This is a genomic window from Spinactinospora alkalitolerans (genome assembly GCF_013408795.1).
Taxonomy (GTDB): domain Bacteria; phylum Actinomycetota; class Actinomycetes; order Streptosporangiales; family Streptosporangiaceae; genus Spinactinospora; species Spinactinospora alkalitolerans.
Genome location: NZ_JACCCC010000001.1, coordinates 2,914,495 through 2,969,604, shown reverse-complemented (window position 1 = coordinate 2,969,604; position 55,110 = coordinate 2,914,495). Strand labels below are relative to the sequence as shown.

Sequence of the window (55,110 nt, the reverse complement as noted above, 5' to 3'; positions counted from 1 at the left end):
GTCCAACTGGCCGACGCCATGGAGCACGACGCGGAGCAGGCCAAGCTCACGCCGGTCCGCATCGCCGTGCCCGACATCTGCTCCACCCGCGATCTTGCGCACCTCGACGCCGAAGCGCGCCGGCAGGGCGTCCACCTCGACTTCCATCCCGCCCCGCCGGCCGAGCGGGCAGAGCTCCTGCGCTTCCAGCAGGTCCGCGCCGCCATCGTCGAGGTGCCGCCCGGCGAAGGCCAATGGTCGGTGCCGCTCGGGCTGGCGAGCGCGGCCGCACCCCGCGCCGGCACCGTCTACGTCGAAACCCTCCGGGTCAACCGCGGCGACCGGTCGCCGCGCAGGCGCCGCATCTGGATCCAGCCCGAGGACGACGTCCCGCACATCCGCGACCGCATGATGCGGATCCGCGACGCCGTCGGCCTCCAGCCCGCGCAGGTCGCCGTCGCGACCGCTCTCACCTCCGCCGCGGCGGAGGTCCTCGGCTCGGCCGACTTCCTGCTGGCCCCGCCCAAGCAGGCCGAGGAGCTGGGACTCCACTGGCGCCCGATCGGCGAGATCCGCCTCGTCCGCAGCTTCGACGTCTTCGCCGGCGCCGGGGACGAGGCGGAGCGCATCCGCACGCGCCTGCACAACGCGATCGCCCGATGCCTCGGCGCGCCCACCGGGGACGAGGACGCGGGGGGTGGCGCATGAGCGTCGAAGCCCTCGTCAGGGAACTGCGCCGCGAGCTCGACGACGCGGGCCTGCACGGATCGTTCCTCGTGCGGGACCTGCACTCCGGGGACGAGATCGGAATCGAGCCCGATCTGGAGTTCCCGACGGCGTCCCTCGTCAAGGTCCCGCTCGCCGTGGCCACGCTCGAACGCATCCGGACCGGCGAACTCGACGGCGCCGCGCAGCTCCTGGTGCGTCCGGGAGGGGTCACCGCACCGGGCCCCATGGGGCTCGCCAAGTTCCGGCACCCGGCCCGGATCTCGATCGACGACCTGCTCTACCTCAGCACCTCCATGAGCGACAGCACGGCGGCCGACGCGCTGTTCGACCTCACCCCGCCCGCCGAGGTCGCGCGGTCGCTGCAGGCGGTCGGGATCCGCGGCATCACCGTCCGGCACACGATGCACGACCTCAACCAGACCCCGGCGGATCGCCTGGACCCCGCCGACGTGCACCTCGCCCACTCCCTGGCCATCGGAGCGGGGACGGCCGGGCGCGGGCACCGGGTCCCCCAGCTCGACGTCACCCGCGCGAACTCCGGATCGGCGCGCGCGTTCATGAAACTGCTGCAGGCGCTGTGGCGGCCCTCCTCGATCGCCCCCGAGGTCGCCGAGCGGGTGCGGGCGCTCATGGGCGAGAACGTCCTGCGGCACCGGTTGGCGCCCGACTTCAGCTCCGACGCGTCGAAATGGTCCTCCAAGACCGGGACCCTGCTCAACCTCCGCCACGAGGTCGGGGTGGTCGAGCACGCCGACGGCCAGGCGTTCGGCGTCGCCGTGCTCACGGAGTCACGCGTGCCGGCCTTCAGCCAGCCGGGAGCCGAGGCGCTCATGGCCCGGGTGGCGCGGACGCTGCACGACCACCTGCGGGGGATGTAGCGGGGGACCGGCCGTCGCGTCTTGGGGCCCGGGCGCGGGACGAGCTCGGAGTCAACGCCCGGATACGAGCCTCTCGCGGGTGGCCGTGGCAGGGGGCGCAGGGCGATTGAGCCCAACGCCGTGGCCACCGCGCGAGCCGCAGCCCAGGCACTCGCCGCGCAAGCCCTCAACCGCCTGTAAGAGGCACCGGCGTCCACCGGACTCTGCTCCGGCGAGCACGCGGTCCTTGAGGAGGACCGAACGGACATCCGCGAGATCCGCGACCACCTCGCCCTGGACGCGCTGGACGAGCCCGCCTCACTGACCGCGCCGCGCGCCTCCTATTCGGCCCCCGTCCTGAGGGACTGGTCGCCGATCACCGACAGCAGCCGCAGCTTCTCGTGGCTCTCGCTGCCCGGGACGGCGGTGTAGACGAGCAGCGCCTGAGACTGCTCGAGGTCGTGGAGCACCTGGCAGTGCAGCTCCAGCATGCCGACCTCGTCGTGCAGGACGCGTTTGGGGTTCATGTGCCGCACGCCGGTCGTGCGATCGGGGCGTCTCTCGCCCGCCGCACCTCGACACTGGGGGAGCGGCGGTGCCGGATGAAGGCCGCGGTTATCCATGGAGCGGGGGTCCGACCCTGCGCCCCGACAAGGACGCTGCTGTCGCGGCTCTGTTCTCGCAGGTCTGGTCCGTGTCCGACACCGAAGCACTGCGTACACGGCTCGCACGGAACCGACCGGCCAGGTGGATCGCCGTCATCCCCGGTCTCTCCGCGAAGTCCCCGGACGGCGCGGGCGCGTTCGCCTACCCGATCATCTTCCTGCCGTTCATCAGCTCGGCATTCGTGCCCACCCACACCATGCCCGGCCCGGTGCGCGCCTTCGCCGAGCACCAGCCGGTGACGTCCATCGTCAACACGATCCGCGACCGGGTCATCGAACTGCTGCGCGCCGCCGTCGTCGACGGCCGGCTCGACCCGGTCGGGTTCGACGAGCGGCTGGACGCGGCGCTGACCGCCCGCACCATCGACGCGCTGGCCCCGCTCACCACCGATCTGATCGCGGTGCCAGGCAGCGACGGCGCACTTCGGTGCGGCACAGCAGCCTGGCGATCAGCAGGGACGCGGGCGAGAACACGCCGGAGACGCTGCACGTCCGCTTGGTAGGCCGAATGCGGCACGGCCGGCTCGACACCCGGTGGCAGGCGCCGCGCCGGTGACGCGTCAGGGCCCGGATACCGCGGTATCCGGGCCCTGACATCCAGCGTTGACGAGTACAAGGGCGCCGGTCAGACCTGGGGCTACGACCGTTGAGCGACGCTGCTTCCCTTAGGGTGCAGCCGGGGCGGGATGATGGTGCTCAGCGCCATCGACACACCTCGACCGCCAGCCGGCCCGTAGCGGACCGATTCCCGATCCTTGCCCCGCAGCCGGGCAGGGCTTGTCGGTGGATGCATGGATGCCTGGGACGGGTTCCCACTGTCGCGGGACGAACCCGCCCGCGGCAGGTGAATGCGGGCGGTTCCTTGATCCGCGCGGGCATAGGATCGGCGGCATGGCGATGCGACTTGTTCAGATTGCGATGAATGCTCGGGACGACTCCGCGCTCGGCCGGTTCTGGGCGGAGGTGCTCGGCTGGAGTGTTTCCAGCGAGGAACCCGGCGTGACCAATCTGGAACCTGAGGGCTTCGTCTATCCCGACCCCGTCGCCGTCTGCCTCGACGTCCTTCGCGTCCCGGAACCCAAGACGGTGAAGAACCGCGTGCACATCGACCTCGCCACCACTTCTGCGGCTCATCAGGCGGAGCTGGTCGCGCGCCTTAAGGATCTCGGTGCGACGCCCGCCGACGTGGGCCAGGGCGACGTGCCGTGGACGGTCCTGGCCGACCCGGAGGGCAACGAGTTCTGCGTGCTGGAGCCTCGATCGATCTACCGGGACACCGGGCCGATGGCCGCGGTGGTGGTCGACTGCGCTGATCCGCGGGCGATGGCCCGGTTCTGGGGCGAGGCGATGGACTGGACCCTGCACGAGGTGACCGACGACCATGCGGTGCTGCGCTCCGCCAAGGGTGTCGGCCCGTATCTGGAGTTCCTCCGCAGATCCGACGCGAAGACCGTGAAGAACCGCGTCCATCTCGACCTCCGGCCCTACCCCGGTGACGATCAAGCGGCGGAGGTGGCCCGGCTGCGGGCTCTCGGCGCCACCGACATCGACGTGGGCCAGGGCGACGTGCCGTGGACGGTCCTGGCCGACCCGGAGGGCAACGAGTTCTGCGTCCTCACCCCGTGCTGACGCGGAGCCTTGCCGACCCTCACCGTGACCACCGGCGATGGCTGCCGGCCGGGCCTCGACGGCATCATCGCCTTCGCCACGAGGAGTGCCGGTAGCACTGACGAAGTTTCGGTCGGATATAGCCACGACCTGCGGTGAAATCGACCTGGTTGGTTGAGGGGCTCGCGGCGCCAGCCGACGGACGCTGCTGGCGAAAGGTGATGTGTGACGGGTCCCGACCGCGCCGGCTGTGGTCGGGACCCGTCGCGCGATCGCGGGCAGCCAGGTCGCGTCGGTCTTCCACGCGCCGACCGAGATCAGCGCCATCGGGAGCCTGTCGACGGCGGCCGGTGCGAGGAAGGAGAAGAGGCCTTCCCCCACCATGACAACACCTGAGTCAGTGACAGGGCCACCGCCGCCGGAAAATCGTTTGAGCCTTCCTTCCGCGTTCCCGTAGGTTGCCTGCGGCCCCCGTCGCAGTGAGGACAGAGGACAAACCGCGTGACCCCGCCTGCTCTTTAGACCTGACACCTTCTTCCGCTCACCTTCAAGCCGACCCTCAGGTCGGCTCTGCCGGGCTGCCCGTGTGTGCCCGGTCATGCAGCGTTTGAGGCCGCGCGCAATCGGCCTCGTGTCAGGTCTAGAGAGATCATGTCTTCACAACCTCATACTGTGCTGCCCTGGGTCGTTCGTCGGACCAGGCTGCCTCTGCTGTCGTTGCGGTGCGTGGACTGCCGGTCGGAGTCGGCCACCACCGGCGAGGGCAGGTTCCGCGTCAACGCCAACGGCAAGCTGCTGGACGTGTGGCTGCTGGTCCGCTGCGTGTCCTGCGATCGGACGCGCAAGCTCACCGTGCACGAGCGAGCGCCGGTCAGATCCTTCGATCCGGCCGAGCTCGACGGCTACCACACCAGCGATCCGGAGCTGGTGGCGTCCACGCTGCTGGATCCGCTACTCGCCCGGCGCAACCGCTTCACCCTGGACTGGGAGGGGGCCTGGCGGCTGGACATCCCGCCGGCATGGCTCGACGAGGCGTGGCCGGTCCAGATGGAGGTCGTCTTCGAGGATCCGGTGCCGGTGCGCCCGGAGCGGCTCATCGCGCAGGGGCTCGGCCTCAGCAGGAACGAGGTGCTGCGCCGGATCAAGTGCGACATTCCGCTGCGCCGTCCGACGAGCGCCGGGTTCACCTTTACCGTGATGGCCGGGGACTAGCGGGGATGTAGCCGCGCGCGATCCCCTCAAGCATCCGTGCGAAATACGCCTCGTCCAGCGGCGGCTCCGGCGGCATGGAGTCGCCGCTGGACGGCCACGGTGGGCGCGGAGCGGGTCGGCGGAGGCAGATAGCGGGGCTCGGGGACGATCATGTAGGCCATGCCTCGAGAACAGCCGTGCACCACTGAGGTCGAAAGGCGGCGACCCGAATGGGTGTACTGGGACGCCGGCACCGCCCGCCTCCTACCCCGGCTGAAATGGGGAGCGTCAACGCGTGTACTTCATGACAGCTTCGTTACCGACAGGCCGAGATCAGAGGTTTCGTATTACGTAGCGTTAATAACGTTAATCTCAAACGTAAAGCGCCACAGGCAAACAGAAAAGGAGTCGGAAGGGCCCTTTTTCTCACTTCCGATAAGTGAACCTTACCGGAGGCTTGATACAAGTATTAATACAAAAAGGTGAGAGGGGGTCTGGTTTCGTTTGCGGGCGGATGCCGCACTCACGGACGCAGCAGTTGCCGCACCCGTGCGGCCTCTCGAGTGAGGTGGTCACGCTCCGGCACGCTGGTGGCGGCGCGGGAAGCCTCGGCATACAGCTCGGCGGCGTGCTCGAGGTCACCGGCGCGTTCGTGCAGATATGCCGTCACCGCGGCGTAACGGGGCAGGTCGGGGTTCACGTCAGCCAGCGCCGCCAGGCCGGCCTGCGGTCCATCGGCCTCGCCGACCGCCACTGCGCGGTTGAGCCGCACCACCGGGCTGCCGGTGAGGAGCAGCAGTTCGTCGTACCACTCCACGATCTGCACCCAGTCCGTCTCGGAGGTGCTCCGGGCGTCCGCGTGCAGGGCGGCGATCGCGGCCTGCGCCTGGTATTCGCCCAGCCGGTCGCGGGCCAGCGCGGCCTGCAGAATCGTCACCCCCTCGGTGATCAGGCCGGTGTCCCAGCGCGATCGGTCCTGCTCACCAAGCGGCACCAGACGACCTCCCGGGCCAGTGCGAGACGCGCGGCGCGCATGGTGCAGCAGCATGAGCGCGAGCAGCCCCGCGACCTCGGGATCGTCGGCCAAGGCGACGAGGTGGCGGGCGAGGCGGATCGCCTCGCCCGCCAGGTCGACGTTTCCGCCGTACCCCTCGTTGAAGACGAGGTAGAGCACCCGTAGCACCGTCCCGAGATCGCCGGGCTGGTCGAGCGGCAGCCCCGCGATCCGCCGCTTGGCCCGGCTGATCCGCTGCGCCATGGTGGCCTCGGGGACGAGGTATGCCGCTGCGATCTGTCGCGTGGTCAGGCCACCGACCGCGCGCAGCGTCAGGGCGACGGCCGAGCCCCGCGGCAGGGTGGGGTGCGCACACAGGAAGTAGAGCCGCAGCGTGTCGTCCGTGGCGGGCGCCGGACCGGCCGGAGGCTCGACCTCCATGGCGAGTTCCCGCCCCCGCCGCGACGCCTCGGCACGGGCGGCGTCGAGGAACCTACGCCACGCGACCGCGACGAGCCATGCCTTCGGATCGCGCGGTGGATCGTCCGGCCAGGTTTCGAGCGCCCGGATCAGGGCCTCCTGCACGGCATCCTCGGCCGACGCGAAGTCGGCTCCGCGCCGGACGAGGACACCGATCACCGCGGGCACGAGCTCCCGCAGCAGCGACTCGTTCACTCGGTGACCGTGGGCGACTCGGTGAGAAACGGTCGAACCTCGAGCCACTCGTGGATCGGCTCGCCGCCGGCCCCGGGAGCGGCGGACAGCTCCCCAGCCAGTTGCACCGCGCGATCCCAAGACTCCACGTCGATGATCATCCAGCCGGCGATGAGGTCCTTGGTCTCGGCGAACGGACCATCGGTCACCGGTGGGCGCCCCTCGCCGTCATACCGCACGAACGCGCCCTCGGACGCCAGTGCCTGGGCGTCGACGAACTCACCCGTCTCCTCCAGACGGGCTGCGAAGTCGCGCATGAACTGCATGTGCGCGTCGACCTCCTCCGGCGTCCATTGGTCCATCGGCATCCAGTCGACAGCAGGGGCCGGGCCACCTCGGTAGTGCTTGAGCAGCAGATACTTCATGGCGGTTCTCCTTCTTCATCGCGCGGCCCGTCGTGGCCACTCGTATCCCTGGGACGGAGCCAACGCCACATTCTCGACACCCGGAAGCGCGCCGAATCCTAGGACCTGCTTCTGAGTGTCACCGCCCTGCCCAGGTCAAGAGCCTACTCAGCCATATCCGCCCGATTTTTCTCCGTTACTGCGGGGCCCCCTCCACGCGAGCAGAACCGGCTGGAGCGCGCGATGCCGCCATCATCGCCGTGCTGCTCTGCACCGGCGCCACCCGGCTCCGCCAGGACGGCGCCGACTCGGCCAGGATCCAGGCCCTCCTCGGCCGTCTCCGTCGAGACCACCGCCCGCTACTTCCGGGCCGGGGCCGATCAGGGCCACGAATCCGCTGCCGCTGCGCACCACGGTGAACCCTGCCGGTTCGGCATGGACTTTCACCCAGTCCTGGCCGCACCCGCAGCGGGCGTGGTAGCGCCGCCACTTCGTCTCCAGGGCCTCGCAGACAAGCCGGTCGCCGTAGTGCTTGGTTGTGAATCCGGACACGGACCTCAGTGCGGCAGCGGTCACGCTGCCGCGGAGGTGGATCGCTGTTTTTGGCCAGATGGCGCCGGCAGCCCGGGGGAGAGGCCTTCATAGGACAGTGGACACGCTGACCGGCGGGCATGACCGCGCCTTAAGAATGGATGGGTGATCCAGGGGGGCCGGATGAGGCTGATGACAAAGTGCCGCTCATGGCTCGCGGGGCATGGCCGCCCGATCCCCTGGACACTCCAACCTCTGATTGAGAGCTGCGACCCATCGCTTCGCTAAGGCTTCGATGGTGGGGTGCTCCACGGACCACAAACACGCAGGTCACGTGTGAAGCAGGTGGATAGTTGAGCACTCATCAGCGAATCTGGGTCGGCATCGACGCCGGCAAGGCCCACCACTGGGCGGTGGCCGTCGATAGCGACGGGAGCAAGGTGCTCTCGCGCAAGGTGGGCAACGACGAGGCCGAGATCCTCGACCTGATCGGTGATGTGTGTCCCTTGGCCGATGAGGTGCGGTGGGCGGTGGACATCTCCAGCCGCCCCTCCGCGTTACTCCTGGCGCTGCTGCTCGGGCACGGCCAGGAGGTGGTCTACATCCCCGGCCGCACGGTCAACCGGATGTCCGGGGCCTTCCCCCGCGACCACAAGACCGACGCCAAGGACGCCCAGACCATCGCCGACACCGCCCGAGTGCGGTCGGACTTCCGAGCGTTGCAGCTGGCTCCGGACCTGGTGGGAGAGCTGTCGTTGCTGACCTCCTACCGGGCCAACATGACGGCCGACCGGGTGAAGATGATCAACCGGCTGCGTGAACTCCTGGTCGGGATCTGCCCGGCCCTGGAGCGCGCATTCGAGTTCCGCAAACGGCCCGGCCCGGTGCTGGTGACCGGGTTCTGCACGCCCTCCTCCCTGCGCCGGATCGGCGTCAAGCGGCTCACCACGTGGTTGGCCAAACGCGGCATCCGTAACGCCGCCGACTTCGCCGAGCGGGCGGTCGAGGCCGCCAAGGCGCAGCACACCGCGCTGCCGGGGGAGAAGCGGGCCGCCGCGCTCGCCTCGGATCTGGCCCAGCAGATCCTGGACCTGGACGAGCGAATCAAGAAGATCGACCACGACATCGCCGAAGTCCTCGGCCAGGACGAGCGCGCGGAGATCATCCAGTCCATGCCGGGCATGGGTCCGCTGCTGACCGCGGAGTTCGTCGCTCTGGCCGGGGATCTGTCCGGATACCGGGACGCCGGGCACCTGGCCTCGCACGCGGGGATCGCCCCGATCTCACGGGACTCGGGCAAGCGGACGAACAACATGCGCAGGCCCCGGCACTACAACCGCCGACTGTGCCGCCTGTTCTATCTCTCGGCACAGTCGGCGCTGCTCAGGCCCGGGGCCTCGCAGAACTACCACCGGCGCAAACGGGCCGAGGGGATGCTCCATCCGCAGGCGGTGCTGTGCCTGGCCAGGCAGCGGATCAACGTGCTGTGGGCGATGCTACGGGACGGGCGTCCCTACTCACCTGTCCAGCCGGTCCCTGGGGTGGCTTGACACGGTCATTGAGATGCCCCACCGAGTCCGTGCCCGGCAGGGCGGTGCCACCGACAGTGGTCCTCGGCAGGCGGTTACCGGTACTGGACAGCGGCGGTGATCGGGGCGAACGTGCACGATGCCTTGCTGGTGCTCGTGCTCCCGTTGACCCAGGGTCCGTAGACCTTGCCGGTGATGCAGCCCGCGACGGCCCGGACCTGCGTGAAGTCGTTACCGCTGAAGCCCTTACAGACCGTGCCCACAGTCGTGCCGGAGAGCGTGGGGTTGCACAGCAGGCCCGCGTGGGCGGAGGGAGCCGCAGCTCCCAAGGCGCCGAAGGCGCCGGCGGACAGGACAACCGCCGCGGCGCTAGAGCCCAGGAATTTACGAAGGCGCATACGTATCCTCTCGTGTGGGGGGTGAGGTGCGTAACCACTCTAGGAACCAGCGCCGAGAGAAACCATGCCCTGGCCGGGACCGGCCCCATCCTCAACGGCCCCCCGCACTTGGCGGCTCGCCGTAGCTTCAGGAGTCGCGGGCCTTCACGTCCCACCAGTGATCAAGACCGCGGCGCTACCGCCAAAACTCGGTCCGATCCTCCAAGGGCCGGTACGCGGCGGCGCCGGGACCGACCAGGTGGCCGGGATGGACATAGCCGTCCTCGCCGGCGGCGAGGTGGGCGGTGGTCTTGTCGTGGAAAGCCCAGTGCCCGGATGCGGCCGTGAGGGTCGATCACGTGCGCGCAGACCGACCAGCGCGGATAGGTGGGCTGTCCCGCGGATTCTCGCTGGAGCAGTCATGACGAGAGACATCGCGGACCTCGCTCCTCACATGCCGGTTCTGATCATCAAGGTGTGCCGGATGGGCAGGCCTATGCGGTGATGACTGCCACCCTGAAACGGTGCGTGCACAGGGCCGCCACCCCCGCCGCAGCCGCGCCGGCGCCCCAGAGGACCAGGGCAGCGGCTGCCGTGTGGTTCTGGGCGAGGAAACCGATCAGTGGGTTGGCCAGGAGCAGCGGTGACCACTGGGCGAAGGTCACCACTGCCTGGGCGCGACCGATCGCCTCACGAGGGGATCCGGCGACGAAGAGGGGGCCCACGTGGGTGGAGAAGACACCGGTTCCGAGGCCGGCGACCAGGGCCGAGAACCAGAACACCGACGGCTCCGGGATGGCCGCTGCGGCAGCGATCGCCATCCCTGCGGTGAGCATCCCGACCGAGGCGCTGAGCCCGGCCCGCTCGGCGGCTCCCCGCCATAGCACGCACACGGTCACACAGGCCATGCCGACGCCGTAGGCGCCCGCGCCCATCCCTGTGGTCAGCGGGTCCCAGCCTCGCTCGGTGGAGACGAGAGGCACCAGGAGTGGGGAGAAGGGGACCATGAACATGGCGAACGCCCCGGTCAGAAGCACGATCGCACGCAACAGGGGCGTGGTGAACACCATCACCAGGCCCTGGCCGGCCTGCCTGCTCAGGGCGGCCCGCAGAGCACGGCGCCCTGGGTGAGCATCTGTCGAGCCGCAATAGCACGGCCGAGGGCGTGCGCATCGACCAGCAGTTTGGGCACCGAGGCGGAGGCCGGGATGTTGAAGGCATCGACCGCGCCCAGGGCCACCGCGATCACGACCAGGGTGTTCGCCCCTGGAACGGTCACCATCATGGCGAAAGCCCCCGTGGCCGCCAAGGCGCACAGTGTCGTGTTGGCGGCGATCATGACGCGAAAGGCCCCGATACGGTCGCTCAGCGCGCCTCCGTGCAAGGTCAACAGCACGCGGGGGACCACTTGCGCCGACAGCACCGTGGCCGCGAGGGTGGGGCTCACCAGGGCTGCATGCCACACGAGCCCGAAGACCAGCATCTGGGTTCCCAGCGACGTGCACCCGAAGCCGGTCAGCCAGAGCCGGTAAAGACGCGGAGGAGGCGCTCCACTCGACCCCATCCGTGCCCCTTTGATCGCGCCTGCTCTCGGTGGGCGGCGCGTCCCTCTCCCTCCGGGAGGCCTGGACCGCACCGCCGGAGCACGCTAGCGCACGCATCCGACGAAACAGCGACTACCTGACTGGTAGGAGTCGTTGATCCAGTGATCTGTATTCTTCGGGGCTTCCACCACTTTGATCACTGTGTGTGGTCGCTGGGAGCGGCACGGTCCGGTCCGCAGCTGGGAAATCCGGATGACGCCCGCCGCATGCCGTGCCACGCTGGGTTCTCCCCGGCAAACGGAGGCCCCCACGCTGGGTGGCGGGTCAGGACCGCCAGGTTCGCACCACGTGCAGCACGATCGCGACCACGGCGAGGATCCCCCACATCATTCCCTCGGGGGTGGACTCGGCCGCCCAGGCGGCGGCGGCGATACCAAGCGTGCCCCACCCGGCGACCTTGAGCGTCCGTGCGCTGCGCGTGGCGGAGCCGGGCCGCTCATACTCCCCCTCGCGCTTCGGTGCGGTCTCCGATTCCATGCGCGTGGCCAGCGAGTCGGCGATCTCGGTGTCGAACTCCGGGCCGAGTTCGCGTCCGATGGAGAGTGCGGTGGCGATCTCGTCGCGCAGGTCGGTGGTGCGGGCGGGGGGTGTGGTGGCCATGGTGCCTCTCCTTCAACGGTGTTGCAGGCCGTGGCCGCCCGAGGGCGGAGCTCTCAGAATAAGGGAGACGGCGTTTCCTGGCAGGGCTACGGCACGGTCTCGGGAGTCGAGACTGGTAGGAGCCGTCGATCGAATGATCTGTGTTCTCCATGGTTCTCCCAGCTCCGGTCACTGTGTGTGGTCGCTGGGGGCGTAGCGGTTCCAGGTCCCGCCCGCCTGGGAAACGACCCGGGTGGTGGTCTTGGAATGGAACCCCAGCGCCTGGGCGATGACCGGTGCGGGGGCCTGGAGCACGAGTTGACGCAGCGCGGAGGTGCGCACCGCCGTTCCGGGAACGCCGATGTCGCGGATCAGATCGGCCAGGCCGTGCGGATGCAGGGGGCGTCCGGCCCTGCGGCCGGGGAACAGCCAGGTCGCATCCCGGTTGTTCGTGTTCATGTTGGTCCGCTGGTCCCGGGCCTGGAGCAAAAGGTCAGTGAAGGGTTCGGGGACCGGGGCCGGTGGGTCGCCGAGCCGGATCAGTACCTGCCCGTTGGCGTCCTGGGTGAGGTCTTCGGTGGTCAGTAGGACGATGCGGCTCGCGGGTTGGGCGAAGAGCAGCATCAGGCAGGCCGCTGCCCGGGAGCGCAGCGGTCCCGCGTTCTCGTCCAGGATCCGGCGCAGGAGTTCGAGACGCCGGTGCTGGGTGAGCCGCTGCCCTTCGGTGATGGCCAGGCGAGGGAACCTCGGCCGCGAGGAGAGTCGGTCGCTGTTACGTGCCCAGGTCAAAAACGCCCGCAGGGCGAGCTGTTCGTGGGGCCGGTGGGTGGCGTGCCAGCGGTCGATCTCGGCTTGGCCCAGCTGATCCAGGGCCAACCCTGAGCGGTGAGCCAGGTGAGGAACTCGTCGGCCCGGTTGAACTGCTGGGAGGCGTGGCTTCTCGCACTGGGGGTCAAGGGCCGACGCTCGGCCCGTGCGCGGAGCTTGGGCATCTGGTGCCAGGTCGCGAACTGCTCCAAGAGCGGAAGGTGCGACTGGCCGTGGAGTTCATTGAAGCGGCGATGCAGCCAGCTCTCATGGTGCAGCAGGTACTTGTCGGCCTGGGGCAGGAAGCCCGCAGGCCATGAGTAGATCGCGCAGGTGCGCGGCGGCCCGCCACTCGGGGTGTTCGTGGAAAGCCCGGTGGGTGAGCGGCAGGCTGTCCTCCGCCAATTCGCGCAGGAGCAGGCGGGCTTTGGGGCCGCGGATCCAGGCTGAGGCGCTCCGGTGCCGGGGCATGGCCAGGATCGCTTCCCTCAGCGGCTCCAACTGCGGATTCGGCCGCCCGGTGCCGTCATCCAAGAGCGCGTCCACCCTTTCGGGCAGGGTGCAGGGTCTACCCACCGTTCGGATCGATTCGGGCGCGCTTGGGACGCAGTGGAACGACTCCGTCGGCCGACCCCGACGTTTCGCCGGTGGCGGTGCGCCGCGGTGCGGCGTTCTCGGCCCGGGTGGCGATGAGGTCGGTCGGGGTGCACTCGAAGATGTCGCAGAGCGCGGCAAGGACCGGTAGGGAGAGCCGCTCGGGGCTCTGAGTGACCAGGCGCCAGACCTGGACCGAGGACAACGCGATGCCCCGGTCGGCCAGGGGGCGGGCGAGGTCGGTGGCGGTAAACATGCCGTGTTCGGCCATGACCTCCCGCAACCGCCACTGGTAGCTGACCTGCCGTTTCATCGCTTCGTCCTTCCGGTGTCCAGGGCCGCCTTCATCGTGGCATCCATCGCCTTGAGCAGGGGCCGGGTGCGAAAGTCCGAGGAGACGCAGGTGTAGAGGGAGGTGGTGGAGGCGTGTTCATGGCCGACTTGTTCCTGGACGAACCGGGGGTCCCAGCCGTCCTCGATCAGGTGCGTGACGTAGGAGCGTCGCAAAGAGTGCAGGTCCAGGCCCGGGTCGAGGCCGATCGCGTCGCGGTAGGCGGCGAAGCGGGTGCTCATCTGCGAGAACCCGATGCGAGGGCCGCGTTCGGAGGGCCAGAGCGCCGGGGAGCCAGCGTGGGTGCAGGCCGGGCGGACTTCCTCCACCCACTGATCCAGCACGTCCACGATCCAGTCCATGCCACCGATCCCCTCGCGCGGGCCGATCGTCAGGACGCTGCGGCGTTTGGGCGGTGAACCCTTCATGGCCTTGCCCCAGCGCACGTAGCAGACGCCGTAGCCGCCGAACTCGCGGGCGTGGGGGTTGGGTCCGAAGTCGGCCAGGTCGAGCATGCGCACTTCGCGGCGGCGGAGCCCGTAGGCGTAGGCGGTCTTGAACAGGACGGCGTCGCGGAAAGCAGGCAGCCAGCCCTTGTGGCCGGCCCCGCGCAGCCGGTGGACCTGGTCGTCGGCGTGGTCGAAGAACGCCAGGAGTTCAGCGCGGGTGAAGGCCCTCTTTGAGGGGTCGGCTTCGGATTCTTGCAGGTGGTGGGCGGTGTTCCATTCGTGGCAGACCTGGATGGGGTGGGTGCCGAACCTCTTCTCGCACTCGGCGGCCCAGTCGTAGGCGGGGTCGGTGAGGAAGGCGCAGAAGGAGCGGACGGCCTCGGCGTAGTTGCGCAGGGTGGACTGTTTCAGGTGGCGGATGGCCCGCAGGTCCCCGAGCCACTCATCGACCATCTGAGCGGACCACTGCCAGGGGAAAGCGTCAGCGTGGCGGGTGAACGCCTTCACCGCGTTGTGGCGGCCCTCGATCGTGGACAGGGCCAGGTTGCGGGCCATCTGCTGATTGCGCCAGCCCTCCAGCATCGCCTCGGCGACCTGTTCCTCGGGGCGCAGCAGCGTGGTCCCACCGATCAGGTGCAGCCCCGCCGCCCCCGGCACCGTGCCGTCTCGGGTCACGCTCCGCCACCTTCCACCGATTACATCAAACGAAAGAATCTTTCTTCAGAAGTAATCGACTGGCAAACGTGCAGGTGAGAACGGGGTTCCTGGAGTCTCAGGAGGGCGCTAGCCTGGCGGTCCTTCTCCTGGAGCAGTGCAAGAATCCCTCCAGATCAGCGCGTTCCCTCTGATGTGTCGTGTGGTCGCTGACTTCATCCGATGAAATAGCGCTTCCTTGGAGGATCGCTACAGGATTTAGCGGTAGAGCCGTGACCGGGGCGACGGCTCGGTGACGGTGGCGGTCCTCATGATCGTCAGGCGGCGACCACGTCGTCCCGACCGACGTCAGGAGCTCGTGAGGATGACGAGTTGCCGGGTCGCCCGGGTCATCGCGACATAGCGGTCGACCGCTCCTTCGATCCCCTTGCCGAACGCCTCCGGGTCGATGAGGACGACCAGGTCGAACTCGAGCCCCTTCGCCAGGTCCGGGGGCAGCGACCGGACGCGGGGCGTCGCCCGGAACGTGGGATCGCCGATGACGCAGGCGGTCCCGTCGGCATGCGCGGCGAGCCAGGTGTCGAGGACCGAGCCCGGATCCGAAACGGATCCGTGTACGACGGGGACGCCGCTGCTGCGGATGGAGGTCGGCACGTTGGCGTCCGGGAGCACGGCCCGGATGACCGGCTCGGCTTCCGCCATGACCTCTTCCGGCGTTCGGTAGTTGGTGCTCAGGGAGGCCAGGTCGATCCGGTCGAACCCGACCCGTTCGAGCCGTTCCCGCCACGACTCTGCGAACCCGTGCCTGGCCTGGGCGCGGTCCCCGACAATGGTGAAGCTCCGGGACGGGCAGCGGAGCAGCAGCATCTGCCACTCTGCGTCGGTCAGTTCCTGAGCCTCGTCCACGACGATGTGCGCGAACGGGCCGGCGAGCAGGTCCGGGGCGGTGCCGGGCAGTGCGGTCTCGTCGATCAGGCTGTCCTGCAGGTCCTGTCCGTGCAGCATCGTCACCACACCTTCACCGTCGTCATCGGCCTCGAGCAGGTCGTGGATGACATGGGACATGCGCTCGCGTTCGGCGGCGGCAGAGGCGTTGTACCGACGCTTACGTCGTGACGCCTCCGGGTCGCCGAGCCGCTGCCGTGCCGCGTCCAGGAGCGGCAGGTCGGACACCGTCCAGGCCTGGGCGTCCTCGCGCTGCAGCTTCCGAACGTCGTCGGGGCTGAGCCAGGGAGCGCACTTCCGCAGGTAGGCGGGTACCGACCACAGGTCTCCGACGAGGTCGGTCGCTTCGAGCAGCGGCCACGCGCGGTTGAGGGTCCTGATCAGCTCCGTGTCCCGCAGCAGCGACATCCGGAGCAGGTCAGGCGAGACGTCGTCATCGTCGTGCTTGTCCATCAGGATCGCGAGCAGCTCCTCCAGGATCTGCTCGCGCGCCTCATTGTGCGGAGTACCTGGTTCCAGTGCTTCGAACGCCTCGGCCCAATCGTCAGCGCTCAGCCAGATGTCGGACCAGTCCGTCGTGACCGTCATCCCTTTGGTGGGCGGCTCTTCGTAGAACCTGACGGCCGACTCGATCGCCTTCACCAGGTTCGCGGACGACTTCAGGAGGGCCACGTTCGGGTCGGTCTCGATCGCCGCTGTCGCTCCCTCGGCGACGAGGTCCCGCAGGGTGCAGGTCTGCACGCCCTCCTCTCCGAGGCTGGGGAGGACGTCGGCGACGTAGGCGAGGTAGGGCTGGTGCGGACCGACGAACAGCACGCCGCCCCGACGGTGACCGAGGCGAGGGTCGGAGTAGAGGAGGTGGGCGGTGCGGTGCAGAGCGACGACGGTCTTCCCCGTACCCGGACCGCCGTCGACGACGAGAGCGCCGCGGGATCCCGCGCGGATGATGGCGTCCTGGTCGGCCTGGATGGTGCCGAGCACGTCTCGCATCCGGGCCGACCGGTTGCCGCCCAGGCTGGCGATGAAGGCGGACTGGTCGTCGAGCGCGGCGTGCCCTTCGAGTCCGTCCGCGGTGAACACCTCGTCCCAGTAGTCGCTGATCCGGCCGCGGGTCCAGCGATACCTGCGGCGGCTCGCCAGACCCATCGGGTTGGCGTGGGTCGCCGCGAAGAACGGCTCGGCCGCGGGGGAGCGCCAGTCGAGCAGCAGCCGACGTCCCGCGCTGTCGGCGAGGCCGAGTCGTCCGATGTACACGGGCTCGGGGTCGTCCGCGCTGACGATGTGTCCGAGGCACAGGTCCAGACCGAAGCGACGCAGGGCACGCAGGCGAGCGGTCAGCCGGTGGATCTCCATGTCCCGGTCCAGCGCCTCCCGGCCTATGCCGCCGGGCGCCTTGCGCTTGGCATCGAGGCGGTCGGACAGGTCGGCGATCGCCTGCTCGAGGCTCTCCGCGATGGCCGCGAAGTGCTGCTCGTCTCCGGCGATCAGCGTCGGGTCGGCCTTGGGGGAGAGGTGGTCGGGAAGGTCGAATGCGCTGGTGGTCAGGGAGTTCACGCCGTCTCCCATGTCGTGGGTTCTGGTCACGGTCGACGATTCTGCGGCACGACCCGGGTCTTGCCGCAAGCCCCCCGGTGCGCTATAAGTTGAAAGTGGAGAGGAGTGACTGAAACCCTCCCCCTGATCGTCCGCGTCGGCTGAAGTCGAACGCGGTGCTCAACGCCCACTCCAGCCCGCCCCTGCTGACAAAGGGCATCCCCGCAGACGCAGCCGCGACCGGTGTTCACTTCCGGAATCGCGTTTTCCAGTTCTTGGCGATAGCGCCGCGATCTTGATAGCGGTTCAGCGACGGGGCGCTTTCACCCTGTCGGCAGGCCGTACGGTCTTGGCCGTGCCGGTCGTTTTCCAGGCGTCAGCATGGAAGGCCAGTCCCTGCCGTTGTCCGAGAAGGAGCAGAACCACCGTGCCGCCCATCCGCTCTTCTCGCATCCCATCGGTACTGGTGTGCGCGGCGGCCGCACTCACGCTGAGCGGATGCGCCGTCCCCGTCTCGCCCGGGTTCCTCGATGACCGGCCCACGGCCCAGGAAGAGGAGTGGGGCGATCCATCGGATATGGACACCAGCGGATTGGAACACGGGAAGATCCCCAGCCGCGAGCCCGAGCTCGACGAGGCCGATCTTCCCGTCGCCGATCCCCCCTCCGACGCGCCGCTGACGGAGCGCATCGCCTGGGAGGCGCTGCGCGATGTCTCCGCATTCGCGCGGGCAGCCGACCCGGATTCGGAATCCGAGTGCATCGATACCACCAGCGAGCTCGACGGTGATTCCATCTCGCTCGACTGCACCGTCACCTACCGCGGCAAGGAGTTCGACTACAACTACGGCCAGCGGCCTGACGGGACGGCCCCGGAACCGGTCTATACGGCACCGCTGCTGCGCAGCGTCGTCGAGAACGACCTCCGCTTCAGCCAGGACACCGATTACGTCAACTGCGACATGGAGGAGATGGAGGCGGTCCCGACCAGCGCCGCGTCGGAGGCCCCTGGTTACCGCTGCGTGTATCTGAATCCGAACACCGGCGACCAGGAGCGCGTCGAAGCGAGGGCGTACGGCAATGGGAGCCTCTCCTTCCGCCCCGAGGAATGACCGGGCTTAGAGGTGCCGGTAAGGACCACGTCATCAGGCGCCAACTGACCGGCGGGTGACTTCAGGCGCTGCTCACGGGGGCGAAGGCGCGCTCGACGACGGCGGCGTTCTCCGCCGCGCCGGCGCGGAAGTACCGGATGGTGGTCTCGGCCGAGGAATGCCCGAGCAGAGCCTGGGGAGCGCGGCTACCCCCGGGCCTGTACTTTCTCCTCCACAGGCTGGTCGACGGAAGGGACGGATCAAGCAGGCGGAAAGGGGGGCCGGGTCGGTCGGTGGCGCGGTGAGCCGTCGGAGTGCGGCCGAGCGTGGTGGCCGGTCATCGGTGGTGGGCGAGTTCCCGGTGGATGGTCTCGGCTCCGGTGTCGGGTTCGGTGTGGACGGTCACCGCCCCCATCCGCGGTATGGCGTGGATGAGGGCGTGCTCGGCCGCGTGGGCGATGCGGTGCGCCTCGCCCACGGCCAGTCCCGCCCCCACCGACACCGACACTTCCGCACGCAGACCGTGGCCGATCCAGCGCATCCGGACCTTGCCCACTCCTGCGACACCGTCCACTCCGGCGGCGACGCGCTCGGCCGTTTCCACCAGCGCGGGGTCGACGGCGTCCATCAGCCGGGCGCCGACCTGTCCGGCGGCGCCGTAGCCGACGAAGGCGATCGCGACGGTGATGGCCAGACCGATCAGCGGGTCGGCGATCGGAAAGCCCAGCCCGACCCCGGCCGCTCCGCCGATGACGGCCAGGGAGGTGAAGCCGTCGGCGCGGGCGTGCATCCCGTCGGCCACCAGCGCGGCCGAGCCGATGCGCCGTCCCACCCGGATACGCCAGCGGGCCACCAGCTCGTTGCCGGCGAAGCCGACCACCCCGGCGGCGGCCACCGCCCACAGGTGGGCCACCGGCTGCGGATCGGCCAGGCGCCCGATCGCCTCGTAGCCGACCAGCACGGCCGAGGCGGCGATCAGCACCACCACGACCACCCCGGCCAGGTCCTCGGCGCGGCCCAGCCCGTAGGTGAAGCGCCGACTGGCCGCGCGCCGGCCCAGCAGCAGGGCGACACCCACCGGCAGCGCGGTCAGGGCGTCGGCGAAGTTGTGGATGGTGTCGCCCAGCAGCGCCACCGAGCCGGTGAAGGCCACGATCACGGCCTGGAGCACGGCCGTGGCCATCAGCGCCGCGAACGACCACACCAGGGTGCGCACCCCCAGCCGGCTGGCCTCCAGTGCCGAATCGAACCGGTCGGCGGCGTCGTGGCTGTGCGGGGTCAGCCTGTGGCGCAGCCGCGCCCACACCGACCACGGCCCCCCGCGCCCATGGCCGGCCTCATGGTCGTGTCGGTGGTGTGCGTGCTCGTCGGCCATGGGTGCTCACATCCGTCGCAGGTGGGTGGCCCCCGCGGGTTGCGACGGGGGCGTGCGTTCGACATTATGCAAACATGCACGCGCGTGACAACAAATCCGATGTCGGCGGCGAGGGCTCCGACGAGCAGTACGGGGCGGCCGCCGAAGTCCTCGGGCTGCTGGCCGACCCCACCCGGCTGCACCTGCTGCGGCTGCTCAACACCGAACACGACGTCACCACCCTGACCGGGAAGGTCGAGGCCTCGCGCTCGTCGGTGTCGCAGCACCTGGGGCGGCTGCGCCTGGCCGGCCTGGTCCAGGCACGGCGCGAGGGACGCCGGATGCTGTACCGCATCACCAGCGACCACCTGGCCGGCCTGGTCGACGAAGCGCTCGGCTACGCCTACCACGCCGTCCACGACATCCCCCACCACCGAGGCGACGCCGCCCCGCGTCCCGGCACCGCCCACCACCCCGACTGAGGAACGCCATCGCGACCACCCGAGACCGCGGCCGACGGAGCGGCAAAGGGATCAGGCCCGGATCGAGCCCCGGCCGCATCATCGCCGCGGCCCAGAGCCGAGCGGAGGAGGCGTTCTGCGCACGTACCGTCGAGCGCCTGAGCGAGGTGCGCGCGGCCCGGCTGCCCCGATGCGGGTCCCCTGCCCGCCGTCGCTGCTGCTTTTCAGTGCAGGCCGCCCGATACCCGGAAGCGAACAGGGCCGCACAGCAGAGCCCGGCCATCCCAGCCGCCGGGCCGCAACCGATCCCCGCGCACCGCGCAACTTTTGCCAACCTCAGCAGGTCGCAGTGCGCCGGGGTGGGGTCAGCGCAGACGGGACTCGATGGCCTCGATGATCCGTGGGCGCAGTTCCGCGGCGCGGATGACGGCGTCGACGGAGCCGACCTCGACCGCGCGCTGGATGTCGTGCACGCGGTCGAACTCCGTGGCCACCTCACCGAGCTTCTCCGCGCGGACCGACGAGCGGAGCTCGTCGAGCTCCGCGGTCAACGCGGCGCGGTCGGCGCCGGAGGCGGCCGCGCCGCGGGCCTCCAGGTCCCGCACGCGCGGGTCGGCCGCGGCGCGGGCGTTGACGTCGCCTGAGAACACCACCGCGGCGGCGGGGGCGCCGCCGAGCACCGAGGCGAACGAGCCTTCCAGCGCGAGCACGGTCATGTTCGGGTTCAGCGCCTTCGAGAACACCACGAACGCGCCGCCGTGGTACCGCGAGATCACGCAGAACACAATGGGCCCGCGGAAGTTCACGATCGCGCGGCCGATCTCGGCTCCGTACTCCAGCTGCAGCTTCCGCATCGATTCCGGCGAGCCGTCGAAGCCCGACAGGTTCGCCAGCACCACCAGCGGCCGGTTGCCGCTGGCCGCGTTGATCGCCCGTGCGGCCTTCTTCGACGACCGCGGGAACAGCGTGCCCGCGGTGTAGGTGTCCGGGCCGTCGGTGGGCGGGAAGCCGCGCCGCGGCACCGCCCGCGACTCGATGCCGAGCAGGCACACCGGCATGCCGCCGAGATGCACGTCCTGCACCGCTGCGGTCTCCGCGTCGGCCATGCCCGCCCAGCGTTCCAGTACCGGGTGGTCCTGGTCGGAGAGCGCCCGCATCACGGTCCGGATGTCGAACGGCTTCTTGCGGTCCGGGTTGGCCTCGGCGGAGAAGATCTCGCCGACGGTGGTGAAGTCGCTGCCCACCACGGCGTGCGGGAAGTCGGAGATGTCGCGGTCGACGGGATCGGTGGTCGTCGCCCGTCGCGGCGCCTCCTCGCCCGGTGCGATGTAGGAATGGGCGTAGTGCGACATCAGCACGTCCCGCGCGGCGGCCAGGTTCGGCGCCCAGTACTGCGCCTGCCCGTTCGGGCCCATCACCCGGTCGTAGCCGCCGATGCCGAAGTTGTCCTCGGCCGACACGCCACCGGAGAAGTCGAGCGACTGCTTGCCGGTGAGCACCATCGCCGAGTCCGGCGTCATCACCAGGATGCCCTTGGTGTGCATGAGCATCGTCGCTTCGGCGTTCCAGTACGGCTGCGCGCCGACGTTGATGCCCGCGACCACGATGTTGATCTCGCCGCCGTCCTGGGTGAACTCGACGATCCGCTTGAGCGCCGCGGCCACCCAGTCCATGTTCTCGGTGCCCGACTCCATGGAGATCCGGGCGCCGGCGGACAGCGCGTACCACTCCAGTGGCACCCGCATCCGCTCGGCCAGGTCCAGCGCCGCGATCACGCGGCGGCACTCCGGCTCCGACAGCGCGCCGAGCGACTTCGTCGGGTCGCCGAGCAGCACCACCCTGGTGACGCCCTGTGGATGCCGCCGGGTCGGCGTGGTGACCACGCCCGCGACGATCGCCGCGGTGTTGCTTCCCTTCGGCCGGTCGACCGGCACCAGCGCGTGGCCGTCGTCGAGATCGTGCTCGACGAAGTCGCCGAGCAGGCCGGTCAGCTCGTACGGGTACACCGTGTTGCGGCTGCTCGCGCGCAGCACCTTCTGCCGGTAGTCGTCGACCGGCTCGACCGGCTCGTCCGACGGCTCGCCGACGGTCAGCTCGGTGCCGCCGGTGGCGTCGAAGGAGATGCGCACGGCGGTCTTGGTCAGCTCGCCGGTCTTCCGGTCGCGCTGCCGCGCGATGAGCAGGATCTCCTCCAGCCCGGCGCCTGCGGTCGTCGGCAGCACGCGCCCGGCGATCATCTCCAGCTCCGCGCGGGTGATGTCACTCGGCGGCCAGACGTAGACCACGATCCGGTTGGTGTTGAAGCGTTTCTTCGACGGTCGCCGCGACTGCGCGCGGCGGATCGAGTCGAGGCAGGTGGCGATGGTGTCCTCGGCCGTCGGCAGCGCAACCAGCCTGCCGTCGTGCTCGCGCAGCTCGGTCAGGTCGCGCACCTGTGCGAACGCGACGAGGCGGTCGTCCGACGGGTTCTCCCGCGCCACGCACTGGAAGAGGTAGACCTCCTCGTCCGACGACGGCAGCCGGGTGAGGTCGAACTTGCTCAGCCGCTCCAGCTGCATCCGCTGCGCGATGTACGGGTGCAGGCCGCGGATCAGCCGATGCTCGGTCATCCCGCTGGTCGACGGGCGGAACGTGAAGTGGTGGTGCATCACCGCGCCGCCGCTGCCCGCAACGGTGGCGGTGAGTCTGCGGACCTGGTTGGGCAGCGGGTGCGCGCTGACGGCCTCGTGCAGCGCGGCCGCCATCGCGTCGGAGTCCTCCGGCTGCTTCTCCCAGGCGAGATAGATGTCGGCGTCGATGGCGTCCTCGCCGCCCGCCAGCTCCGCAAGCCCGCGCAGCGCGCTGCCCAGCGCTTCGAAGCTCACCGCGGAGGAGGCCACGCACGAGCCCGCGCGCTCGGCGACCACGAACGTGCAGCCCGCGACCTCGCTGGTGCGGACGCCGGTGAGACCCTTGTTGCCGTAGTACCGCCGGGTCAGCACCTCCAGCATGACCGCGTTGTCCAGGTCGCCGCGGACAAGCCGCCGGCCGAGCAGCCGCACGAGCGGCTCGGTGCTGCGCACCATCTCGGCGACGCGCTCGGCGCGGTCCGGCGCGTCCGGATGTGCGTCCAGGTGGCGCAGGTGCTTGCGGACGTCGGCGTAGACGCGGGCGCGGTTGCGGCGCAGCAGCGGCTGGCCGAACCAGGCGAACACCACGCCGCGCGCGAGGTCGGAGACCACGGGGAAGCGGACCTGCGTCGCGGCCACCAGCCGCTCCAGCGCGAGACCGGCGGGCTCGCGCAGCGTCTCGTCCGGCGGCGGCTCCCGCAGCCACGCGCGCAGCAACGTCGTGACGACCGTGGCGTCGGCGGACAGGCGCTGCTGGGCGAGGAAGATCCGGAACACCGCGGCTTCGAGCTCGGGGGAGCGCTCCAGCTCGGTGACACCGTAGTGCCCGAGCGCCTTGGCGAGCTTGGCCTGGAACGCCTCCGGCAGCCCGGCCCGCTCGACGTCGAGGCTCTGCAGGTAGGTGTGGAAGTACTCGCGGGCGCTGTGCACGTGGTTGTCGCCGCCGCCGTCCTCGCCCGCCGGCCGGTTGCGGCTCAGCTCGGCGAGGTCGGCGAACACATCGACGAGCTCCAGCTCCTCGGCCAGCGGACGGTGGCCGTCCTCGGTGGCCGCCCGGCGTGCGGCGAGGTAGTCGTCGAGCACCCGGCGTTCGTCGTGCGGGTCGACGTCGAAGCCCAGCAGCAGGCTGCGCAGGTCCTCCTGGCCGCGCGTGAGCCGCTCCCGCGCCGGGATCTCCTCGGTCGCGGCCGGTAGGTCCAGCTCGACGGACTCGGCGGCCGAGGTGTCCTCGGCTTCGGCGTCGTCGGCGAGCGGCTCCAACCGCAGCAGCGGTGCACCGGTCTCCACCTGGCTGCCCACGGACACGGCGCATTCCTTCAGCCGCGCCTTGAACGGCGCCCGCAGCACCGTCTCCATCTTCATGCTCTCCAGCACCAGCACCGGCGCGCCCGCCCCGACCTCGGCGCCGACCTCCAGCGGCGTGGCGACGACCAGCGCGGGCACGGGCGAGCGGAGGACGCCGCCCTCGTCACGGCTGACCCGGTGCGTCACGCCGTCCACCTCGACCAGGTGGATCGGCCCGTGCGTGCCGGTGAGCAGGCGGTACCGGGTGCCGTTGACGACGATCTGCCCGGTGTGCCGGTCGAAGCGGTCGAGTTCGACGTCGGCGGTGCGGACGCCGCCACCCGCCTCGACGCCGACGCGGAACCGGTGCGCGCCGACCCGCGCGACGCGCACGCGGTAGCCGACGCCACGCAGCTTGAGGTCCAGCGGTCGGCCGCTCTCGTGCTGCACCTGCGGGCGTCCGCCGAACGCCGTCGACAGCAGCCGCTGCCGCTCGACGCGTTCCTCCTCCTCGTACGCCTCGATGGCGGCGGCCGCCAGCGCGACGGCGGAGTGCCGGTGCGAGACGAGCCTGCCCTCGCCGCGGACGCGGTCGATCCAGCCGGTGTCCGCGCTGGCGTCGATCACCTCGGGCTGGTCGAGCAGGTCGAGCACGAAGCTCTTGTTCGTCACGCCGCCCTCGATGATCACGGTGGTCTGCGCCATCGCCCGGCGCAGCCTGCCGAGCGCCTCGTCGCGGTCGCGGCCGTAGGCGATGATCTTCGCGATCATCGAGTCGAAGTCGGTGGGGATGGTGTCGCCCTCGCTGACGCCGGTGTCCACGCGGATGCCCGGCCCGGCGGGCAGGTTCAGCCGCGCGATGCGCCCCGGGGAGGGCGCGAAGTCGCGGTCGGGGTCTTCGGCGTTCAGTCGGGCCTCGACGGCGTGCCCGCGCTCCACCGGCGGCTCGCCGTCGAGCCTGCCGCCGGATGCCACCCGCAGTTGTGCCTTGACCAGATCGAATCCGGTGGTGGACTCGGTGATCGGGTGCTCGACCTGCAGGCGGGTGTTGACCTCGAGGAACGCGAACAGCTTGTCGCCGGGGTGGTAGAGGAACTCGACGGTCGCCGCGCCGCGGTAACCGACCGCGACGGCCAGCCGTTCGGCCGACGCCTTGAGCTCGGCTGTCTGCACGGAGTCGAGCACCGGCGACGCCGACTCCTCGATGACCTTCTGGTTGCGCCGCTGCACCGAGCAGTCGCGGACGCCGAGCGCCCACGCGGTGCCCTCGCCGTCGGCGATCACCTGGACCTCGACGTGCCGGGCTCCGGTGACCAGGCGCTCCAGGAACACGACGCCGCTGCCGAACGCCCGCGCGGCCTCCTGGCTGGTGCGCTCGTAGGCGTCGGCGAGCTCGGCCTCGTTCGTGATCACGCGGATGCCGCGCCCGCCGCCGCCCGCGGTCGCCTTCAGCATCAGCGGGTAGCCGACCTCGGCCGCCGCCGCCAGTGCGGCGTCCAGGGTCTCGACCGCACCGCGGCTCCACGGCGCGACCGGCACGCCGACCTCCTCGGCGACCAGCTTCGCGCCGATCTTGTCGCCGAGCCTGCGCATGGCGTCCGCGCTCGGTCCGACGAAGGTGACTCCGACCTCCTCGCACAGCTCCGCGAACGCCGGATCCTCTGCGACGAAGCCCCAGCCGACCCACGCGGCGTCGGCTCCGGTCTCCACCAGCGCGCGCTCCAGCGCCTTCAGGTCGAGGTACGGGCGCGCGGACGCGGGACCCAGGTCGTAGGCGATGTCGGCTTCGCGCACGAACGTGGCGGTGCGGTCGACGTCGGTGTGCAGGGCGACCGTCTCGATCCGTTTCCCGGTCTCCGCGGCGATGTCCCGTACGGCGTGGATGAGCCGCATAGCGGCCTCACCGCGGTTGACGATGGCGATACGACTGAACACCCGACCGAGCCCTTCTGTAGACCAACGATGTGCGCGCCGCGACACGGCGGCCCCCGGCAGTGTTCACCCTTCCGTCTGTCGGCTGGCAGCGCCATGTCGCAGACAGCGAACGCTACTCGGCTCCAGTTGTGGAAAACGAACAAAAGCCGTCGGCCGCCGGCGCCTGACCAAGGCAGGTGCGAATGGAGTAGCGGTACGCTCTGTCGCACTTCGACCGTGACACGAAGCAGGCTCGATGCGGATACCGGTACATGCCGGCTGGGGCCGCCGAGGGCGCGGCGGAGCAGTGAGTCATTCTTCCGCCACCAGCTCGGATCTGTCTCCTCCCAGGCTCACCCGCTCAGCACCGACGAGGCCGCCGTCGCTGGAGAAGCGGGCCAACGCGGCCTGGGCCATGGGATCGCCGTTGAGGTAGCGGTGGCACAGCGCGTCGAACTTGTGCTGGTGGGAGGAGAACCGGCTCCAGTCCCCTGACTGCGCGACCTCAACCGTTCAAAACACTGCCTAGCCACCGACAGGATAGGGATAGCGGATAAGAACCTCCGGGTCGGTGAACGGGCTGCGCCAAAGCGTGATCCGATAGAGGTCATCGCCTTCAAGGGCGTCATCACTGAGGGTCCCCATGCCGCTGACGGCCATTCGTACCCGGTAGGCGCCTGGGCTGAGGGCGATCAGTTCGCCGGTTCGGTCGATCGGCCCTCGTACGGCGAGCGTACCGCTGGTGATCTCTAGCGGGGCCTCGGTGAGGTGGTCGGCACCGCTGCTGTCGTGATCCGGCGGCGGAGTATCGCGCAGTTCCAGCACGACCGGCACGTTCATTCGCCGGGCGGTGCCGAAGAGGACGCGGCCGTCCTGGGCGGCGACCAGGTCGTCGATGAGGCTGTCGAAGACCTCGGGGTCGGATGGATCGGCGGTGGCGGAGGCGTCCTCAACGTAGATCTGGTTGAAGTCGGCGAAGATCGTCATCTGGTGACGCTTGGAGGTGGACACAGACCTCCACTCCTTTCTACGTCCCTGGTGAATCAGCGGCCTTCTTGCGGCGCACCGTATTTTCCCGTCCATCCCAAAGGAACCCCTGACCTGTCCGCGTCCCACACCCTCGGAAAGTTACCTGCGAGTTACTCGTTCGGTTGCCGCGCTTTCGGGAGGAACCGGATCTCTCGACCAGGCCGCACAGACGAACGAGGCGATCGGCGGGCGGCCGATGTCGGACCCCCTGGTTAGCCTGCCCGCATGTCTGTACACGACAAGCCGCTCACCCTCCGGCCCGCGAGCCCTGCCGACGCAGAGACGGTAGCCGACATTTGGCGTAGTGGATGGCGCGACGGCCATCTGGGACACGTACCCGGCGATCTGGTCGCGGCCCGCACACCCGAGTCGTTCGCGTCCCGCGCGGCGCAGCGGGTCGGAGACACCGTGGTCGCGGTCCTCGACGGCGCGGTGGCAGGGTTCGCCATGGTGGTCGCCGACGAGGTCGAGCAGGTCTACGTGGCAGCGGCCCATCGCGGCACGGGCGTGGCAGGCCTGCTCCTCACAGAGGCGGAGCACCTCGTCGAGGAGCACGGCCACGACCGGGCCTGGCTCGCCGTCGCCACCGGCAACGCCCGCGCACGCCACTTCTACGAACGCCAGGGCTGGGCCGACGAAGGTCCGTTCGACTACCCCGCGGAAGGCCCGGACGGGCCGATCCCCGTCCCGTGCCACCGGTACGCCAAGCGCCTGGCCGACCGACGCGGTCGGGAAGTCCGCCGACCATAAGCCCCGCCGCCGGCGGATCGACGCACTGACCGCCGCCGGGTGCCGGAAGATCTTCGCGGACAAGAAGTCCGGCGGGAACGCGCTACGGCCAGAGCCGAAGGCGTGCCACGCTTTCCTCGGCCCGGGAGACACCCTCGTCGCCGGTTGGCCCAGTTGCAGGTAGCCGAGCCCGACATCGGCCATGCGCCGCAACCGCGCCGCGGCCGCGGGCAGGTCCTCGAGAGCGCGAGCGCCCCATCCACCGTCATGTCGAGCACCTGCGCGATGGTGTGACCGCCGTAGCGCACAGCGAGCACCTCGGGTGTGAAGCGGCGTCCACGGCAGGCGGGGCAGCGCACCTCCACGTCGGGCAGGAAGTGCATCTGCACGCATCAGCGATGACTTGTCCGAACCCGGCGGGCCGGTCAGGACGACGAGCCTGTTCTTCGGGACGACGAGCGTGCCGCTTTTGAGGTTGTGCAGGCGCGCGCCCTTGACGCGGATCGATTCGTCCATCTGGCGGGCGGGGGCTCCCGGGCCGCCGTCGCTGTTGCCGACTTCCATACCTTCAAGTTTTTCATGAAAGTAATATATTGAAGCTTTGCTGCACGATCGGCGATGGTTGCCTGGAGATGTGCACGGAAAACCTTCAACTCGCCGGTGAAGCCTGTCGTGGGAAGGTGGACCGATGAGTCGTGAGGAGAAGGGGCTGCGCCCCATCGATCTGGCGCGGACGGCGGGCGTCTCGACCCAGCAGATCCGCAACTACGAGGACGCGGGCATCCTGCCTCCGGCCCCGCGCACCCCCGCCGGCTACCGCAGGTTCGGAGCCGGGCACCGTCGGGCCCTGGTGACCTACCGGGCTCTCGCGAAGGGGTACGGGCCGGGCACCGCCCAGGCGATCATGCGGGCCGTCCACGACGGAGACCTCCCCCTGGCGCTCACGCTCGTGGACGCCGGCCACGCCGCGCTGCACGAGCAGCGGCTCTCCCTCCAGGCGGCCAGCGAGGCGCTCGAAGCGATCGCGGAGCAGACCCCGGACACCTCGGCATCGGCGCGGCCGGGCATGCGCGTCGGAGAGGTGGCCGCCCACCTCGGTGTGCGCGCCTCCGCCCTGCGCGTGTGGGAGTCCAGCGGCCTGCTGGCTCCAGAGCGCGATCCGGGCACCGGGTACCGCCGCTTCAGTTCGACCGACGTCCGAGACGCACGAATGATCAACGTGCTGCGCCAGAGCCGCTACCCCCTGCCCCAGATCCGGCCCATCCTCGACGGCCTGCGCCGGACGGGCGGCAGCGACGCCCTCCGCGCGGCGATCACCCAGCGCCAGGCGGCGCTGACGCAGCGGGCGGCGGCCATGCTCGAAGGCTCCGGCCGCCTGCACCACTACGTCACGGACGAAGAGCCGCCCTCCGAGGCCTCCCGCCACTCCCGCACGCCCGCCTCCGCTCTGCCGGACCGTGCCGACCGGGCCCCGTCCTGACCTCGGCGGCGACCTCCTCCGGGCACTCCGACTCGCGGCCGTTCCCCGGCCGCGCGGGCATCGCCGCGTCTGCTAGCGTTGCCGACATGAAGCGCGCTGGTATGACGACGACGCCGGAGAGTGTCCCGGCGCGCTGACAGTTGTCCTTTCCGAAGCCCCGGGGCGAGTGCCCCGGGGCTTCGTCGTGTGGTCACTCGCCCAACGTCCGCGAGGAGACCACGATGCACGACCACCGCAGGCTCGGCCGCGAGTTGGAGCTGTTCGACACCGACCCCCTGATCGGCGCGGGACTGCCGTACTGGCTGCCCGACGGCGCCGCGGTGCGCCACGCCCTGGAGGAGTACGTCCGCGGCGCCGAACGCCGAGCGGGCTACCGGCACGTGTGCTCGCCCGTGCTGGGCAAGCGGGAGCTGTACGAGATCTCCGGGCACTGGTCGCACTACAGCGACGACATGTTCCCCCCGATGGATCTCGGAGGCGAGCAGGTGGTCCTGCGGCCGAGCCTGTGCCCCCACCACGCGCTGATCTACCGCTCCCGCGCCCACAGCTACCGTGAACTGCCCCTGCGGATGGCCGAGCTGGGAGGCATGTACCGCTCCGAGCTCTCAGGGGTGCTCGGCGGGCTGACCCGCGTACGGGCGATCCAGCTCAACGACGCCCACATCTTCTGCACCCTGGACCAGGTGGCCGAGGAGGCGCGGGCGGCCCTGGAGCTGATCCTCGAAGCATACGGCGCTCTCGGCATCCGTCCGGCCCGCTACCGGCTCTCCCTGCCCGGGCCGGGCGGGAAGTACGTCGCGGGCGCCGACATGTGGCAGCGGGCCACCGCCCTGCTGATCGACGTCCTCGACGGCTTCGGCGCGCCATACGAGGCGGCCGAGGGGGAGGCGGCGTTCTACGGTCCCAAGATCGACGTCCAGATCGCCGACGGCGCCGGCCGCGAGACCACCCTGTCCACCGTCCAGGTCGACTTCCACCAGCCCGAGCGGTTCGGCCTGCACTACATCGGTCCGGACGGCGCCAAACACCGGCCGGTGATGGTCCACCGCAGCATCGTCGGCAGCGTGGAGAGGGCCGTCGCGCACCTCATCGAGCTGCACGGCGGCGCGTTCCCCGCCTGGCTCGCCCCCACCCAGGTACTGGTTCTCCCGGTCTCCGACGCCGAGATGCCCCGGGCCGCCGGGTTCGTGCGGCGATGCGTCGACCAGGGGCTGCGCGCGGAGATCGCCGGGCCCGAGCACGGCACCCTGGGCGCCCGCGTCCGGGCCGGCCGGCTCGTGCCCTACCAGGCGGTGATCGGCGCCAAGGAGGCCGTCGACGACCGGGTCGCCCTGCGTCTGCGCGACGGGCGTCGCCCGGAGACCGCCCTGCCCGCCGCCGAGGTCCTGACCCGCATCGGTGCTCTCGTCGGCGCCCACAGCACCGACCTGTGGGACACCGACACCCGCGCGTAGCGAATGGGCGGCCGGTCGCCGGGAGCGGGCAGGCCGCCCACCTCCGCGGCCTGCCCGCTGACCGCTGTTCCACCGTTCCCCGAGGCCGGAGAGGGCGAACGATGGTGTTCTCACATCTGGGATAAGGTGCCGAATATGGGAAGCACGGAAGAGCGCCCGTCCCATGGCCGGAATCCCCGGGGCGGGCGCGAGCGGGTGGAGGCCCGCCTGGCCGGCCGGCTCGCGGAGCTGAGGGCGGAGAACGGCTGGTCGCTGGAGGAGCTGGCGCGACGCACGGAGGTGAGCCGCTCGACGCTGTCGCGGCTGGAGCGGGCCGAGATCAGCCCGACGGCGGCCATGCTCAACCGGCTGTGCGCGGCCTACCGGATGACGATGTCGCAGCTTCTGGCGGAGGTGGAGGCGGAGCCGCCGCAACTGGTGCGCGCCGACCGGCAGGTGATGTGGCGCGACGGTGAAGCGGGCTTCACCCGGCGGTCGGTGTCGCCGCCCCATCCCGGGCTGCGCGGCGAGATCGTCGAAGGCGTGCTGCGCCCTGGCGCGGACATCTCCTACGACAGGCCGCCCGTTCCGGGCATGGAGCAGCACATCTGGGTACTGGAAGGCGCCCTGGAGGTGACCGCGGGCGACGGCGCGCACGAGGTCGGCGCGGGTGACTGCCTGCGCTTCCGGCTGTGGGGCCGTACGCGGTTCCGCTGCGCGGGCCCCGGCCCGGTCCGCTACGCCCTGATGGTCGTCCTGCCGTGAGCGCCGCGCCCGACGCACTCGGCCCGTTCCCCTCCCACGCACAGCGAAGGAAGCCGACGATGCCTGCCACGCACACCGTCACCCGCCTGTCCGCCGATGACCTCCACGCCGAGGCGGACGGCCTGGCCGAGCTTCTGGCCGACGCCGTTGAGGGCGGCGACTCCCTCGGCTTCCTGGCCCCCTTCGACCAGGAGCAGGCCGCGGCCTGGTGGCTGGCCCAGCGCGCCGCCGTGGAAGAGGGCGGCCTGGCCGTGTGGGCCGCCCGCAGCACTGAGGGCGTCGTCGGCACCGTCGGTCTGGCCCTGTCCGCCAAGCCCAACGCCCGGCACCGCGCCGAGGTCGTCAAGCTCATGGTCCGCCGCGACGCCCGCGGCCGCGGCCTGGCCCGCCTGCTCCTGGCCACCGCGGAGCAGGCCGCCGCCGACGCCGGAGTCGAGTTGCTGCTCCTGGACACCGAGACCGGCAGCGCCGCGGAGAACCTCTACCTCAGCGCCGGGTGGACCCGGTTCGGTATCGTCCCCGACTACGCCGCCGAACCGGGCGGCCGCCTCCGCGACTGCAGCTTCTACTTCAAGCGGCTGACCTGAGCCGGCCGTGCGGAGCGGCGCCCCGCCGCGGTCGCGGAGACCGGGCGGATCCGGCGTGCGGGCCCGGTCCGCGCCTTCAGGTCTCCTGCTGGACACCAGTTGAAATCCGGAAAACCAGGTGCCATGCCGACAGCACCGCGAACCGGGCCCGCAGCCGATAACGGTGCGGACTTCGCGGCCGCAATCCGCCCGACCCCGTACGGCAGAACAGGAGAACAGGGAATTCATGAGAGAACGCGACGGCGTGGTCGTCTACTGGCGGCCCGGCTGCACGTACTGCATGAAGCTGCGCCTGGGGCTGCTCTTCACGCGGCTGCGCTACACCAAGGTCAACATCTGGAGGGACCGCGAGGCGGCGGCCTTCGTGCGCTCGGTCGCGGACGGCAACGAGACCGTGCCGACCGTGACCGTCGCCGGAAAGGCGATGGTCAACCCGTCGAGGCGCCGGCTGCTGGACGCGGTCAAGGCCCGCGCCCCGCACCTGCTGTCCGAGCCCGGAGGAGCGGCCGACCGCCGCGACTGATCCGGAGCGGGGCCGGGTCCCGGCCCCCGGCGCCGGCATGCGCTGAGGGCCGGAGCCCGGCGCAGAGGGCTCAGCCGCTCAGGCGCCGGACCCTGAGGGTGTTGTCCGTGCGGGTGCCCGGCTGCCCGTCGGGGCGGGTCTGGACGCGCTGGTGCTCCTCGCAGAGCTGCACCTCCCACTGCCCGTCCGGGAGCTCAAGGGATTCGAGGACCTCCTCCGGCGTGGGAAAGTGCACGTCGGGATGGTGATCGTGCTCCCAGGAGGGGAACCCCGCGTGTCCGGCGATGAGGAGCACGCCGCCGGGTGCGACGGCCGAGGCGGCGGTCCGCAGGATCCGTTCCCGCGGCATCGTTTCGCCGGGGGAGTGCAGGAAATGGGCTGAGACGAGGTCGAAGGCGCCCGCGGGGAAGGACGTTCCGAGGTCGTGCCGCTGCCAGTCGATGCGGTCGGCGACCTGCGCCGCCACCGCGTGCCGGGCCGCGCGGTCGAGGGCGACCCCGGAGACGTCGACGGCGGTGACGCGCCACCCCTGCCGCGCCAGCCAGATCGCGTCGGCCCCCTCGCCGCACCCCAGGTCCAGGGCACTGCCCGGCTGCATGCCGGTGACCTCACGGACCAGGACGGTGTTGGGGTTCCCGCTCCAGATCCGGTCGCTCTCACCGTAGCGGGCGTCCCAGAACTCCTCGTTCGAGACGGTGTCGTCGGTCATCGGTGCGTTCTCCTTCGCGTCGTCGTGTCGGGCGGGTTCACAGGCCGTGCCTGCGGTCGGCGAGCACGCGCTCGCAGGTCTCGCGCTCCATCCGCGCGGAGAAGGGAGCGCTGCGGTCGGCGACGGCCCGGCGGGTCTCCTCGGCGACCAGGTCGGCGTTGATCGCCGCGGCGGCGCGCACGCCCGCGGCGGCGGCCCCGATGACCTGATCGGTCAGGTTGGCGACGTTGCCGGCCACCCACACCCCGGCCACCTCGGTGGCCCCGGACGGGTCGGCGGCGATGTGGCTGCCGATCACGTGTCCGGCCATCTCCTGCTCGGTCGCCTCAAGGCCCAGGCCGGCGAGGACGCCGACGCGGGCGGTGAAGCGCGGGGCGACCACCACGGCCTGGCGGGGGATCACCCGGCCGCCGGCCAGCCGCACGCCGGTGAGCCGGTCGTCCGTCACCTCCAGGCCGGTGACCTCTCCGTCCACCACGGCGACGCCGCGGGCGGCGAGCCGCTCGTAGTCATCGTCGCCGAACTCGGGGGCGGTGTGCGAGAAGAGGGCCACGTCCTCGCTCCACTGCCGCCACAGCAGGGCCGCGTGCACCGCGAGCGGTCCGGTGGCCAGGACGCCGATCGCCTGGTCGCGGACCTCCCAGCCGTGGCAGTAGGGGCAGTGCAGCACCTCGCGCCCCCACCGCTCCGCCACGCCGGGCACCGGGGGCGGTTCGTCGACCAGGCCGGTGGTCACCAGCAGCCGGTCCGCCGCGACCGCGGACCCGTCGTCGAGGACGACGCGAAAGCCCCCGGTGTCCAGGCGCTCGGCCGCCACGGCGCTGCCCTCGACGATCTCGCCGCCGTAGCCGGTCACCTCCGCGCGGCCCGCGGCCAGGATCTCCAGGGGGGCCGCACCATCGCGGGTGAGATAGCCGTGGGCGTGGGCCGCCGGAGCGTTGCGCGGCCGGCCGGCGTCGACCACCAGCACCGAGCGGCGCGCCCGGGCCAGGGTCAGCGCCCCGCTCAGCCCGGCGGCCCCGCCGCCGACGACCACGACGTCGTAGCGGCGTTCCCCCTCCGCGGGAGCGGCGGCCGTGTTCTGTTCCTTGTGTGCAGTCATGCGAAGCACCTCCGTCCATCGAAGATGATGCGCCAACGCTCCATCGATTGGCAAATATTCTTGCTGATACAGCAAATCGAGGACGGTGGGCGACGGCCTCTCGCCCCCGATCGCCGTGGGCCCCGCTGGTCGGTTACGGCGGAGAGGTCTCCGAAGAGGCCGCCGGCCGCATGTGACCGGTGATCGGGCCGCCTCCGCGCCCGTCAGCGGTCCCGGGAGCGGCCTCCGCGCGTGATGTTCTCCAGCTCCGCCGCGTTGGCCAACGCGTCGGCGAGCCGCTCGCGCTGCGCGTCGTTCCCGCGGAAGATGCGGATCCAGTTGCCGCCGGGGTCGACGACGGTGAACCCCGAGGTGTTGCCGGTGTTTTTCCGCTTGCGCGGGCGGGTGATGCGCGGGATGCCGGAGAGCAGGAGGCCGCCGTGGACCGAACGCATACCGGCGGCGAACTCCTCTCGTCGTCGAACGCCTCCCGCGGCAGCGTCGTGTTGTCGGCGAGCGTCACGCCTTCGGGCGCCTGGTGGACGACCCCGGAGTTCTCGGCGGAGAGCAGGAAGATGTCGGTGAGGCGGTAGGTGTCGGCCCTGAGTTCGACCACGGTTCCCGGCACGGCCGCGTCGCGGGCCCGCTGCAGCGTCGCGAACGGCCGCTCGAACGAGCGCGCACTGAGCATCGTGGCGCGCACCGGTCTGCCGCCCGCGCAGGTGGTCGCGGCGGTGAACCTCGTCGGCGGCTTCGTCGACAGCGCCGCCCGGCAGTCGGCGGCAACGGCCCGCGCGCAGCGGCGCACCGGCGTCAGCGACGAGGAGTGGTGGCAGGGCCGCGACTCGTTATTCGCCCACCTGGACCAATATCCCACCCTCAGCCGCCTGTACCGGGAGGGGGCCTACGACGCACCGCCCGATCCCTTCGAGTTCGGCCTCCAACGGGTGCTGGACGGGGTGGAGGCACTCGTCCGTGATGGAATACGTGACGAAAGAGAGTGTGCGGTGTGCGGCGGTCCCGTAGCCGGAAGTTCCGCGGGCCGGCCGCGGGATTACTGCTCGCGCGCCTGCCAGCAGCGCGCCTACCGCACGCGCAGACGACGGGGCTGATGCGGCGGCTCCTGAATCCACCCGCCGGTCACCGCCCCCGGGGCCCTGGAGTCGCGAACAGAAGCGCTGCCTGCACACCGTGGAGGCCCGGTCCCACGGGACCGGACGGCCGGGCGACCCGCTGTTCCACTCCGGGCCGCACGCGGGCGAACCGGTCGCCCCGGAACCGACGGCGCCGCGTCGCCGGTTCGCCGGGAGCGGGTCACGCTTCGGTGGGGCGGGCACGGACGTGCATCCGCTCGCCCTGCGGCCCGAACAGGGTGAGGAACTCGACGGGCCGGGATCCGGCGTTGGCGAAGCCGTGGGGGATGCGGGTGTCGAACTCGGCGGCCTCGCCGGCGGTGAGCACGAGGTCGCGCTCCCCCAGGGCCAGGTGCAGCCGGCCGGACAGGATGTAGAGCCACTCGTAGCCCTCGTGCGTCCTCTGCTCGGGCCGTGCGCCCTTCGCCTCGCTGACGGGGAGGATCTGCTTGTAGGCGTGCAGGCCGCCGAGGTACCGGGTCAGCGGCACGAAGGTCTGGCCGTGCCGGGTGAAGGGGCGCGGATGGATCCGGGGGTCGCCGGTCGGCGGCGCGCCGACCAGCTCGTCCAGGGGCACGCCGTGGGCCTTGGCCAGAGGGAGCAGGAGTTCCAGGGTCGGTTTGCGCTGCCCGGACTCCAGGCGCGACAGGGTGCTGAGCGAGATCCCGGTGGTCTCGCTCAACTGGGACAGCGTGGCGCCGCGCGTCTGGCGCAGGGCCCGCAGCCGCGGCCCCACCTCGGTCAGCACGCTCGCGAAGTCGTCATCGGCCATGCCACCATTTTGCCGATGCGGCAATAACCCTTGTCAAGATGGCCGATGCGAGCCGGTGGCAGCGGCCTCCGGGCCCGCGCTGCGGTCCGGATCCGGCGCGGCGAAGCGCCGGTCGTCCGGGAGGCGCCAACCCTCTGGGGGCCGAGGTTAAAACCCAAGTTGACCTTGTGGGGGTTGTCGCAGCGTTTTCAGGCCCGATAAGGCCAAGACCGGCGAGAGAACCATCCGACGCAACTTCTGCAAACCTCAGTAAAGGTCGGCGATGAGCTCGTCGAGGTGGTGCAGGGCGGTGGTCACGCGCGCCGGGTCGTCGAAGAAGGGGTCGTCGGGGACGGGCAAGGAGGCGGCCAGCCCCCAGCCGCGGCCCCGCGCCCAGGTCGCGTCGTCGACGTCGAGCGCCGCGCGGAAGGCGCCCCGCGCCTCGGCGGGCAGGAACTTCCACGCGGGCAGCAGGTCGCAGGCGGGGTCGCCAACGGCCAGCGTCCCGAAATCGATGACGGCACTCAACCTGCCGTCGACGGCCAGGAGGTTCCCGGTCGCGAGATCGCCGTGGATCCACACCGGCGGACCGTCCCACGCGGGCGCCGCCAGCGCCGCCTCCCACACGGCCATCACCGCGTCGGTGTCGACCATGCCCTTCAGCGCCGCGATCTTGGGGCGGACGCGCGCGTCGGCGGCCAAGGAGTCGCGCGCGTCGCCCATGGGCACGCCGCGGAACGCGTTGCTCTGCTCGGGGCCGGGCCCACCGGTGGGGTCGATCCCCTGCAGGGCGGCGATGAACCCGGCGAGCTCGATCGCGGTCCGGACCGGGTCGGCGAGGCCGTCGGTGGTCGCGGCCCCGCCCTCCAGCCACCGGTAGACCGACCAGGGGAAGGGGTAGCCCTCGGCGGGCGTCCCCATCGCGAGCGGCTCGGAGACGGGCAGCGGCAGATGCGGGGCGAGCCGCGGCAGCCACCGCTGCTCCCGCTCCACCTGCCCGACCCACCATGGGTAACGGGGCAGCCGCACGGACATGTCCGCACCGAGCCGGAACGTCGCGTTGTCCATCCCGGACTGCGGGACCGGCGAGACGGGCAGGTCCGCCCACTGCGGGAACTGCGCCGCGAGCAGCCGGCGCACCAGGGCCGCGTCGATCGGCACCTCGTCGGAACCGCCTGCTGACATCCACGTCTCCTCGCCTTGGGCAACGACGTCCCATCCCACCGCTCGGAGCACCGCCTGTCCACCGGTTTTTCGGCGCACCGCCGATCCGGGCGGGCAGGGCGGTGAGCACCCGCTCCCGGATGCCGCCGACAGCCCGGCCGCGTAGTCGGGTGCGGATCGGCCAAGAGTCAGCTGACGGAGTGCAACGCTCCGACCTGGGTGGGTTACCGGCCATTGACATGCAGCCGGTTGGCTGCCTATGTTTTATGCAGCCAATCGGCTGCACTTTTGAGGAGCGAAGATGGACGAGGTGTTCAAGGCGCTGGCCGATGCCAGCCGCCGCCGGCTGCTCGACGACTTGAACACCCGCAATGGGCAGAGCCTGCGAGAGCTGTGCGCCGGGCTGGACATGGCCCGGCAGTCCGTCAGCAAGCACCTGGCCCTGCTGGAAGCGGCCAACCTGGTCACCACGGTGCGGCGTGGCCGGGAGAAGTTGCACTACCTCAACGCCGCGCCGATCAACGCCATCGCTGAGCGATGGATCGACCAGTACGACCGCGAGCGGGTGCATGCGCTCGCCGATCTGAAGACGGCATTGGAGCGAGAATCCATGGGCAATCCCGAGTTCGTCTACACCACCTACATCAGCACCACGCCGGAACGGCTCTGGCTGGCGTTGACCGACCCGGCTTTCACCCGTCGCTACTGGGGGGTGACGTTCGAATCGGATTGGAAGACGGGGTCGGCGATGACCTGGGAGGAAGGCGGAAGGAAAATCATCGACTCCGCTCAGGTCGTCCTCGAATCCGAGCCCTACCGCCGACTGTCCTACACCTGGCACACCTTCACGCCGGAGTGGGCCGAGAGCGCCGGGGTGAGTGATGAGGTACTCGCCAAATTGGCCAACGAACGCAGGTCGAAGGTGACGTTCGAGATCGAGCCGCTCGGGGAGACGGTCAAGCTGACCGTCGTGCACGACGGCTTCGGCCCCGAGAGCACCGTGCTGGAGATGGTCGGTGAAGGCTGGCCGACGCTCCTGTCCAGCCTCAAGACACTGCTGGAGACCGGCGAGGCCCTGCCCCACCCCGACCCCGCCGGCCAAAGCGGCTGACTCGCCGAGCAGGTCGCTCGCCTCAGGTCCGGTGAGGACCCGCTGGAGCGGCGTGGTGCGGGCCGACGTCGCCACGCCGCTCGGCCTCACCGCCCGACCCGGTCCGCGCCGGTGGGAGCCGGTCGCGGAGTCGGGCCGTGCTTGGCGAAGCCCATGCGCGCGAAGAAGGCCGCGGTTGCGGGTCGGAAGACCAGCCGGTACTTCCTAGGGCACTCGTGAGCCGCGCCGCCGCAGAAGGCTCGGCGTGAGGTGGCCCCCTGCGCGCACCGCGTCGTGCGGCCGTACCCGGCGGCCGCTACCGGGAATCCTGCGCGCGGCCGCGGACGCCCCTGCCGGAGCGGTTGGCGTGCTTGCGGGCCGCGAACCGGTGAGCCTCGTCGAGCAGGCGCGCTACGTCATCGGTGGTGTTCGCGCCCGGGTTCACCACGCATATCCAGTACTGGGACGCGTAGTACGGGTGCGGCATCACCCGGTCCCGCTCCGAGTGGTCGAACCCCGTGTCGAGTACGCCGTGCTCGTCACGGTCCGTGGGGGCGGGACCGAACCGCGAAGTGTAGGCGGCCTTGGTCAGACCGATGTTGAGCCTGTAGGCCTCCGGGGCGTCGAGGCCGGAGACGGAGTCGTGGTCGTCGCCGGTCACGACCGTGGCGAAGGGGAGCCAGCGGTCTTCGGGGAGATCGCCGTCCGGGTCGTAGGTGAAGAACGTGTCCCCGGAGCTCTCGACGGCCCGAACCCCGTCGAACGTCTCGCTGATGTAGTGCGTCATGGCAGTAGCGTCCACGCCGAAAACCTCCCCGGCCCTCTGATGAGCAGTTACCCTTCAAGTTTCTCATTGAAGTGTTTTTAGAGGGTTTGAGCGGCATCGACAACGCCTGACGTGCATGTCGTACAGATAACCCTCAAATCGCGGTTCGGGGCTTCCGTTATCGGCGCGCTCACGCCCGGCCGGTTCGGGCCGCCGCGGGCGGTGGTGCGCGGCGTCCCGGGCGGCCGATCATGGAAGCATGATCAACAACAGAGTCACGCTGATCCGCAATCGAGAACTCACCGACGCGGTGGACTACGCCTACGCGGCCGCGGCCGAGGTCCCGGTGCGCGCCGTCTGGACCGCGGGGGCCTGCCCCCTCGACACCGAGGGGAACACGGTCGCCGTGGGGGACTACGCCGGCCAGGCGCACCAGGTGATGCGCAACCTCATCGCGGCGCTGGAGGGCGCCGGGGCATCCCTGAACCAGGTCGTCAAGACCACCGTGTACGTGGCGTCGGCCGACCAGGCCGACCTGGTCGAGGCCTGGGAGGTCGTCCGCGAGTACATGGGGGAGCACGACGCCCCCAGCACCCTGCTCGGCGTGGCCGCTCTGGGCTACGACCACCAGCTCGTCGAGGTCGAGGCCGTCGCCGTGACCGCGTGACGGCGCACGGATCCCGGATGCGGCGGCCGATGCCGCGGCGGACTAGGCTGGGCCGGTCTTTTCGATGCCGTGCCGTCGACACGAAGGGTGGCCGCCGCGCCGTCCCTGGGAGGGAACCGCCGTGGCCACCCAGAAGGAGCGCATGCTCGCCGGTGAGCTCCACATCGCCGACGACCCCGAGCTGGCGGCCGACCTCCGGCGCGCGGCGCTGCTGAGCGAGCGCTTCAACGCGAGCAGCGCCGCCGACCCCGGGGCCCGCCGGGACCTGCTGGTCGAGCTGCTGGGCGAGGTCGGCGACGGCGCCGAGGTGCGGCCGCCGCTGCACGTGGACTACGGCCACCAGATCACCATCGGCGCCGGGACCTTCATCAACTTCGGTGCCGTCCTGCTCGACGTCGCCCGGATCGCCATCGGCGCCGATGTCCAGATCGGCCCCAACGTCCAGCTCCTGACCCCCACCCACCCGGTGGAGCCCGAAGCGCGGCGCGCCAAGTGGGAGGCCGCGCAGCCGATCACGATCGGCGACAACGCGTGGCTCGGCGGCGGCGTCATCGTCTGCCCCGGGGTGACCATCGGCGCGAACACCGTCGTCGGCGCCGGGGCCGTCGTCACCCGCGACCTGCCGGCCGACGTCGTGGCGGTCGGCAACCCCGCCCGAGTGGTACGGGAGATGTGACCCCCGCCGGGAGGCGACCGATTTCGTGACCGCGACTTTCGCAGCGGTCGACCCCGTCATTCGGAAGAGTCGGCGATCGTTCGCAGTGGAGAGCGCCGTGGTCCAGCGCTCGCCACGCACTCACCCGGCAGGTGGAGGCGGATGATGTTCACGCAACTCTTGACCTCCTCCCGGCCCTGAAGAACCAGGATCAGGAGCGACACGCACCAGTGCCCGCCCTTGCGGGAGACGGTGGCCGAACGGATCTGTCCACCGATCGGCCGGGACATATCGTCCGCGGGCTCAGCGTCTTCTATCCGGCCCAGTCCGTCGACGTCGTCGGGGTCACCTCCGAGGCCGAGGCGCGCTCCGGCGAGCGCGGGGAGCCGGCGCCGGAGCGCGCCGAGCGCCTCGCGGAATGAAGGGGCTCATCGAGGAATGCGCTACCACGGCCTGACCGCGCCCCGCGTGGCCGACCGGGAGCACATGCCGCCTAGATTTCCTTCCCGAAAGGGAACGGGGGGCCGGCACCGCAAGGAGCACACAGGCACTGAGGAGGACCTTCACCGGTGCGGTGGACATCTCCGGATCTGGATTCGCGCCCGGTGCGGAGTGTCGGGTCTGACCGCACCCGACCAGACACCCTTTTCTTTTGTCCTAGGACATATATGTATGGTGGAGGCATGCCTGAAGAGCCGTCCATCACCGGAGACACCGCCGCCGCGATCGCCGACTCGGTACGCGCTCTGATCGCACAAGGGGAACTGCGCCCGGGGGAGGTCCTGCCTTCGGTTCGTGGACTTGCATCCCGGCAAGGAGTCAACCGCAACACCGTCGCAGCCGCCTACGCCGCGCTGGCAGCAGCAGGTGTGGTCGAGACCCGCCGCCGCGGGGGCACGGTGGTGCGCGACGTCGTCCCCGTACCCAGCGAAGGCGCGTCAGCGCCCGTGAACACGGTCAACCTCGCTGACGGCAACCCCGACCCGGCGCTCCTGCCGCCGCTGCCTGACCTTCAGGGCTACGAGACCGTCCTGTACGGTGCTCCCGGTATCGACGAGTCGCTGAACCACTGGGCTCGGCGGCGCATGCTCCCCGACACCGAAAACTCGGGGACCCTCGTGCTGACCCACGGGGCCGTGGACGCGGTGGAGCGTCTGCTGAGCGCGCACCTGACGCGCGGGGACGCCGTCGCGGTCGAGGACCCGTGCTTCTTGTCGAGCATCGGCACGTTCCGCCTCAACGGCTACCGTGCTCTGCCAGTGCCAATGGACGAACACGGCATGGCCGCCGAGGGGTTGCGGGCCGCCCTGGAAGCCGGGGCGCGGGCGGTAGTGTGCACGCCTCGGGCGCACAACCCGACCGGTGCGAGCCTGACCGAGCAGCGCGCCCGGGAGTTGCGCGCCCTGTTGGCCGATCATCCGCACGTGCTGGTGATCGAGGACGACCACTACTCAGCGCTAGCCCACACCCCCTACTGGCGCATCACCCCACCCGAATCCACACGGTGGGCGCTGGTGCGCTCGGTGTCGAAGTTCCTGGGTCCGGACCTGCGCCTGGGCCTGACCGTATGCGATGCCGACACCGCGGCCCGGTTGCAGGCCCGCCTGGCGGCGGCCACGTGGGTCAGCCACCTCCTGCAACACCTGGTCGCCAGGGTTCTCACAAACCCCGCCACACCGGCACGTCTGGACCACGCCGCCCAGGTGTACACACGTCGCCGTCGGCTGCTGACCGACGCGCTAGACGCTCACAGCGTGCCCTGGCTGGCCGGTCCGGACGGTCTCAACGTGTGGATACCGCTGGCCGAGGACGCGGAGGCGGCCGTGGTGGAGGAGCTGGCCGAGCACGGGTGGGCCGTGCGCCCCGGATCACTGTTCACCCTGACCCACCGACCGGCCATCCGCATCACCACCGCCACCCTGGCCCCCGAGCACACCGAAGCCTTCGCCGCACGCCTGGCCACCACCCTTGCCTCAATCAACTAGGAGAACCCCATGTTCACCGGACTGAGCGCCTTCCCCCTGACCCCGCTCAACGAGGGCCGCTTCGACGAAGCCGCACACGCCCGACTCATCACCCGCCTGGTCGACGCCGGTGTCGACTCGATCGGCGCGCTGGGCTCGACCGGCTCCTACGCCTACCTCGACCGCGACGAGCGCCGCCAGGTCGCCCGGGCCAGCGTGCGTTCGGCAGGTGGGGTGCCGGTGGTGGTCGGTATCGGCGCGCTGCGCACCTCTCACGTGCAGGCCTTGGCCGAGGACGCCCAACAAGCCGGGGCATCGGCCGTGTTGTTGGCCCCCATGAGCTACCAGCCGCTCACCGACGAGGACGTGTTCGAACTCTATGCGGACGTCACCGTAGGAGTGTCGGTGCCGTTGGTGGTCTACGACAATCCGGTCACGACGCACTTCACCTTCTCGACCGAGCTGTATGCGCGCATCGCCGTCCTGCCCAACGTGGCCGCGATCAAGATCCCCCCGGTCCCGCTGGGGGCAAACGCGGCACGCGAGCGCGTCGAGGCGATCCGCGCGGTCGTGCCCGACCACGTGAGCATCGGCGTGTCCGGGGACAGCGCCGCCGCCACCGGCCTGAACGCCGGCTGCCAGGCATGGTTCTCCGTCGTGGGCGGCACCCTGCCCGAGGCGGTGCTGCCGATCGTGCGCGCCGCACGCCAGGGCGACCCCGAGGGCGCCCTGGCCCACTCCGAGCGCCTGCGTCCGTTGTGGGAGTTGTTCGCCGCCCACGGCAGCCTGCGGGTGACGGCGGCCATCGCCGAACACCTGGGGTTGGTCCCCCCGTCCTGCCTGCCCCGCCCTCTTCTGGGGCTGACCGCTTCCCAGCGGGAGCAGGTTGTGCGTGTGGTGGAGGAACTGCACCTGTCATGAGCCGCGCTACCTCACCTCCCAGAGGGGGTCTCGCACGCTACGTCGTGGCTGCGGCGTTGGCCCGCTCGGCCGATGCCGGGGGTGTGGTCGCCGTGGTGCTCATCGTGAGTTCCGATGGCGGCCCGGCCTGGGTGGGCGGGCTGCTGGGGGCGTGCATCACCGCCCCGCACTTGCTCGGTCCCTTCGTGGCTCGCCCCCTGGACACCGCCGCCGACGGGCGCAAGGTCATCGCCTTGGCGGCCCTGGTGCACGGGGCGACCCTGGCCGCGGCGGTGCTGGCCTACCCCCACACCCCCGCAGCGGTACCGGCTCTGCTGCTGATCGCCTCCGGTCTGGTGGGTCCCTTCCTGACCGGCGGGATCAGCAGCAGGCTCCCCGCGATCGCCGGGACCACCCGGCACGGCCAAAGGCGCGCCCAGGGCTGGGACGTGGCCACCTACGGGCTCAGTGGGACCCTGGGGCCGACCATCGTCGCGCTCATCTCGGCCGGGTCCTCCCCGACGGTCGCGGCGCTGGTGCTGGCCGCAGCGACGTTCGCAGCTGCTGGTCTGGTGTTCCTGCTACCGTTCGCACCCCCCGCCGCACATGGCGCCCAGGTGCCGCGCCCGCTGCGGACCCTGCGCATCATGCTGGCCTCGGGGCGGTTGCGCCGCACCCTGTACCTGACCATCGTGGTTGCCTGGGCGGTCGCGGTCCTGCCCATCACCGCGGTCCATTCCACCACCGAGCTGGGCGCTGCCGCTGCCGCTGCCGGAGCCCTGACCGCCGCCTACGGCGCCGGAAACCTCGCCGGTTCAGCGGGGATGATGCTTCGTCCCGCGCGTGGGGAGGCCGATCGCCTCATGACCCTTCTGGCCCTGACCGTGGCCGTTGCCCTGGCCTTGGCGCTGGTGGCACCGAACCTGTGGGCGGCGGTGCTCTGTTACGCGGCCGTGGGGGTCGCCAACGCCTACTTTTTCGCCGCGACCTTGGCCGCCCGCACCGAGTACTCCCCTCCCCAGGCGCGCGGGCAGATCTTCGTGTGGATCGGCGCGCTCAAGATCACCGCTGGATCGGCTGGGACAGCGTCGGCTGGGGCGATCATCGGCGTGTGGGCACACCTGCCCTTGGTGTTAGCCACCGCGTTCACACTCCTGGCCGCCTTGGTCTCCCAACTCGACCGTCTCGCCCACCGTCCCGCTGCCTCAGGGGAGAAGCACGGCACGCCCGCGGAACCCGACCACGGACACCGTCCCTGACGGCGGGTGCTCGAACACGAAACACAGATCTCACTCAAGACCGCCTGAGCTTGGCACCCGTGGTCGTGTCCTTCACTCATGCTTTCCCTCAGCTCGGCGGCCCGGGCGCGCGCCGCCGCGACGCTCATCCCGTAGGCCCGGCCCTGGCTGATCAGCTCGTCGCGGCCCCGCTGGCTGTGCCCGGCCCCGTTGCCCTGGCCGATGTAGCCGATCCGGCTGCGCACGCCGCGCTGACCGGTCACCACGTCGAATCCGGCCACCTCGGCGCTGCCCGAGGTCGGCGGCAGCAGCGTGGTGAGCATGCGCAGGGTGGTGGACTTGCCCGCCCCGTTGGGACCCAGAAGGACCACCAGTTCCCCGGCCTCGACATGCAGATCGATGCCGCGCACCGCCTCGACCGTCTTCTTCTTGACGGTGAAATACCTGGTCAGTCCGCTCGTGCGGATCATCGTGGTGCTCATGGGGACCAAGTTAGAATCGATTCCGGCCACTTCCTGGCCTCAATGTCGTGGAATCTGGAGTCATGGCGAATACGAGTGCACGAATGCTGCGACTGCTGTCCCTGCTGCAGACCCATCGGTACTGGCCGGGCGGCGAACTGGCCGACCGGCTGGAGGTGAGTGAGCGAACGCTGCGCCGCGACGTCGACCGGCTGCGCGAACTGGGCTACCCGGTCGACGCCAGCCGAGGCGTCGCGGGCGGCTACCAGTTGCGGTCCGGCACGGCCATGCCGCCGCTGCTGCTCGACGACGAGGAGGCGGTGGCCATCGCCGTCGGGCTGCGCACGGCGGCCGGGGGCGCCGTCGACGGCATCGAGGAGACGTCGGTGCGCGCGCTGACCAAGGTCGTCCAGGTGATGCCGCCGCGGCTGCGCCGACGCGTCGACGCGCTGCAGACCCACACCGTGCCCGCCGTCATGGGCGAGGAGCCGAAGGTCAACGCGCTCGCTCTGACGGTGATCGCCCAGGCGTGCCGCGACGACGAGCGGCTGCGCTTCACCTACGCCGCCCGAGGCGACGAGCCGGCAAGGCGGCTGGTCGAGCCGCACCGGCTGGTGTCGATGGGGCGCCGCTGGTACCTCGTCGCCTGGGACGTCGAGCGCGACGACTGGCGCACCTTCCGGGTCGACCGGCTGACCGGGCCGAAGGCGATCGGCGTCCGGTTCCGCCCGCGCGAGGTTCCCGGGGGCGACGCGGCCGCGTTCGTCCGCGACCGGATGGCCTCGATACCGACGCGCTACCAGGTGGTGGTGGACGTGCGGGCGACGGCGGCCGAGGTCGAGCGGGTCGTGTCGCGCTGGGGGACGGTCGAGGCCGTCGACGACCGGTCGTGCCGGTTGATGATGAACGTCGACGAGCTGAGCTGGCCGCTCCTGGTGCTCGCGGCGCTGGGCGCCGACTTCGATGTGGTCGGCCCGCCCGAGCTGCGCGACCACCTGCACGCCACGGGCGCGCTCTTCCTCCGCGCCGCTGCTCCGCCCGCGTCCGAATAGCAGGGGCCTGCGCTGCGAGCGCGGCGCGGGACCCGAACGGCCGGGGCCGGGCATGTGGATTCCGGTACTCGGCGCCACAGCGCTTGGCGGGAATCCGTTGCCTTGTGGCGATCCGGCCACTTCTGCGGATCTTCCCTCGTGGCTAGTTTCGAGTCGCCGCGGCCTTCAGGCCGCACTCGAACGAGGAAGGATCTCTTGCATGCTCGCGCAGATCGTGCTGTTCGACGGCTTCGACCTGATGGACGCCGTCGCCCCCTATGAGGTGCTGTCAGCGGGGGGCTCGGCCGCGGGGGGAGCGCTCACCGTCGAGACGGTCTCGGCCGAAGGGCCCCGCCTGGTCCCGAGCGGCTCTCCCGGAGTCGGCCTCACGGCGAGCTCCACGCTGGACCCGCACCGCGCCGACCTGGTCGTCTTCCCCGGGGCCTCCGGGAAGGTCGGGGGCGAGGGGCCGGACACGATCGCGGCGGTCCTGGCGCGGGTCCTGGAGACGGAGCTGCAGGCCGGGCTGAAGGCCGCGCTGGAGGAGCCCGGGCTGACGGTGGCCACGGTCTGCGGAGGCTCGCTCCTGCCCGCGCTGTCCGGGTTCATCCCCGGCCGCAACGCCGTCACGCACCGCATGGCCATGGACGTCCTGGCCTCCACCGGCGCCACCGCCGTCGCGGCCAGGGTCGTCGACGACGGGGACCTGGTGACCGCGGGAGGAGTGACCTCCGGCTTGGACCTCGGGCTGTACCTCCTGGAACGTGAACTGGGGCCGCGGATCGCCCGCGCGGTGGAGGAGCTGTTCGAGTACGAGCGCCGGGGCACGGTGTGGCGCCCGGAGGGTCCCGTACCGGTCGCGCCGTGAACCGCCGGATCGGCCGGCGCCGGCCGACCGCCTCCCGGCGTCCGGTCGGCGGCGCGCCGTCGCCGGTTCCTCCCGCCCACCCAGCCCACGTCGGAAAGACCAGCCCGTGACCGAGTTCCTCCTGAGCGTCCACGTCCTCGCGGCGATCCTGGCCATCGGCCCGGTGGCCGTGGCGGCCAGCATGTTCCCCCGGTACGCGCGCCTCGCGCACGCGGCCCCCGCCGACGGCCGGGCCGGGGCCGTCCTTGCGGTCCTGCACCGCGTCTGCCGCGGCTACGCCGTGCTGGGCATCGTGGTGCCCGTCTTCGGGCTGGCCACCGCCATCAGCCTGCGGGTGCTCGGCGACACGTGGCTGATCATCTCCATCGCGCTCACGGCGCTCGCGGCCGCCGTGCTGGTCGCGGTCGTCCTCCCCGGCCAGAAGCGGGTGATCGCCGAGATCGCGGCACCGGACGGGGAGGCCGCGCCGGACCGGCGGGACGGCCCGCGTGCCGGGGCCCGCCTGGCCATGGCCACCGGGATCTTCAACCTCCTCTGGGCGGTCGTGGTCGTGCTGATGATCGTGCGCCCCGGGTCGACAACGGGGGTGTGCCGTGCCGCGCGACCTCCCCTTCCTGCGGCTCGCCTCCGCCGCCGAGGCGCTGTCCCTCGTGGTGCTCCTGGGCAACCTCCTGACCGTGCACTGGGCGCCCGTCTCCTCGATCATCGGGCCCGTGCACGGCTGCGCCTACCTCATGGTCGTCGCGGCCACCTGGTTGGTGCCGGGCGCCTCGGTCGGGGCCAGGATCCGCGCCTGGGTCCCCGGGGTGGGCGGTCTTCTGGCGACGAGGGCGCTGGTGCGCGACCGCGGGCCGCGCTCCGCGGAAGCGGGCGCCGACCGCTGACCCCGGCGCGGCGCGCCTTCCCCCCGGGCGGCGGGCCCTCAGTCCGGCGCCGGCGCCTGGAAGGCGCGCCGGTAGGCGTGCGGGCTGGTCCCGACGAGCCGCTTGAAGCGGTCGCGGAAGGTGGTGGCCGACCCGAACCCGACCTGTCCGGCGATCCGCTCGACCGGGTGGACGGTGGTCTCCAGCAGGTGCTGCGCCCGGCGCAGCCGGGCGCGGTTCAGCCACTGCAGGGGAGTGGTGCCGGTCTGCTCGCGGAAGCGCCTGCCGAGGGTCCTGGTGCTCACCGCGCCGTGCCGGGCGATGTCGTCCAGGGTGAGCTCGCGGTGGGCGTTCTCCTCCATCCAGCGGAGGAGGGGCTCCAGCGACGCCCCGTCGGGCGCGGGCGGCTCGTGCGCGATGAACTGGGCCTGCCCGCCGTCGCGCTCCAGCGGCATCACCGCGATGCGGGCGGCGTCGGCGGCCACCGCCGAACCGTGGTCCCGGCGGACCATGTGCAGGCACAGGTCCATGCCCGCTGCGGCGCCGGCCGAGGTCAGGAACTGGCCGTTGTCGACGAACAGGACGTCCGGGTCGACCTCGACCGCGGGGTGGCGCCTGGCCAGCTCCGGCGTTGCGGCCCAGTGCGTCGTGGCACGCAGCCCGTCGAGCAGGCCGGTGGCCGCGAGGACGAAGGCGCCGACGCAGATGGAGGCGATCCGGGTGCCGTCGGCGGCCGCCGCGCGCACCGCGTCGAGCACCTCGGCGGAGACGCCGGCGGCCGGGTCGGCGGTGCCGGGCAGGACGACGGTGTCGGCCCTGGCCAGGGCCTCCAGTCCCCAGGGGGCGCGCAGCGTGAAGGTCCCCGCGTCGACCTCCTCCTCCGCCGCGCAGATCAGAACCTGGTAGGCGGCGCGCCCGCCGGGCAGGCGGGTGCGCCCGAACACCTCGATCGGGGTCGAGAGGTCGAAGGGCACGACCTTGTCCATGGCGAGAACGGCGACGGTGTGCATGGCGACAACCTAGCCGACCGCCGGATTCCGGCCAACCTCGTAGCCCCTGCCAGCGGACCGCGTCGACGGCCTCGGTTCCGGCTCCCGGCTCCGGTGAGTGCGGGCGCAGGACCGGGCCGGCGTGCAGCCCCGATGCCTCCGGCAACCGCGGCGCCCGATCTCACGAAACGGCGCCGGCCGTCGTCTACCCGGTGTGAGAGCGATCGGCTGGAGCGCACCGGTCCAACCGCGCCCGTGCTCGGGGCGGGGCGCAGCGGCCACTGAGACGAGGAGGGGGACCGCATGAGGACCCACACGATCATCGACTCGCCGGTCGGGGCGCTGACCCTGGTGGCCACCGACGGAGTCCTCGACGGCCTGTACATGCGGGACCACGCCCGCATGCCCGACCCCGCGACCTTCGGCGAGCGCGCGCCCACCGGGTTCGAGCGGGCCGAGGAGCAGCTCGCGGAGTACTTCGCCGGAACCCGCACCGCCTTCACCCTCGACACCGCGCCGCGGGGCACCGCCTTCCAGCGCCGCGTCTGGGACCTGGTGGCCGCCATCCCCTACGGCCGGACCCGCAGCTACGCCCAACTGGCCGAGGCGCTCGGCGGCGGGGACCACTCGGTGACCAGGGCCGTCGGCACGGCCAACGGCCGCAACCCGCTGTGCGTCATCGTGCCCTGCCACCGGGTCGTCGGCAGCGACGGCTCCCTGACCGGCTACGCCGGGGGCCTGGCGCGCAAGCGCTACCTGCTCGACCTCGAGGCCCCGGCCGAGGTCCGGCTCTTTTAGAGGACCTCCCGAAAAGAGCCGGGCCCGCGGTCCTCAGGACTCCGGCAGCATGCCGGTGACCCGTTCGACGACCTCCGGCGGCGCCCGGCTACCGCGTCCCCTCCGCAGCGGCGGCGAAGAACTCCTCCAGCACGGGGGCCAGGACCTCGGGGTCCACCTCGTGCGTCTGCCCCTCCAGGCGGCGGTACCGACCGTGCGGCAGGGTCTTCGCGACCGTCTCCGCGGCCTCCTGCATCCACGCGAGACCGGCGCCGCCGTCCAGCACGAGCGTCGGCACAGCGATGCCCGCCACCCGTTCGGTCGGTATCGCGCCTCCGCTGCTGCTGATGCCCATGACCGCGTAGTCGTAGGCGAGCGTGGGCGCCATCTGCTCCAGCGCCGACCACATCGGCGCGCCCCGCATCTGAGCGATGTCCTCCGCGGAGACTCCCGCACCCGTCATGAAGAACTCGACCGCGTCGGCGCGGCGGCCCGCCGACAGCAGTTCGGTGAGCCGCGCCCCGTCCTCCTTCGCCTGCCGCAGTTGGGCGTGATCGCCATCGGGCGTGAAGGGCGCCTCGTAGATCGCCAGCCGGGTGACGGCCGCGCCCTGGGCCGCGGCTTCGAGGGCGAGGGCGGCGCCGGAGGAGATGCCGAACACCGACGCCGATCCGCCGGCCGCGGCGATGACGGCTTCCAGGTCCTCCACCTCCCGCCGGACCGTGTACGGCGCCGTGTCCCCGCTCGCGCCGCGGCCGCGGCGGTCGTAGGAGTAGACGGTGAAGCGCGGTGCCAGCAGTTCGGCCAGCGGCGCGCCCGTCGACCGGTCGCAGAACGCGCCGCCCACGTAGACGACCGGCGGCCCGTCGCCGAACCGGTCGTAGGCGATGGTCGTACCGTCGTTCGACGTCACTGTGTGCATACGGTTTCCTCCGACTCGTTCGCGCGTCCCGACGTGCGCGGTGTCGACCGTGTAGACCGCGCGGCGGGCCGAAACTCATCGGTCGGGCCGATGAGTTTCGGCCCGCCGCCCCGTTTTCGGCGGCGCGTCGCCGATGCGGACGTGGCCGTGGTTCGCGCAGGGCCGCGTCGACGGCGGAGTGCTCCCGCCCACCCTCTTGAACGCGTTCAAAAACAGGTTTAGAGTCGTGGTCGACATTAGATTTGAACACGTTCAAAAGAGGAAACATGGACTTCGCCGTCGTCACCTACGCCACCTACCTGCTGATCAGCATCGGACTCACCGTCTGGGTGGCGCGCACACTCAGCCGGAACGGCAGGATCTTCCTCGCCGAGGTGTTCAAGGGCAACGAGGAGTTCGCCATGTCCGTCAACCACCTGCTGGTCGTCGGCTTCTACCTGGTGAACCTGGGCTTCATCGCCTTCCACATGCGGCTCGGGGTCGACATCACCGTTGTCCGCGGGATCTTCGACGCCCTCTCGGCGAAGATCGGCACGGTCCTGCTCGTCCTCGGCATCCTGCACTTCGCCAACATGTACACGCTGAGCAGGGTGCGCCGCCGCGCGGTCCTGGACCGGGAGGAGCACCCACCGGTGCCCCCGGCGGGGTGGACCGAGCCGGCCGTCCCCCAGACCCGAGAGCAGAGGTGATCCCGATGGCCGCGACCACCCCCGCGCGAAGCCGGGCCGCCGCGCCCCCGGTGCGCGGGCTGGTCGTCCTCTACGACGCCGACTGCCCGCTCTGCCGCCACCTGCGCGGCTGGCTCGGCCGGCAGCCGCGACTGGTGCCGTTGGATTTCGTCCCGGCCGGCTCGGCCGAGGCCGCGATCCGCTATCCGCACCTCGACCACTCCGCGACGCTGCGCGAGATCACCGTGATCGGCGACAGCGGGCAGGTCTGGACCGACGCCCGCGCCTTCGTCGTCTGCCTGTGGGCGCTCGCCGGCTACCGGCCCATGGCCGACCGCTTCTGCACGCCCTCCGGGGCGCGGCTGGCCCGGGGCGCGCTGCTGGCCGCGTCGGGATACCGCAAGGCCACCCGTTCACCGGGCCGACCGGGACCGGACGGGGAGGAGGACTTCGGCCCGCGCCCGCGGGACGAGGAGGACCGGCCGCCCTCCGACGGCTGCGACGACCGCTGCCCCGTGCCCGACTAGGGTGGGGGCGTGGACAGCGCAGCGCCGACCGACGACGCCCCCGCCGACGCCGCCCCGGCAGGGGAGGGCGGCGGGAGACGGGCGCGGAGCGCCGGGTCGGCCAAGAGCGAGCAGACCCGCGCGCTCATCCTGGAGACCGCGATGCGGCTCTTCCAGGAGCGCGGGTACGACCGCACCACGATGCGGGCCATCGCCAAGGAGGCCGGCGTCTCGGTCGGCAACGCCTACTACTACTTCGGCTCCAAGGAGCACCTGATCCAGGGCTTCTACGACCGGATCACCCGCGAGCACAGCGCGAGGGCCACCCCGGCCCTCGCCGGGAGGCGGGACTTCGGCGAGCGACTCGGCACCGCCCTGACGACGTGGCTGGACACCGCTGAGCCCTACCACGGGTTCGCCACCCAGTTCTTCCGCAACGCGGCCGACCCCAGCAGTCCGCTCAGCCCTCTCTCGGAGGAGTCGCGCCCCGCGCGCGCCACCGCGGTCTCGCTCTACCGGGAGGTGCTGACGGGCTCGGGCCTCAAGATCGACGACGAGCTGGCCGAGCTGCTGCCCGAGCTCCTCTGGCTGCTGCAAATGGGCGTCGTCATGTTCTGGGTCTTCGACCGCACGCCCGGCTGCGAGCGCAGCCGCCGGTTCGTGCGGCGCTGCACTCCGCTGGTGGCGCGGCTGGTCTCGCTCTCCCGCTACCGGATCCTGCGCCCCATCGTGCGCGACGTCGAGGGCCTCATCCGCGACTTCGTCACCCCCTCCACCCCCTCCGCCGACCCCGGCGGGACGCCGCGCTAGCCGTCGCCGGCGGAGTCGCGGGCCGAGGAGGAGTCGGCGACCGGATCCTCGGCGCAGGACCGGACGCAGTCGACGAGCAGGCGGCGCGCCCCCGGGCCCTCCTCGCCGAGCACGTCGTGCGGGTTGGACAGCACGCAGTCGCTCAGGGACAGGCAGCCGCAGCCGATGCAGCCGGTCAGGTCGTCGCGCAGCCGCTGCAACTGGAGGATGCGGTCGTCGAGCTCGCTGCGCCACATCGCCGACAGCCGCGCCCAGTCCTCCCGGGTGGGCGTGCGCTCCTCGGGCAGCCGGGCCAACGCCTCCCTGATCGCGCTCAAGGGGATGCCGACGCGCTGCGAGACGCGGATGAACGCGACCCGACGCAGCGTGTCCCGGGTGTAGCGGCGCTGGTTGCCGGCCGTCCGCCGACTGCGGAGCAGCCCTTGGCGCTCATAGAAGTGCAGCGCCGAGACCGCCACGCCGCTGCGGGCGGCGAGCTGACCGACCGTGAGTTCCCTGGTCTTCCACGACATCTGTGCCACGCGGCCGATTCTAAAGCAACCTCGATCATAGTTCAGGTTCCCCGCCCCGGAGGCGCTGCCGGTCGGCCGGATCAGGACCCGCCGGGTCCGAGTCGACCGACCATGTCTCGCAATTCGGCGCGCTCGGCGGTGGTGGCGGGCCTGACGTGCTCGGCGAGCGCGACCAGCTCCTCCTCGGAATCGGTGTGCCAGGCGAGGTGGACACGGGTCTGCGCATCAAGGTCCATGTAGAGGGTCGGGCCATAGGAGTCGCGGAACATGACGGTGAAATCACCGCGTTCGACCCCCACGCAGTCCTCGGTGCCCCCGGGGCAGTCCTCATCCCGCTGCCGCCCGTCGGACTCCTTCGGGCGGTGGGCGTAGAGGAACGCCGGCACCGCGTCGGCGTTCCGCACGTGGCGGTACTCCACCACCACCTCGCCCTGGTCCGGACGCGGCTCGACACCCACCGGCTCCCAATCCGAGTGCTGCATGACCGGAATGGCGGTGTACCGGTCGAACTCGGCGCGCAGCTCGGCCCGTGCCGAAAGCACATCGGCCGCCGCACCCGAGGCGAGCGCCATGACGGCCACCGCGGCCGCGGCCGCCCCCGCCACCCGGCGCCGACGGAGTGTGACCGCGGCCGCGCAGATCAACGCGCCGGAGAGCACGACGAGGGCCGCATGGCCCCACCATGGGACACCGCTCGGCCACCGCAACCCGCCGACCCCGCCGAGGCGGCGCAGCACCCGCCCGCACACCGCCCACAGCCCTGTCAGGACCAGGAGTCCGCCCACAACCTCGACTGCGAGGACGTTGCGGGACGGGCCTAGGTGCCCGTCCCAGAAGAGCAGGGACTCCAGCGCGGAGAAGAACAGCACCGCCGCAGGCAGCGCCACCGCTGCGGCGCCGCCGAGCAGCGCCGCGGCCGCCCACCGGCGCGGTGGCGCCGGTGGGCGGCCGGGAGGCCGGAGTTCCGAGGCAGAGGAGTCGGAAGTGGAGGGCAGAGGAGGCGGGGTGGTCATCGCTGTGCAATTCTGGTCGGTCGGTCGCGAGCAATTCCTGCGGGCGTGAAACCAAAGAGCCCCTCGGCCGGGGAACGACGCCGAATTCCGAACCCCTCCCAAGGTACACACCAGACGCTGATGGGAGTTGGAAGGCTGTGGTCGCAGTCCTTTCGTTCACCACCGCATGACGTGGAAAGGCTGCCGTCAGCGCGCTGACAACAGCCCCACCAGGTCCGCACGGGCCCGGCCAAGACCTGGAAACAGTCCCGGCCTTCCCCCATCAACGATCCAGGGGAGACCGGTGACCCCCGGAAGACGGTCGTCCTGCCTTCCGCGGTCGGCTCCGCGAGGGCCGTTCCCGGATATCCGGCGGAAGATTCGGCGGCCCCCGGCCGCTTCCAGCGTGTCGGGCCGCCGCTCTGGGCGCTGCTCGCCGGTGGAGGGGCGTGGCCGATCCGGCCCGGAGTCGGGGAGTGTTCGAGGAACTGGCGCGGGCACCGGCTGTTTGGCAGGGTGGGCCCATGCGCGTGATCGTGATCGGCGGGGGAATCGTCGGAGCCGGTGCGGCTTACCACCTGACCCGCTGCGGGGTCTCCACCACCCTGGTCGACCGGGCCGACCGCGGCCAGGCGACGGCGGCCGGGGCCGGCGTGATCTTCCCGTGGCCCTTCCCCGGAATGGCCGCGGAGGTGCGCGACTTCCGGCTCAAGGCCGCCGCGCACTACCCGGCGCTCATGGCCGAACTCGCCGACGACGGGCAGGATCCCACCGGATACGAGGTCGTGGGCGGGATATCGGTGAGCACCGACGACGCCGCGGCCGACGGCGACCGTGAGGCGCTGCTGCGGCTGGCCGCCCAGCCCGGCTACGAGGGGATCGGCGAGGTCACCCGCCTCGAAAGGGGCGGGCCCGCACGGCGGTTCCCGGTGCTGCGCGAAGACTACTCAGGAGTAATGGTCGCCGGAATGGCCCGGCTGAACGGGCGGCAGGCGCGCGCCGCTCTGCTGCACGCCGCGGAGGAGCGCGCCCTGCGCCGGCGCAGGGGCGACGCCGAACTCATCGGCGACGGCACCCGTGTGATCGGCGTGCGGGTGGGCGCCGAGGAACTGAGGGCCGACGCCGTGGTGGTCGCCGCAGGCGCGTGGTCGGCCGAGCTGCTGCGGCCCTTCGGCGTCGAACTGCCGGTCCACCCCGTGCGCGGCCAGATCCTGCATCTCGCGATGCCCGGCCGCGGCACCGCCGACTGGCCGATCGTGCGCGTCGGCGACCGCGGCCACTACATGGTCACGTTCGCGCCGAACCGGGTCGTCGTCGGTGC

Annotated in this window: 56 protein-coding genes and 1 pseudogene (2 of these 57 cut by a window edge); 31 read left to right on the top strand and 26 right to left on the bottom strand. The window is 71.1% G+C overall.

Annotated features, from left to right (window positions below):
* Both HDA32_RS13135 and HDA32_RS13130 read left to right on the top strand, forming a co-directional pair.
* A protein-coding gene (locus HDA32_RS13135; RefSeq protein ID WP_179643453.1) for a LysR family transcriptional regulator crosses the window boundary here: on the top strand, window positions 1–687 show its 3' portion. The gene continues 216 nt to the left of window position 1, outside the view; 687 of the gene's 903 nt are visible here — the last part of the coding sequence; its start codon lies beyond the left edge, outside the window; the stop codon is at window positions 685–687.
* Window positions 684–1,586, top strand: a complete 903-nt coding sequence (locus tag HDA32_RS13130) for a serine hydrolase (protein WP_179643452.1) — start codon at window positions 684–686, stop codon at window positions 1,584–1,586. Before HDA32_RS13135 ends, HDA32_RS13130 begins: the two co-directional genes overlap by 4 nt.
* Window positions 1,587–1,906: 320 nt before the next feature.
* Here HDA32_RS13130 and HDA32_RS13125 read toward each other — a convergent pair whose 3' ends face one another.
* Complete coding sequence (locus HDA32_RS13125; protein ID WP_179643451.1) at window positions 1,907–2,188, bottom strand: MmyB family transcriptional regulator; 282 nt, start codon at window positions 2,186–2,188, stop codon at window positions 1,907–1,909.
* 71 nt (window positions 2,189–2,259) lie between these two features.
* On the opposite strand from HDA32_RS13125, the gene HDA32_RS31780 reads away from it, so the two are divergent.
* The 3 genes from HDA32_RS31780 (at window position 2,260) to HDA32_RS13110 (ending at window position 5,050) form a co-directional block, all read left to right on the top strand.
* Window positions 2,260–2,733, top strand: coding sequence for a DUF1707 domain-containing protein (locus tag HDA32_RS31780; RefSeq protein ID WP_312863166.1), 474 nt, complete (start codon window positions 2,260–2,262; stop codon window positions 2,731–2,733).
* Between the two features lie 388 nt (window positions 2,734–3,121).
* The gene (locus HDA32_RS13115) at window positions 3,122–3,859 is read left to right on the top strand and encodes a VOC family protein (protein WP_179643450.1); all 738 of its coding nucleotides are present in this window, start codon (window positions 3,122–3,124) and stop codon (window positions 3,857–3,859) included.
* 705 nt (window positions 3,860–4,564) lie between these two features.
* Window positions 4,565–5,050, top strand: a complete 486-nt coding sequence (locus HDA32_RS13110) for a DUF1062 domain-containing protein (protein WP_312863165.1) — start codon at window positions 4,565–4,567, stop codon at window positions 5,048–5,050.
* Window positions 5,051–5,552: 502 nt separating this feature from the next.
* Here the strand turns inward: HDA32_RS13110 and HDA32_RS13105 are convergent.
* Together HDA32_RS13105 and HDA32_RS13100 are read right to left on the bottom strand one after the other, a co-directional pair.
* Entirely contained in the window at window positions 5,553–6,698 is a 1,146-nt protein-coding gene (locus tag HDA32_RS13105; protein ID WP_179643448.1) for an RNA polymerase sigma factor, read from the bottom strand.
* On the bottom strand, window positions 6,695–7,102 hold the full coding sequence (locus HDA32_RS13100; protein WP_179643447.1) for a YciI family protein: 408 nt from the start codon (window positions 7,100–7,102) through the stop codon (window positions 6,695–6,697). Before HDA32_RS13100 ends, HDA32_RS13105 begins: the two co-directional genes overlap by 4 nt.
* A gap of 863 nt (window positions 7,103–7,965) precedes the next feature.
* Between HDA32_RS13100 and HDA32_RS13095 the strand changes: the two genes are divergently transcribed.
* Window positions 7,966–9,162: an IS110 family RNA-guided transposase gene (locus tag HDA32_RS13095; protein ID WP_179643446.1), complete on the top strand. Its 1,197-nt coding sequence runs from the start codon at window positions 7,966–7,968 to the stop codon at window positions 9,160–9,162.
* Between the two features lie 74 nt (window positions 9,163–9,236).
* Here HDA32_RS13095 and HDA32_RS13090 read toward each other — a convergent pair whose 3' ends face one another.
* The 8 genes from HDA32_RS13090 to helR form a co-directional block, all read right to left on the bottom strand.
* On the bottom strand, window positions 9,237–9,539 hold the full coding sequence (locus HDA32_RS13090) for a hypothetical protein (RefSeq protein WP_179643445.1): 303 nt from the start codon (window positions 9,537–9,539) through the stop codon (window positions 9,237–9,239).
* A gap of 473 nt (window positions 9,540–10,012) precedes the next feature.
* A complete protein-coding gene (locus tag HDA32_RS13085) occupies window positions 10,013–10,588 on the bottom strand; it encodes an MFS transporter (RefSeq protein ID WP_179643444.1) in 576 nt (191 codons plus the stop codon).
* Window positions 10,589–10,614: 26 nt separating this feature from the next.
* Window positions 10,615–11,082, bottom strand: coding sequence for an MFS transporter (locus HDA32_RS13080; protein WP_344732627.1), 468 nt, complete (start codon window positions 11,080–11,082; stop codon window positions 10,615–10,617).
* 304 nt (window positions 11,083–11,386) lie between these two features.
* A complete protein-coding gene (locus tag HDA32_RS13075) occupies window positions 11,387–11,722 on the bottom strand; it encodes a hypothetical protein (RefSeq protein ID WP_179643442.1) in 336 nt (111 codons plus the stop codon).
* Between the two features lie 168 nt (window positions 11,723–11,890).
* Window positions 11,891–12,577: a site-specific integrase gene (locus HDA32_RS13070; RefSeq protein WP_218882436.1), complete on the bottom strand. Its 687-nt coding sequence runs from the start codon at window positions 12,575–12,577 to the stop codon at window positions 11,891–11,893.
* A 499-nt stretch (window positions 12,578–13,076) separates the two neighbouring features.
* On the bottom strand, window positions 13,077–13,415 hold the full coding sequence (locus HDA32_RS13065) for a helix-turn-helix domain-containing protein (RefSeq protein WP_179643441.1): 339 nt from the start codon (window positions 13,413–13,415) through the stop codon (window positions 13,077–13,079).
* Window positions 13,412–14,557 (bottom strand): tyrosine-type recombinase/integrase, encoded by a 1,146-nt coding sequence (locus tag HDA32_RS13060; protein ID WP_312863164.1) that lies wholly within the window; start codon window positions 14,555–14,557, stop codon window positions 13,412–13,414. Before HDA32_RS13060 ends, HDA32_RS13065 begins: the two co-directional genes overlap by 4 nt.
* Before the next feature lie 327 nt (window positions 14,558–14,884).
* On the bottom strand, window positions 14,885–17,047 hold the full coding sequence (gene helR, locus HDA32_RS13055) for an RNA polymerase recycling motor ATPase HelR (protein WP_218883035.1): 2,163 nt from the start codon (window positions 17,045–17,047) through the stop codon (window positions 14,885–14,887).
* Between the two features lie 394 nt (window positions 17,048–17,441).
* On the opposite strand from helR, the gene HDA32_RS13050 reads away from it, so the two are divergent.
* Window positions 17,442–18,125 carry a hypothetical protein gene (locus HDA32_RS13050; RefSeq protein WP_179643440.1) on the top strand — a complete coding sequence of 228 codons (684 nt, stop codon included), beginning with the start codon at window positions 17,442–17,444 and terminating at the stop codon, window positions 18,123–18,125.
* 316 nt (window positions 18,126–18,441) lie between these two features.
* Here HDA32_RS13050 and HDA32_RS13045 read toward each other — a convergent pair whose 3' ends face one another.
* On the bottom strand, window positions 18,442–19,479 hold the full coding sequence (locus HDA32_RS13045; RefSeq protein ID WP_179643439.1) for a cation diffusion facilitator family transporter: 1,038 nt from the start codon (window positions 19,477–19,479) through the stop codon (window positions 18,442–18,444).
* Between the two features lie 74 nt (window positions 19,480–19,553).
* On the opposite strand from HDA32_RS13045, the gene HDA32_RS13040 reads away from it, so the two are divergent.
* The gene (locus tag HDA32_RS13040) at window positions 19,554–19,940 is read left to right on the top strand and encodes an ArsR/SmtB family transcription factor (RefSeq protein WP_179643438.1); all 387 of its coding nucleotides are present in this window, start codon (window positions 19,554–19,556) and stop codon (window positions 19,938–19,940) included.
* A 344-nt stretch (window positions 19,941–20,284) separates the two neighbouring features.
* On the opposite strand, the gene HDA32_RS13035 is transcribed toward HDA32_RS13040, so the two are convergent.
* Window positions 20,285–25,747: an ATP-binding protein gene (locus HDA32_RS13035; protein ID WP_179643437.1), complete on the bottom strand. Its 5,463-nt coding sequence runs from the start codon at window positions 25,745–25,747 to the stop codon at window positions 20,285–20,287.
* A gap of 504 nt (window positions 25,748–26,251) precedes the next feature.
* A complete protein-coding gene (locus HDA32_RS13030; RefSeq protein ID WP_179643436.1) occupies window positions 26,252–26,737 on the bottom strand; it encodes a hypothetical protein in 486 nt (161 codons plus the stop codon).
* Window positions 26,738–26,980: 243 nt separating this feature from the next.
* On the opposite strand from HDA32_RS13030, the gene HDA32_RS13025 reads away from it, so the two are divergent.
* The 6 genes from HDA32_RS13025 (at window position 26,981) to HDA32_RS13000 (ending at window position 32,272) form a co-directional block, all read left to right on the top strand.
* Window positions 26,981–27,505, top strand: a complete 525-nt coding sequence (locus tag HDA32_RS13025; protein ID WP_179643435.1) for a GNAT family N-acetyltransferase — start codon at window positions 26,981–26,983, stop codon at window positions 27,503–27,505.
* 667 nt (window positions 27,506–28,172) lie between these two features.
* Window positions 28,173–28,964, top strand: a complete 792-nt coding sequence (locus HDA32_RS13020; RefSeq protein WP_179643434.1) for a MerR family transcriptional regulator — start codon at window positions 28,173–28,175, stop codon at window positions 28,962–28,964.
* A gap of 221 nt (window positions 28,965–29,185) precedes the next feature.
* Window positions 29,186–30,418 (top strand): threonine--tRNA ligase, encoded by a 1,233-nt coding sequence (thrS, locus tag HDA32_RS13015; protein ID WP_179643433.1) that lies wholly within the window; start codon window positions 29,186–29,188, stop codon window positions 30,416–30,418.
* Between the two features lie 135 nt (window positions 30,419–30,553).
* Complete coding sequence (locus HDA32_RS13010; protein WP_179643432.1) at window positions 30,554–31,162, top strand: helix-turn-helix domain-containing protein; 609 nt, start codon at window positions 30,554–30,556, stop codon at window positions 31,160–31,162.
* Window positions 31,163–31,221: 59 nt separating this feature from the next.
* The gene (locus tag HDA32_RS13005; RefSeq protein ID WP_179643431.1) at window positions 31,222–31,749 is read left to right on the top strand and encodes a GNAT family N-acetyltransferase; all 528 of its coding nucleotides are present in this window, start codon (window positions 31,222–31,224) and stop codon (window positions 31,747–31,749) included.
* A 226-nt stretch (window positions 31,750–31,975) separates the two neighbouring features.
* Entirely contained in the window at window positions 31,976–32,272 is a 297-nt protein-coding gene (locus HDA32_RS13000) for a glutaredoxin domain-containing protein (protein WP_179643430.1), read from the top strand.
* A 70-nt stretch (window positions 32,273–32,342) separates the two neighbouring features.
* On the opposite strand, the gene HDA32_RS12995 is transcribed toward HDA32_RS13000, so the two are convergent.
* The 3 genes from HDA32_RS12995 to HDA32_RS30195 all read right to left on the bottom strand — a co-directional run bounded on the left by HDA32_RS12995 (window position 32,343) and on the right by HDA32_RS30195 (window position 34,517).
* Window positions 32,343–32,981 carry a class I SAM-dependent methyltransferase gene (locus HDA32_RS12995; RefSeq protein WP_179643429.1) on the bottom strand — a complete coding sequence of 213 codons (639 nt, stop codon included), beginning with the start codon at window positions 32,979–32,981 and terminating at the stop codon, window positions 32,343–32,345.
* A 37-nt stretch (window positions 32,982–33,018) separates the two neighbouring features.
* Window positions 33,019–34,083 (bottom strand): NAD(P)/FAD-dependent oxidoreductase, encoded by a 1,065-nt coding sequence (locus HDA32_RS12990; protein ID WP_179643428.1) that lies wholly within the window; start codon window positions 34,081–34,083, stop codon window positions 33,019–33,021.
* 203 nt (window positions 34,084–34,286) lie between these two features.
* The gene (locus HDA32_RS30195) at window positions 34,287–34,517 is read right to left on the bottom strand and encodes a DUF8817 family protein (protein WP_218882435.1); all 231 of its coding nucleotides are present in this window, start codon (window positions 34,515–34,517) and stop codon (window positions 34,287–34,289) included.
* On the opposite strand from HDA32_RS30195, the gene HDA32_RS12980 reads away from it, so the two are divergent.
* The gene (locus HDA32_RS12980) at window positions 34,503–34,655 is read left to right on the top strand and encodes a hypothetical protein (RefSeq protein WP_179643427.1); all 153 of its coding nucleotides are present in this window, start codon (window positions 34,503–34,505) and stop codon (window positions 34,653–34,655) included. The genes HDA32_RS30195 and HDA32_RS12980 overlap by 15 nt on opposite strands.
* Entirely contained in the window at window positions 34,656–35,174 is a 519-nt protein-coding gene (locus HDA32_RS12975; RefSeq protein ID WP_179643426.1) for a TetR/AcrR family transcriptional regulator C-terminal domain-containing protein, read from the top strand. It abuts the gene before it with no gap.
* Window positions 35,175–35,376: 202 nt separating this feature from the next.
* Here the strand turns inward: HDA32_RS12975 and HDA32_RS12970 are convergent, their stop codons facing one another.
* Window positions 35,377–35,967 carry a helix-turn-helix domain-containing protein gene (locus HDA32_RS12970; protein ID WP_179643425.1) on the bottom strand — a complete coding sequence of 197 codons (591 nt, stop codon included), beginning with the start codon at window positions 35,965–35,967 and terminating at the stop codon, window positions 35,377–35,379.
* Between the two features lie 246 nt (window positions 35,968–36,213).
* A complete protein-coding gene (locus HDA32_RS12965; RefSeq protein ID WP_179643424.1) occupies window positions 36,214–37,131 on the bottom strand; it encodes an aminoglycoside phosphotransferase family protein in 918 nt (305 codons plus the stop codon).
* Between the two features lie 280 nt (window positions 37,132–37,411).
* Between HDA32_RS12965 and HDA32_RS12960 the strand changes: the two genes are divergently transcribed.
* A complete protein-coding gene (locus tag HDA32_RS12960) occupies window positions 37,412–38,221 on the top strand; it encodes an ArsR/SmtB family transcription factor (RefSeq protein ID WP_179643423.1) in 810 nt (269 codons plus the stop codon).
* Between the two features lie 295 nt (window positions 38,222–38,516).
* Here the strand turns inward: HDA32_RS12960 and HDA32_RS12955 are convergent, their stop codons facing one another.
* Window positions 38,517–39,002 carry a DUF6194 family protein gene (locus HDA32_RS12955; RefSeq protein ID WP_218882434.1) on the bottom strand — a complete coding sequence of 162 codons (486 nt, stop codon included), beginning with the start codon at window positions 39,000–39,002 and terminating at the stop codon, window positions 38,517–38,519.
* 223 nt (window positions 39,003–39,225) lie between these two features.
* Here HDA32_RS12955 and HDA32_RS12950 point away from each other — a divergent pair, with 223 nt between their 5' ends.
* The 6 genes from HDA32_RS12950 (at window position 39,226) to HDA32_RS12925 (ending at window position 44,411) form a co-directional block, all read left to right on the top strand.
* Complete coding sequence (locus HDA32_RS12950; protein WP_179643422.1) at window positions 39,226–39,633, top strand: RidA family protein; 408 nt, start codon at window positions 39,226–39,228, stop codon at window positions 39,631–39,633.
* Window positions 39,634–39,775: 142 nt separating this feature from the next.
* Complete coding sequence (locus tag HDA32_RS12945) at window positions 39,776–40,309, top strand: sugar O-acetyltransferase (RefSeq protein WP_179646665.1); 534 nt, start codon at window positions 39,776–39,778, stop codon at window positions 40,307–40,309.
* A 209-nt stretch (window positions 40,310–40,518) separates the two neighbouring features.
* Window positions 40,519–40,710 (top strand): hypothetical protein, encoded by a 192-nt coding sequence (locus tag HDA32_RS12940; RefSeq protein ID WP_179643421.1) that lies wholly within the window; start codon window positions 40,519–40,521, stop codon window positions 40,708–40,710.
* A gap of 261 nt (window positions 40,711–40,971) precedes the next feature.
* Window positions 40,972–42,273 carry an aminotransferase class I/II-fold pyridoxal phosphate-dependent enzyme gene (locus HDA32_RS12935; RefSeq protein ID WP_179643420.1) on the top strand — a complete coding sequence of 434 codons (1,302 nt, stop codon included), beginning with the start codon at window positions 40,972–40,974 and terminating at the stop codon, window positions 42,271–42,273.
* A gap of 9 nt (window positions 42,274–42,282) precedes the next feature.
* A complete protein-coding gene (locus HDA32_RS12930) occupies window positions 42,283–43,173 on the top strand; it encodes a dihydrodipicolinate synthase family protein (RefSeq protein WP_179643419.1) in 891 nt (296 codons plus the stop codon).
* Entirely contained in the window at window positions 43,170–44,411 is a 1,242-nt protein-coding gene (locus HDA32_RS12925) for an MFS transporter (protein ID WP_179643418.1), read from the top strand. The genes HDA32_RS12930 and HDA32_RS12925 overlap by 4 nt, the downstream gene beginning before the upstream one ends.
* Before the next feature lie 77 nt (window positions 44,412–44,488).
* Here HDA32_RS12925 and HDA32_RS12920 read toward each other — a convergent pair.
* Window positions 44,489–44,860 (bottom strand): annotated as a pseudogene (locus HDA32_RS12920) (ATP-binding cassette domain-containing protein); the annotation flags it as partial.
* A 74-nt stretch (window positions 44,861–44,934) separates the two neighbouring features.
* Here HDA32_RS12920 and HDA32_RS12915 point away from each other — a divergent pair.
* Together HDA32_RS12915 and HDA32_RS12910 are read left to right on the top strand one after the other, a co-directional pair.
* Window positions 44,935–45,903, top strand: coding sequence for a helix-turn-helix transcriptional regulator (locus tag HDA32_RS12915; RefSeq protein WP_218882433.1), 969 nt, complete (start codon window positions 44,935–44,937; stop codon window positions 45,901–45,903).
* A gap of 199 nt (window positions 45,904–46,102) precedes the next feature.
* On the top strand, window positions 46,103–46,750 hold the full coding sequence (locus HDA32_RS12910) for a DJ-1/PfpI family protein (RefSeq protein WP_179643416.1): 648 nt from the start codon (window positions 46,103–46,105) through the stop codon (window positions 46,748–46,750).
* Between the two features lie 273 nt (window positions 46,751–47,023).
* Here the strand turns inward: HDA32_RS12910 and HDA32_RS31775 are convergent, their stop codons facing one another.
* Window positions 47,024–47,278, bottom strand: coding sequence for a hypothetical protein (locus HDA32_RS31775; RefSeq protein WP_179643415.1), 255 nt, complete (start codon window positions 47,276–47,278; stop codon window positions 47,024–47,026).
* Window positions 47,279–47,343: 65 nt separating this feature from the next.
* Here HDA32_RS31775 and HDA32_RS12900 point away from each other — a divergent pair, with 65 nt between their 5' ends.
* Window positions 47,344–47,634 carry a DUF3817 domain-containing protein gene (locus HDA32_RS12900; protein ID WP_179643414.1) on the top strand — a complete coding sequence of 97 codons (291 nt, stop codon included), beginning with the start codon at window positions 47,344–47,346 and terminating at the stop codon, window positions 47,632–47,634.
* A gap of 38 nt (window positions 47,635–47,672) precedes the next feature.
* On the opposite strand, the gene HDA32_RS12895 is transcribed toward HDA32_RS12900, so the two are convergent.
* Window positions 47,673–48,623, bottom strand: a complete 951-nt coding sequence (locus HDA32_RS12895) for a GlxA family transcriptional regulator (protein ID WP_179643413.1) — start codon at window positions 48,621–48,623, stop codon at window positions 47,673–47,675.
* Between the two features lie 282 nt (window positions 48,624–48,905).
* Here HDA32_RS12895 and HDA32_RS12890 point away from each other — a divergent pair, with 282 nt between their 5' ends.
* A complete protein-coding gene (locus HDA32_RS12890; RefSeq protein WP_179643412.1) occupies window positions 48,906–49,400 on the top strand; it encodes a methylated-DNA--[protein]-cysteine S-methyltransferase in 495 nt (164 codons plus the stop codon).
* Between the two features lie 88 nt (window positions 49,401–49,488).
* Here HDA32_RS12890 and HDA32_RS12885 read toward each other — a convergent pair whose 3' ends face one another.
* Complete coding sequence (locus HDA32_RS12885; protein ID WP_179643411.1) at window positions 49,489–50,301, bottom strand: alpha/beta fold hydrolase; 813 nt, start codon at window positions 50,299–50,301, stop codon at window positions 49,489–49,491.
* Window positions 50,302–50,567: 266 nt separating this feature from the next.
* Here HDA32_RS12885 and HDA32_RS12880 point away from each other — a divergent pair, with 266 nt between their 5' ends.
* From HDA32_RS12880 to HDA32_RS12870, 3 genes are read left to right on the top strand one after another with little or no spacing between them, the layout of a single operon-like run.
* Window positions 50,568–50,990: a hypothetical protein gene (locus HDA32_RS12880; protein WP_179643410.1), complete on the top strand. Its 423-nt coding sequence runs from the start codon at window positions 50,568–50,570 to the stop codon at window positions 50,988–50,990.
* 5 nt (window positions 50,991–50,995) lie between these two features.
* On the top strand, window positions 50,996–51,496 hold the full coding sequence (locus HDA32_RS12875; RefSeq protein ID WP_179643409.1) for a thiol-disulfide oxidoreductase DCC family protein: 501 nt from the start codon (window positions 50,996–50,998) through the stop codon (window positions 51,494–51,496).
* Between the two features lie 9 nt (window positions 51,497–51,505).
* Window positions 51,506–52,285, top strand: a complete 780-nt coding sequence (locus HDA32_RS12870; RefSeq protein ID WP_312863163.1) for a TetR/AcrR family transcriptional regulator — start codon at window positions 51,506–51,508, stop codon at window positions 52,283–52,285.
* On the opposite strand, the gene soxR is transcribed toward HDA32_RS12870, so the two are convergent.
* Both soxR and HDA32_RS12860 read right to left on the bottom strand, forming a co-directional pair.
* A complete protein-coding gene (gene soxR, locus HDA32_RS12865; RefSeq protein ID WP_179646663.1) occupies window positions 52,282–52,797 on the bottom strand; it encodes a redox-sensitive transcriptional activator SoxR in 516 nt (171 codons plus the stop codon). The genes HDA32_RS12870 and soxR overlap by 4 nt on opposite strands.
* A gap of 80 nt (window positions 52,798–52,877) precedes the next feature.
* Complete coding sequence (locus HDA32_RS12860) at window positions 52,878–53,810, bottom strand: hypothetical protein (RefSeq protein ID WP_179643408.1); 933 nt, start codon at window positions 53,808–53,810, stop codon at window positions 52,878–52,880.
* A 503-nt stretch (window positions 53,811–54,313) separates the two neighbouring features.
* On the opposite strand from HDA32_RS12860, the gene HDA32_RS12855 reads away from it, so the two are divergent.
* Window positions 54,314–55,110: the 5' portion of an NAD(P)/FAD-dependent oxidoreductase gene (locus tag HDA32_RS12855; RefSeq protein ID WP_179643407.1), read on the top strand. It continues 328 nt past the right edge of the window; the window shows 797 of its 1,125 coding nt (coding positions 1–797); the start codon lies at window positions 54,314–54,316; its stop codon lies off the right edge, out of view.

Excerpts from the sequence above, each read along its gene's own strand:
- HDA32_RS13130 (WP_179643452.1), top strand. The coding sequence starts at position 684 with ATGAGCGTCGAAGCCCTCGTCAGGGAACTGCGCCGCGAGCTCGACGAC.
- HDA32_RS13125 (WP_179643451.1), bottom strand. The coding sequence starts at position 2,188 with ATGGATAACCGCGGCCTTCATCCGGCACCGCCGCTCCCCCAGTGTCGA.
- HDA32_RS13115 (WP_179643450.1), top strand. The coding sequence starts at position 3,122 with ATGGCGATGCGACTTGTTCAGATTGCGATGAATGCTCGGGACGACTCC.
- HDA32_RS13100 (WP_179643447.1), bottom strand. The coding sequence starts at position 7,102 with ATGAAGTATCTGCTGCTCAAGCACTACCGAGGTGGCCCGGCCCCTGCT.
- HDA32_RS13090 (WP_179643445.1), bottom strand. The coding sequence starts at position 9,539 with ATGCGCCTTCGTAAATTCCTGGGCTCTAGCGCCGCGGCGGTTGTCCTG.
- HDA32_RS13085 (WP_179643444.1), bottom strand. The coding sequence starts at position 10,588 with ATGGTGTTCACCACGCCCCTGTTGCGTGCGATCGTGCTTCTGACCGGG.
- HDA32_RS13080 (WP_344732627.1), bottom strand. The coding sequence starts at position 11,082 with ATGGGGTCGAGTGGAGCGCCTCCTCCGCGTCTTTACCGGCTCTGGCTG.
- HDA32_RS13075 (WP_179643442.1), bottom strand. The coding sequence starts at position 11,722 with ATGGCCACCACACCCCCCGCCCGCACCACCGACCTGCGCGACGAGATC.
- HDA32_RS13065 (WP_179643441.1), bottom strand. The coding sequence starts at position 13,415 with ATGAAACGGCAGGTCAGCTACCAGTGGCGGTTGCGGGAGGTCATGGCC.
- helR (WP_218883035.1), bottom strand. The coding sequence starts at position 17,047 with ATGGGAGACGGCGTGAACTCCCTGACCACCAGCGCATTCGACCTTCCC.
- HDA32_RS13045 (WP_179643439.1), bottom strand. The coding sequence starts at position 19,479 with ATGGCCGACGAGCACGCACACCACCGACACGACCATGAGGCCGGCCAT.
- HDA32_RS13040 (WP_179643438.1), top strand. The coding sequence starts at position 19,554 with ATGCACGCGCGTGACAACAAATCCGATGTCGGCGGCGAGGGCTCCGAC.
- HDA32_RS13025 (WP_179643435.1), top strand. The coding sequence starts at position 26,981 with ATGTCTGTACACGACAAGCCGCTCACCCTCCGGCCCGCGAGCCCTGCC.
- HDA32_RS13020 (WP_179643434.1), top strand. The coding sequence starts at position 28,173 with ATGAGTCGTGAGGAGAAGGGGCTGCGCCCCATCGATCTGGCGCGGACG.
- thrS (WP_179643433.1), top strand. The coding sequence starts at position 29,186 with ATGCACGACCACCGCAGGCTCGGCCGCGAGTTGGAGCTGTTCGACACC.
- HDA32_RS13010 (WP_179643432.1), top strand. The coding sequence starts at position 30,554 with ATGGGAAGCACGGAAGAGCGCCCGTCCCATGGCCGGAATCCCCGGGGC.
- HDA32_RS13005 (WP_179643431.1), top strand. The coding sequence starts at position 31,222 with ATGCCTGCCACGCACACCGTCACCCGCCTGTCCGCCGATGACCTCCAC.
- HDA32_RS13000 (WP_179643430.1), top strand. The coding sequence starts at position 31,976 with ATGAGAGAACGCGACGGCGTGGTCGTCTACTGGCGGCCCGGCTGCACG.
- HDA32_RS12995 (WP_179643429.1), bottom strand. The coding sequence starts at position 32,981 with ATGACCGACGACACCGTCTCGAACGAGGAGTTCTGGGACGCCCGCTAC.
- HDA32_RS12990 (WP_179643428.1), bottom strand. The coding sequence starts at position 34,083 with ATGACTGCACACAAGGAACAGAACACGGCCGCCGCTCCCGCGGAGGGG.
- HDA32_RS30195 (WP_218882435.1), bottom strand. The coding sequence starts at position 34,517 with ATGCGTTCGGTCCACGGCGGCCTCCTGCTCTCCGGCATCCCGCGCATC.
- HDA32_RS12970 (WP_179643425.1), bottom strand. The coding sequence starts at position 35,967 with ATGGCCGATGACGACTTCGCGAGCGTGCTGACCGAGGTGGGGCCGCGG.
- HDA32_RS12965 (WP_179643424.1), bottom strand. The coding sequence starts at position 37,131 with ATGTCAGCAGGCGGTTCCGACGAGGTGCCGATCGACGCGGCCCTGGTG.
- HDA32_RS12960 (WP_179643423.1), top strand. The coding sequence starts at position 37,412 with ATGGACGAGGTGTTCAAGGCGCTGGCCGATGCCAGCCGCCGCCGGCTG.
- HDA32_RS12950 (WP_179643422.1), top strand. The coding sequence starts at position 39,226 with ATGATCAACAACAGAGTCACGCTGATCCGCAATCGAGAACTCACCGAC.
- HDA32_RS12945 (WP_179646665.1), top strand. The coding sequence starts at position 39,776 with ATGCTCGCCGGTGAGCTCCACATCGCCGACGACCCCGAGCTGGCGGCC.
- HDA32_RS12935 (WP_179643420.1), top strand. The coding sequence starts at position 40,972 with ATGCCTGAAGAGCCGTCCATCACCGGAGACACCGCCGCCGCGATCGCC.
- HDA32_RS12930 (WP_179643419.1), top strand. The coding sequence starts at position 42,283 with ATGTTCACCGGACTGAGCGCCTTCCCCCTGACCCCGCTCAACGAGGGC.
- HDA32_RS12925 (WP_179643418.1), top strand. The coding sequence starts at position 43,170 with ATGAGCCGCGCTACCTCACCTCCCAGAGGGGGTCTCGCACGCTACGTC.
- HDA32_RS12915 (WP_218882433.1), top strand. The coding sequence starts at position 44,935 with ATGGCGAATACGAGTGCACGAATGCTGCGACTGCTGTCCCTGCTGCAG.
- HDA32_RS12910 (WP_179643416.1), top strand. The coding sequence starts at position 46,103 with ATGCTCGCGCAGATCGTGCTGTTCGACGGCTTCGACCTGATGGACGCC.
- HDA32_RS12895 (WP_179643413.1), bottom strand. The coding sequence starts at position 48,623 with ATGCACACCGTCGCCGTTCTCGCCATGGACAAGGTCGTGCCCTTCGAC.
- HDA32_RS12890 (WP_179643412.1), top strand. The coding sequence starts at position 48,906 with ATGAGGACCCACACGATCATCGACTCGCCGGTCGGGGCGCTGACCCTG.
- HDA32_RS12885 (WP_179643411.1), bottom strand. The coding sequence starts at position 50,301 with ATGCACACAGTGACGTCGAACGACGGTACGACCATCGCCTACGACCGG.
- HDA32_RS12880 (WP_179643410.1), top strand. The coding sequence starts at position 50,568 with ATGGACTTCGCCGTCGTCACCTACGCCACCTACCTGCTGATCAGCATC.
- HDA32_RS12875 (WP_179643409.1), top strand. The coding sequence starts at position 50,996 with ATGGCCGCGACCACCCCCGCGCGAAGCCGGGCCGCCGCGCCCCCGGTG.
- soxR (WP_179646663.1), bottom strand. The coding sequence starts at position 52,797 with ATGTCGTGGAAGACCAGGGAACTCACGGTCGGTCAGCTCGCCGCCCGC.
- HDA32_RS12860 (WP_179643408.1), bottom strand. The coding sequence starts at position 53,810 with ATGACCACCCCGCCTCCTCTGCCCTCCACTTCCGACTCCTCTGCCTCG.